The organism is Chromohalobacter beijerinckii (assembly GCF_023061185.1).
In the GTDB taxonomy this organism is placed as follows: domain Bacteria; phylum Pseudomonadota; class Gammaproteobacteria; order Pseudomonadales; family Halomonadaceae; genus Chromohalobacter; species Chromohalobacter beijerinckii.
On sequence record NZ_JAKGAK010000013.1, the window covers coordinates 56,795 to 97,764 of the forward strand.

A 40,970-nucleotide genomic window follows, 5' to 3' on the forward strand; every position below is an offset into this window, starting at 1 on the left:
GGCTCAGACTCGCGCATGACAAGGGGAGGACGTTGCGTTGATCAGACCCGCGATATTGGCCTTGGAAGACGGTAGTGTATTTCATGGCAGCGCCATCGGAGCCGATGGGCAAACGAGTGGTGAAGTGGTTTTCAATACGGCCATGACTGGCTATCAGGAAATCCTCACCGACCCCTCCTATACGCGACAAATCGTTACCCTCACTTATCCTCATATCGGCAATACCGGCGTCAACGCCGAGGACATCGAGTCCGCCGCCATCGCTGCGGCCGGTTTGGTGATCCGTGACTTGCCGCTCATGGCCAGCAGCTTCCGTAGTGAGGCGAGCCTCGACGAGTACCTCAAGCGTGGCAACGTGCTGGGCATCGCCGATATCGATACGCGGCGTCTGACGCGACTGTTGCGTGACAAGGGTGCGCAGAACGGTGCGATTCTGGCGGGTAGCGATGCCGAGGGCGAGGATGCCGTCGAGCGGGCCTTGGCTGCCGCGCGCGCCTTTCCCGGCCTCAAAGGCATGGATCTCGCCAAGGAAGTCAGCTGCCGCGACACTTATGAATGGAACGAAGGCGAATGGGCGCTGGGCAGCGGCTACACCGATGCGGCCGAGCGCGAGCGTCCGTTTCATGTGGTGGCGTATGACTATGGGGCGAAGTTCAACATTCTGCGCATGTTGGCCTCGCGGGGATGCCGCCTGACGGTGGTGCCGGCACAGACCCCGGCCGCCGACGTGCTGGCGATGAACCCTGATGGTGTCTTCCTGGCCAATGGGCCTGGCGACCCGGAGCCTTGCGATTACGCCATCGCGGCGATTCGCGAGGTCATCGCCGCCGATGTGCCGCTGTTCGGCATTTGCCTTGGGCACCAACTGCTGGGGTTGGCCTCCGGGGCGCGCACGGTGAAGATGAACAACGGCCATCATGGCGCCAACCATCCGGTCGAGGACCTCGATACCGGCCGGGTAATGATCACCAGCCAGAATCACGGCTTCGCGGTCGACGAAGCGAGTCTGCCGGCCAACGTGCGGGCCACGCACCGTTCGCTGTTCGATGGCACGTTGCAAGGCATCGAGCGTACCGATTGCTCGGCGTTCAGCTTTCAGGGCCATCCCGAGGCCAGCCCCGGCCCGCGCGATGTTGCGCCGCTATTCGACCGCTTCATCGCCTCGATGCAAGCGCGTCGCTAAGGCCCCGCCTCCGCGCGGCGGAGGCGCTTTCACGTTGAGCCGTCGTCAGTCACCAAGTTAGCGGGAATCGTCATGCCGAAACGTACCGACCTTCAAAGCATCCTGATCATCGGCGCTGGGCCCATCGTCATTGGCCAGGCGTGCGAATTCGATTACTCCGGCGCTCAGGCCTGCAAGGCGCTGCGCGAGGAGGGCTATCGGGTCATCCTGGTCAACTCTAATCCGGCCACCATCATGACCGATCCGGTGATGGCGGATGCGACCTATATCGAGCCGATCACCTGGCAGGCGGTGGCCCAGATCATCGAGAAGGAGCGCCCCGACGCCATCCTGCCGACGATGGGTGGGCAGACGGCGCTCAACTGCGCGCTGGATCTCGACAAACATGGCGTGTTGACGCAATACGGCGTGGAGATGATCGGTGCCAATGCCGATGCCATCAATAAGGCCGAAGATCGCGATCTGTTCGACAAGGCCATGAAGAACATCGGCTTGGAGTGTCCCAAGGCCAAAGTCGCCCATCGCATGAGCGAAGCGTGGGAGATCCAGGGCGAGCTGGGCTTCCCGGTGATCATCCGGCCGTCTTATACCATGGGTGGCTCCGGCGGTGGGGTGGCCTACAACAAGGAAGAGTTCGAAGAAATCTGTACGCGGGGGTTCGAGCTTTCCAACAACCATGAGCTGTTGATCGACGAGTCGCTGCTGGGCTGGAAGGAATATGAGATGGAGGTCGTGCGCGACAAGCACGACAACTGCATCATCGTCTGCGCGATCGAGAACTTCGATCCCATGGGTGTGCACACCGGGGACTCCATCACCGTCGCGCCGGCGCAGACGCTGACCGACAAGGAATATCAGATCATGCGTGACGCCTCATTGGCGGTGTTGCGCGAGATCGGTGTCGAGACCGGTGGTTCCAACGTGCAGTTCGGCGTCGATCCGCAGACCGGTCGTGTGGTGGTCATCGAGATGAACCCGCGCGTCAGCCGCTCCTCGGCACTGGCGTCCAAGGCCACCGGCTTTCCGATCGCCAAGATTGCCGCCAAGCTGGCGGTGGGCTACACGCTCGATGAGTTGCAGAACGACATCACCGGCGGCAAGACACCGGCTTCGTTCGAGCCGTCCATCGACTACGTCGTTACCAAGATTCCACGCTTCACCTTCGAGAAGTTTCCCCAGGCCAATGATCGTCTGACCACGCAGATGAAATCGGTGGGCGAAACCATGGCCATCGGTCGGACCTTTCAGGAGTCATTGCAGAAGGCGCTGCGCGGCTTGGAAATCGGCGTCGATGGCCTGGATCCTAAGGTCACCGATTTCAACGGCGCGGGCATGGCGCTGATCAAGGGCGAGCTGCAGGCCGCCGGTGCCGATCGCATTTTCTTCGTCGCCGATGCGATGCGCGCGGGCATGAGCATCGACGAGGTCTTCGCGCTGACCAATATCGATCGTTGGTTCCTGGTGCAGATCGAGGAACTGGTGCGTCTTGAGCAGCAGACCGCCAGTCGCTCGCTGAACGAGCTGTCGGCGTCGGTGCTATTCCGCCTCAAGCGCAAGGGCTTTGCCGATGCGCGTCTTGCCTCGCTGCTTGGAGTTTCCGAGGAGGAGTTTCGTAAGACACGCCAGAAGCACGGCATTCGTCCGGTCTACAAGCGCGTCGACACCTGCGCGGCCGAGTTCGCCTCCGACACGGCCTACATGTACTCCACCTACGAGGAAGAGTGCGAGGCGGAGGTCAGCGACCGCCAGAAGATCATGGTGTTGGGCGGCGGGCCCAACCGCATCGGACAGGGCATCGAGTTCGACTATTGCTGCGTGCACGCGGCGCTCGCCATGCGCGAGGACGGCTTTGAAACCATCATGGTCAACTGCAACCCGGAAACCGTGTCCACCGATTACGACACCAGTGATCGCCTCTACTTCGAGCCGGTGACGCTCGAGGATGTGCTGGAGATTGCCGACAAGGAAAAGCCCACCGGTGTGATCGTGCAGTTTGGTGGACAGACGCCGCTCAAGCTGGCGCGTGCGCTTGAGGCGGCCGGTGTGCCGATCATCGGTACCACGCCAGATGCGATCGATCGCGCCGAGGATCGCGAGCGCTTCCAGAAGATGATCGATAAGCTGGGTCTCAAGCAGCCGCCCAACGCCACCGCGCGCAGCTTCGAGGATGCCTTCTCCAAGGCCGAGAAGATTGGCTATCCGCTGGTGGTGCGTCCCAGCTACGTGCTGGGAGGCCGCGCCATGGAGATCGTCTATGACGCTTCCGAGCTAGAAAACTACATGACGCATGCGGTCAAGGTCTCCAACGATTCGCCGGTATTGCTGGATCACTTCCTCAATGCGGCCATCGAGGTCGATATCGACGCAGTCAGCGACGGCGAGCAGGTGGTGATCGGCGGCATCATGCAGCATATCGAGCAGGCCGGTGTGCACTCTGGCGACTCGGCGTGCTCGTTACCGCCGTATTCGCTGCCGCCGGAAGTGCAGGACGAGATGCGTGACCAGGTCAAGCGCATGGCGCTGGAGCTCAATGTTGTCGGGCTGATGAACGTGCAGCTCGCCTGGCAGGATGGCGAGATCTACGTCATCGAGGTCAATCCGCGTGCGTCGCGTACGGTGCCTTTCGTGTCCAAGTGCATCGGTACCTCGCTGGCCCAGGTCGCGGCGCGCTGCATGGCCGGGAAGACCCTTGCCGAGCAGGACTTTACCCGCGAACGCTTGCCAGGCTATTACAGCGTCAAGGAAGCCGTCTTCCCGTTCAATAAGTTCCCAGGCGTCGATCCGATCCTGTCACCGGAGATGAAGTCCACCGGTGAAGTGATGGGGAGCGGCGCGACCTTTGCCGAAGCCTTCTACAAGGCGCAGCTCGGTGCGGGCGAGGCGATTCCGCGCTTGAGCGGTGAGCGTCAGGCTTTCCTTTCGGTACGTGACCCAGACAAGAGCGAGATTACCGAGGTGGCTCAATCTCTGCTAGCATTGGGCTTTAGCCTGATCGCGACCCGTGGCACCGCCATCGCTCTCGAAGCGGCTGGCCTCCCGGTCAAGGTCGTCAATAAGGTCTATGAAGGCCGCCCCCATATCGTCGATATGCTCAAAAACGACGAGGTGGCCTATATCGTAAATACGACCGAAGGCCGCCAGGCGATCAGTGATTCTTCCGTGATCCGCCGTACCGCACTCGCTCGCAAGGTCCCTTATGCCACGACGCTGGCTGGGGCGCGGGCGGTGTGTATGGCGCTTGAGTATGGAAATGCAATTACCGTACGGCGGCTGCAGGAACTGCATGCAGGAGCAAGCACATGAATAAGGTCCCGATGACCGTCGCAGGTGAGCAAAGCCTGCGAAAGGAGCTCGAGCACCTCAAGAGCGTGGAGCGTCCCCAGGTGATCAACGCCATTGCCGAGGCGCGTGAACACGGTGATCTCAAGGAGAACGCCGAGTACCATGCTGCGCGGGAGCAGCAAGGGTTCATCGAAGGGCGCATTCAGGAAATCGAAGGCAAGCTGTCCGCGTCGCAGGTGATCGACGTCACCAAGTTGCCCAAGACCGGCAAGGTGATCTTCGGCGTGACGGTCGAGCTGATCAACCTCCAGGACGATGAGGAAGTGCGTTACCGGATCGTCGGCGAAGATGAAGCCGACATCAAAGAAGGGCGGATTTCCGTGACATCGCCGATCGCGCGCGCTCTGATCGGCAAGGAAGAGGGCGATACGGTGTTGGTGCGCACGCCGGGCGGCGATGTCGAATACGAGATTGCCGGGGTCGAGCACCTCTGAGCCAAGCTCGAAGCTTGAAGAAAAACGCCTCGCAGCGCCGCTGCGAGGCGTTTTGTTTTTCCGTTCGCGCGAAGCGCGTCAGCGCCGTCCGTGGTGGTTCTCGAAGCGCTGGATGTTGGATAGCTTGGGGTTGACGCGAGGGTTGCGGCGATAAAGCAGCGCAACCTTGCCGATCGTCTGGACGAGTTCGCTTTGGCTAGACTCGGTCAACTCGTCGAGCACGGTCTGGCGGGCGTCGCGATCGCCGATGGCGAGCTTGATCTTGATCAGCTCGTGGTCTTCCAAGGCGCGAGCGAGCTCGGCCAAAACGCCTTCGGTCAGCCCGTTTTCCGAGACCGTCACCACGGGGTTCAAGTGGTGGCCGATGCTGCGAAATGCTTTCTTTTGTGCCTGTGACAAGCTCATGGTATCGTGACTGTTCCGGGTTGGCGGACACTCGGCGTTTTGCCGAGGGCGTTATCTGAATGCGGCCAAGCCGCAGACCGGCGCAACTGCTATCGTTCGTTTTGGCCTTGTGGCCAGCCTTTGAAGTGTGGCGCCGAGAAAAGATAGAACGCGCCATGTTACGGGGAAAGCGGCGTCTTGGAAAGGCCGTGCCGCCCGCCCAGCTAGCCCGCCCTGCCTTCCGGATGAGTTTAGACCGCTATCGATTTAGGTGACCCGTGGCACGTTCCTCGCATACTAGCAAGAGCTCGGCCTCTTGGCTCAAGGAGCACTTCGACGATCGCTACGTACAGCGCTCGTGGCAAGATGGCTATCGCTCGCGAGCGAGTTACAAGCTACTCGAGCTCGATGCCAAGGATGCGCTGCTCAAGCCAGGCATGACCGTCATCGACCTTGGCGCCGCACCCGGCGGGTGGAGCCAGATTGCTGCCGACAAGGTCGGGGCCAAGGGCTGTGTGGTGGCGTCTGATCTCCTGGAGATGGATGCGTTGGCCGGAGTGACGTTCGTGCAGGGCGACTTCACCGAAATGGATGTGTTGGAGCGAGTTCTTGCCGCCTTGGACGGGCGCCGTGTCGACCTTGTGATGTCCGACATGGCCCCCAATATGAGTGGTATGGCGGCCATCGATCAGCCCCAGGCGATGTATCTCGTCGAACTGGCGCTGGATCTGGCGCGCCAAACCTTATCGCCCGGTGGGCGCTTTCTGGCTAAGGTCTTCCAGGGAGAAGGGTTCGATGCATATTTGAAAGAGCTGCGCAGCAGCTTTCGCAAGGTGACGACTCGCAAGCCGGAGGCCTCGCGTACCCGTTCGCGCGAAGTCTATCTGCTTGCAGAAGGATTCCACGGCTGAGCTTGCGTCCATAGGACTTGCCCTCAGGCGTATCGGCTCGATAGTCATAATGACTTGGTAGTCGGAACGCTTCTTGTGGTGTAGTGTCCAATCTATGGTCCTGCTTGGCAGACAGTTGCATGCAATGAGGGTATTCCCTTGAACGACATGGCGAAGAACCTGATCCTCTGGTTGGTCATCGCGGCAGTGTTGCTGACGGTGTTCAACAACTTCAGTTCCGACAGCTCGCCTCAGGCGATGAGCTACTCTCAATTCGTCGAGCAGGTGCAGAATGACCAAGTGAGCAATGTAACCATCGAAGGTTACACGATCACGGGCGAGCGCGATGATGGCTCGCAATTCCAGACGATCCGTCCGGCGGCGCAAGATCCCAAGTTGATGGATGATCTGCTGGCGCACGATGTCAGTGTGGTCGGTAAGCAGCCGGAAGAGCAGAGCCTGTGGACGCGCCTGCTCGTGGCCAGCTTCCCGATTCTGATCATTTTGGCGATCTTCATCTTCTTCATGCGTCAAATGCAGGGGGGCGCTGGTGGCAAGGGCGGCCCCATGAGCTTCGGTAAGTCCAAAGCCAAGCTGCTGACCCAAGATCAGATCAAAACCACTTTTGCCGACGTAGCCGGTTGTGACGAGGCCAAGGAAGAAGTCGAAGAACTCGTCGACTTCCTCAAGGATCCCAGCAAGTTCCAGCGCTTGGGGGGGCAGATCCCTCGCGGCGTCCTGATGGTGGGACCGCCGGGGACGGGTAAGACGTTGCTGGCCAAGTCGATCTCTGGCGAAGCCAATGTGCCGTTCTTCTCGATCTCGGGCTCCGACTTCGTGGAAATGTTCGTCGGCGTAGGGGCGTCGCGTGTCCGTGACATGTTCGAGCAAGCCAAGAAGCAGGCTCCATGCATCATCTTCATCGATGAGATCGACGCCGTCGGGCGTTCGCGTGGTGCCGGCATGGGCGGCGGCAACGACGAACGCGAGCAGACGCTCAACCAATTGTTGGTCGAGATGGACGGTTTCGAAGCCAACGAAGGCATCATCGTCATCGCCGCGACCAACCGTCCCGATGTGCTCGACCCCGCGCTGACGCGTCCCGGACGTTTCGACCGTCAGGTAGTGGTGGGGCTCCCCGATATTCGCGGTCGCGAGCACATTCTTGGCGTGCATTTGCGTAAGGTGCCGCTGGCGGATGATGTCCAATCTAGCTTCATTGCACGCGGGACGCCGGGTTTCTCCGGTGCCGATCTGGCCAACTTGGTCAATGAGGCCGCCTTGTTCGCTGCGCGTCGCAACAAGCGCCTGGTGGGCATGGACGAGCTCGAAATGGCCAAGGACAAGATCCTGATGGGCGCCGAAAAACGCTCGATGGCCATGTCTGAGAAGGAAAAGAGCAACACTGCGTATCACGAGTCGGGTCACGCCATCATCGGGCTCTTGATGCCTGAGCATGATCCTGTCTACAAGGTGACGATCATCCCGCGTGGCCGTGCGCTGGGTGTAACCATGTTCCTGCCAGAAGAAGACCGGTATAGCCTCTCTCGCCAGCAGATCATCAGTCAGATTTGCTCGTTGTTTGGCGGCCGTCTTGCTGAAGAGATGACCCTGGGGCCGAATGGGGTCACCACGGGTGCATCAAACGACATCAAGCGCGCTACCGAGCTGGCCCATAACATGGTGGCCAAGTGGGGTCTCTCCGAAGAGATGGGGCCGCTGATGTATGACGAGGACGAGTCGCACCAGTTCCTGGGTGGCCCTGGTCAAGGTGGCAAGCTCAAATCTGGCGAGACCACGACACGACTCGACAAAGAAGTGCGTCGGATCATCGATGAGTGCTATTCCAAGGCGCGCCAACTCCTCGAGGACAATCGTGACAAGCTCGATCTGATGGCCGAATCGTTGATGCAATACGAAACCATCGACGCCAACCAGATTCGCGAGATCATGGAAGGTCGTAAGCCGCGTCCGCCCGAGGATTGGGACGACAAGGGACCGACCACCGGGTCGGGGCACGCTGCGGGCACAGCGGCGGACGAAGAATCCGACGCCAGCAGTGACGAAGATGACGACGCGCGTCGTCGCCCCTCTGATCCGTTGGGCGGGCCAGCCGGCCACTAATATCAACTTAGTACCACTTCCCAACGGGCGCCGCATAGCGGCGCCCGTTGGCGTTTGGAGTGTGCTTACACTCCGGCTACCGCATGGTAAGGTAGACGTTTGACGTTGCAACGGCTCTGATCAATGCAAGACCGATACGCCATGCCCAAGCAGTTGCGTTGTGGGCGCCATCAGCTCGATCTCTCGTATCCTCGCGTCATGGGGATCCTCAATGTCACGCCCGATTCGTTTTCCGACGGCGGCCGCCATAACGCCCTGGATGAAGCCGTACGTCACGCCGAAACCATGCTGGCCGAGGGCGCGGCGATCATCGATATCGGTGGCGAATCGACGCGCCCCGGCGCGACACCGGTGCCGCTCCAGGAGGAGCTGGATCGCGTGTTGCCGGTGGTGGAGCGTTTGGTCAACGAGCTGGATGCATTGGTGTCGCTGGATACCAGCCGCGGCGAAGTGATGCGTGAGGCGGCATCGCGGGGCGCGGGCATGATCAATGACGTGCGCAGTCTGCGCTGGCCCGGCGCGCTGGAGGCCGCGGCGGTGAGCGGCCTGCCGGTGTGCGTGATGCATATGCTGGGCGAGCCTACCGACATGCAGCGGGCACCGCATTATGAGGTGCCTATCGAGGAAGCGGTCGCTACGTTCCTTGAGAAGCGTATCGCCGAATGCGAGGCGGCAGGAGTTCGACGCGACCAGTTGGTACTCGACCCAGGCTTTGGTTTCGGCAAGCGTGTCGAACATAACCTGCGCTTGCTGAATCGCATGCAACCATTGACTGAGTTTGGGCTCCCCGTGCTGGCCGGTATGTCACGTAAGAGTATGATTGGCAAAGTGCTGGCGCGTCCCGTCGAGGAGCGCTTGCCGGGCGGCCTGGCGCTCGCCACGATGGCGGTGGAGCGTGGGGCGCGTATCGTGCGCGTCCACGATGTGGGACCGACGGTGGATGCGGTCAATATGACTTGGGCAGTGCTACAGGAAGGCACCGACGCATGACACGACGCTATTTTGGAACCGATGGTATTCGCGGCACGGTGGGGGAGCCCCCCATTACCGCCGATTTCGTATTGAAGCTGGGCTGGGCGATGGGGCGTGTGCTGTCACGCCATACGGGGCGCAAATCGCGCGCCAAGGTGTTGATTGGTAAGGATACGCGGATTTCGGGCTATATGTTCGAGTCTGCCCTGGAAGCGGGGCTATCGGCGGCTGGGGTCGATGTGTCCTTGTTAGGGCCGATGCCCACGCCGGGTATCGCGTACCTGACGCGGACGTTCCGTGCCGATGCGGGCATCGTCATTTCCGCATCACACAATCCGTTTCAGGATAACGGCATCAAGTTCTTCTCCGCCGAGGGCGTCAAGCTTGCCGATGCCGTCGAGGAGGAGATCGAGGCGGAACTCGAGCAGCCGCTATCCACGGTCGCGCCGGCGGCCTTGGGCAAGGCGCTACGTATCTCGGATGCCGCGGGACGTTATATCGAATTCTGCAAGTCTACGGTGCCCGACCGTCTGACGCTGGAAGGCCTGAAGGTGGTGCTTGATTGCGCGCATGGCGCAACCTATCACATCGCGCCCAGCGTGTTACGCGAACTGGGCGCCGAGGTCAGCTTGATCGGCGTCGATCCGGATGGGCTCAATATCAACCAGGGCGTGGGATCCACGCATCCTGACGCCTTGCGTGCAACGGTGATTGAGCGTGGCGCCGACCTCGGCATGGCGTTGGATGGCGATGGCGACCGGGTGATTCTCGTTGATGCCGAAGGGCATGAGGTCGACGGCGACGATATTCTTTATCTGATTGCTCGCGACCGGAAGATGCGCGATATGTTGGGCGGTGGCGTGGTCGGGACGCTGATGTCCAACTTCGGTCTTGCGGCCGCGCTGGAGGCCTTGAGTATTCCCTTTGAGCGGGCCAAGGTCGGAGACCGTTATGTGATGGAGCGCTTGGCGGCCAACGGCTGGCAGCTGGGTGGCGAGTCCTCGGGGCATATCGTCTGCGGTCATGTGCAGTCGACCGGCGATGGGATCGTGTCGGCGCTTCAAGTGCTAGCGATCATGGTACGCGAATCATCGTCGCTGTCGGGCCTGCTCAAGGGTTTCGAGAAAGCGCCGCAGGCGTTGGTCAACGTACGCCTGACCTCCGATGTCGATAATGAGGCGCTGTTGGCCAATGAGCAGGTGCGCCATGCCGTTGCCTCAGTCGAGGCGGAGCTGGGCGACGAAGGGCGTGTATTGTTGCGCCCTTCGGGCACCGAACCCTTGATCCGAGTCATGGTTGAAGGGCGTCCCCATTTCGACGTCGATGCGCTAGCCAAGCGTATTGCGGACGATATCGAAGGGCAAATGGCGCGCTGAGGCGCGCATATTGTGTTGTCAATACGCCTCCTATACCATGGCGCTCCATTCGGAGGACTATTCTATGCGCACGCCGCTGATCGCGGGCAATTGGAAGATGAACGGCTCGCACGCACTGGTGGACGCGTTCGGTCGTGCCTTCGCCGACGCCGCGCTTCCCGAATCGCTGGATGTCGCAGTATTGCCGCCATTTCCTTATCTCGATGCGGCACGTCGCGCGTTGGCCGACGTATCCGTGCAGCTCGGTGCGCAGACGCTCAATCCGTCGCATGCCGGTGCGCACACTGGCGAGGTCAGTGGGCGTATGCTCAAAGAGTTTGGTGTCGACTATGTGCTCGTCGGCCATTCGGAGCGGCGTGCGCTCTACCGGGAAACCGATGATGAGGTCTATGACCGCTTGCTGGCAGCATTGGATGTCGGGATTCAGCCGATTTTGTGCGTCGGCGAGACGCTCGAGGAGCGCGATGCAGGGCATACCTTTGATGTCGTGCTGCGCCAGGTCGGCCATGCGTTGGCTCCCCTCGAGCCCGAGCAGCGCGCTCGGGTAACGATCGCTTACGAGCCGGTGTGGGCCATCGGTACGGGACGCACGGCGACGCCTGAGCAAGCGCAGGACGTCATGGCCGCTATTCGCGAGTACCAGTCCGGTTTCGATCCAGACCTGGCGCAAGCAATGCGTCTGCTTTACGGCGGCAGCATGAGCGCGGCCAACGCGGCTGAACTGCTGGCTCAGCCGGACATCGACGGCGGCCTGGTGGGTGGTGCTTCGCTCAAGGTCGACGATTTTCTAGCCATTTGTCATTCAGCAAGGTAGCGCGATGTATATTGGGGTGTTGTTGGTTCATGTGGCGATCGCCATTGCCCTGGTGGTGTTGGTGTTGCTGCAGCAGGGCAAGGGGGCCGACGCTGGCGCGTCCTTTGGGGGCGGTGCTTCGCAAACGGTCTTCGGGTCGCAAGGCAGCGGTAATTTCCTGGCAAAGTTGACAGGAGTGCTGGCGGCGATTTTCTTCGTGACTTCGCTGGGCCTGGCATACTTCGTCTCGCAGGCAGGAGACGCACCACAGGAAGGTGTGCCCGACGCGCAGGCCGTCGAGCAACAAAATTCCTCGCAGTCTATTGACGAAGAGGCAGATAGCGAGGAGAATACAGCGCCAGTACTCGAGGACGGCGGCGAATAAATGCAATGTCGTCATTGAGTTAGCTCATCGAACAATGTGCGAGGCCAAGATGGCTGGCATCACGATGAGCGGTTTAGCAGGTGAAGCGACACAAGCGAAGGTATCAAACGTTTTGTGCCGAGGTAGCCTGGCCCCTGTTGCCGAAGTGGTGGAATTGGTAGACACGCTATCTTGAGGGGGTAGTGGCCTCATGGTCGTGCGGGTTCAAGTCCCGCCTTCGGCACCACATTGAGTCAATGTAAGCTGTTGACCCAATTAAAGATTGGCACGATATGACGATGGTTCGGCACCTTGACCTTTCAAGAGGTGGCCAGTATAATCGTCAGCCATTGATGCGGGGTGGAGCAGTCTGGTAGCTCGTCGGGCTCATAACCCGAAGGTCGTCGGTTCAAATCCGGCCCCCGCTACCAAGTTTTTTACGAAAGGCCCCTTCCTATGAAGGGGCTTTTTGTTATCACTTGCGACGATAACGCCAATCAGCCACCTAGCTTTCCTCTTTACTCCTGGTCAGGTGCCTGATGCAACTGCTAGTGGGAGCCTCCGTCTGTGGCAAATAAGCACGCTGCATTGAATACGCTCATCGAGCCGGTCGTGACGGCCATGGGTTTCGATCTCTGGGGGGTCGACTACCTTGCCCAGGGTAAGCATTCCCGTCTGGTGATCTATATCGAAAGCGCCGAGGGCGTGACCGTGGATGACTGCGCGTCAGTCAGCCGTCAAGTCAGTGGCGTGTTGGATGTAGAAGACCCCATTGCGGGAGAATATCGCTTGGAGGTCTCATCGCCGGGGATGGATCGGCCCCTGTTTACGCTCGATCAGTTCGCGCGTTTCAAGGGCAGCCATGTCAAGGTGAAGTTGAGCGTCCCCTTCGAAGGGCGTCGCAAGTTTCAGGGACAACTGGCGGGTGTCGAGGGCGACGAGATTCTGCTGCAACTCGACGGACAAGAATATTGCTTTCCAGTCGAAAGCATCGAGCAGGCGCGGGTGGTGCCTCAGTTCGATAATTAAGGACAGCTTTTCTACGAGGCATAGGCATGAGTAAAGAGATTCTGCTAGTCGTGGATGCGATCTCGAACGAAAAGGGGGTGCCGCGAGAAGTGATCTTCGAGGCCGTGGAGTCGGCGCTGGCGAGTGCATCGCGCAAGCGTTTCGACGGCCAGGAAGTGAGCGCCCGCGTCAAGATCGACCGTGTGACTGGCGACTATGAAACCTTCCGTCGCTGGACCGTCGTCGACGACGACGCGTTCGAGAATCCGGACAGCGAGATTCCGTTCTCCGAGGCAGAGCGTCGCGATCCGCCGCTGGCCCTAGGCGATGTGGTCGAAGAACAGGTCGAGTCGGTAGCTTTTGGGCGCATCGCTGCCCAAACCGCTAAGCAGGTCATCGTGCAGAAAGTGCGCGAAGCCGAACGAGCCGAGGTCGTGCGCCAATACGCCGAGCGTGAGGGCGAACTGGTGGCAGGTATCGTCAAAAAGACCACGCGTGAAGGGTTGGTAGTCGATCTGGGAGAGAACGCCGAGGCGTTCCTCCCGCGTAGTGAAATGATTCCCGGCGAGCGTTACCGCATGAACGAGCGGGTACGTGCACTGTTGTGGAAGGTCGATGCCGAGGCGCGTGGCTCGCAGTTGATTCTGACGCGTACGCGTCCTGAGATGATCGTCGAGCTTTTCAAGATAGAAGTACCTGAAATTGCTGAGCAATTGATCGAGATCAAAGGGGCGGCGCGCGATCCAGGCGCACGCGCCAAGATCGCGGTGAAGACCAACGACAAGCGTATCGATCCGGTCGGTGCGTGTGTCGGCATGCGCGGTTCGCGTGTGCAAGCGGTGTCCAATGAGCTGGGTAACGAGCGCGTGGACATCATTACGTGGGACGACAACCCGGCGCAATTGGTGATCAACGCCATGGCGCCTGCGGAAGTCGGTTCCATTCTTGTCGACGAAGACGCCCACTCCATGGATGTCGCCGTCGCCGAGGATAACCTGGCGCAGGCCATCGGCCGCAGCGGCCAGAACGTTCGCCTGGCTTCCGAGCTGACGGGCTGGACGCTCAACGTGATGACCGAGGAAGAGGCCGAAGGCAAGCGCGAGCAAGAAATCGACAGCCTGATCGAGTACTTCATCAATCATCTCGAAGTCGACGAGGAACTGGCTCGTCTGCTGGTCGAGGAAGGCTTTACCTCGCTCGAAGAGCTGGCTTACGTGCCGCTCGAGGAATTGCTCGAAATCGAGGAATTGGATGAAGCACTGATCGAAACGCTGCGCGCTCGAGCCAAGGACGAGTTGCTGACGCTGGCCATTGCCTCAGAGGAGGCACTGGACGGTGCGCAGCCTGACGACGACCTCCTTGAAATGGAGGGCATGGAGCGTCACTTGGCATTCACGCTCGCCAGCCGAGGGATCGTTACTCGTGAGGATTTGGCCGAGCAGTCCATCGATGATCTCAAGGACATCGACGATGTGGACGAAGAGCGCGCTGCGGCGCTGATAATGACCGCTCGTGCGCCTTGGTTCGAGAGCGAACAGTAATCTGGTCACGGGCTCAGGAGGGTCGTAATGTCAGACATGACCGTTAAGGATTTTGCCAGTAAGGTGGGACGCGATGTGTCCCGTCTACTGGAGCAGATGAAAGAAGCAGGACTCCCTCACAAGGCCGAAAGCGATGCGGTATCCGAGGAGGACAAACAGCGCCTTCTCGATCACCTGACGCGTAGCCATGGTGGGGATAGCGGCGCGACGAAGAATCGTGTGACGTTGACACGTAATACCAAGAGCCGGATCCGTAGTGGCGATGGTCGCGGCAAGGCCATCGATGTACAGGTGCGCAAGAAGCGTACTTACGTCAAGCGCGAGCCGGAGCCGACCGAAGAAGCACCGGCCGAGGAAGCCGGTCCGCGTCAGTTGGTCGGTGACATGGCCGATGCCAAGCAGGCTCAGGCCGCCCAGGCTGCCGAAGCCGCTAAGGCGGAACAGGCCGCTGCGGAAGAGGCCGAACGGGCGAAGGCACAAGAGCCGGCACAAGACGCTCAGCCATCCGAGACCGCCAAGCCGGCTGAAAGTGAGGCCCCGAGCACACCGGACACCCCCGTGCCCGAAGACATTGCCACACCGGCACCCGCGAGCGAGCCCTACGTCGAAGCGCCACCGAAAGAGCCACGCACACCGAATCGTCGCGGTCAGACTCCTCACAAGAAAGAGTCCGAGCGTGGCCGCAAAGGTGGTCGTGACGATGATGACGAGCGTCGTGAGCGTCGTCGCGGCAATGCCAAGAAAGCCAAGCGCTCCGAGCGTCGTGGTGGTCGTCGTGGTAGCGGCGGTCGTGATAATCAGCATGGCTTCCAGAAGCCGACGCAGCCCATCGTCCGTGAAGTTGGCATTCCTGAGTCGATCAGCGTTGCCGAGCTGGCCGACAAGATGTCGATCAAGGCCAATGAGGTCATCAAGGCGATGTTCACCATGGGTGCGGCGGTGACCATCAACCAGACCATCGACCAAGACACGGCGGCCATCGTCGTCGAAGAGATGGGCCACAAGCCCAAGCTGGTCAAGGACGATGCGCTGGAGACGGAAGTGCTCGAGGCCATCTCCTACGAAGGCGAAGAGATTACTCGTGCGCCGGTCGTCACCGTCATGGGTCACGTCGACCACGGCAAGACCTCGCTGCTCGACTATATCCGTCGCACCAAGGTTGCAACCGGGGAAGCCGGCGGTATCACGCAGCACATCGGTGCCTATCACGTCGAGGACCAGCACGGTGGCGTGACCTTCCTCGACACTCCAGGCCACGCGGCGTTCACCGCCATGCGTGCTCGCGGTGCTCAGGCGACCGATGTTGTCATCCTGGTCGTTGCGGCCGACGATGGCGTCATGCCGCAGACCGTCGAGGCGATCGAGCATTCAAAAGCGGCCGGCGTGCCGATGGTGGTGGCGGTCAACAAGGTCGATAAGGAAGGTGCGGATTTCGACCGTATCCGCAATGAGCTGTCTCAACACGGTGTGATCTCCGAGGAATGGGGCGGCGATACGCAGTTCGTACACGTCTCAGCCAAGACCGGTGACGGCATCGATGCACTGCTCGAGGCGGTACTGCTGGTCTCCGAAGTGCTCGAGCTCAAGGCGGTGCCGGAAGCACCTGCCAAAGGCGTCGTCGTTGAATCTCAGCTGGACAAGGGCCGCGGTCCGGTGGCGACCGTGCTGGTGCAGAACGGCACGCTCAAGCGGGGCGATATCGTCTTGGCTGGTTTGCACTATGGTCGCGTTCGAGCGCTGGTCAACGAGACCGGCACGCGCGTGGAAGAGGTCGGCCCGGCCATGCCGGTCGAGATCCAGGGGCTCGATGGTACGCCCGAAGCCGGTGACGAGTTCATCGTCGTCGCCGACGAGAAGAAGGCACGTGAAGTCGCCAACTTCCGTCAGGGCAAGTACCGCGAAGTGCGCCTGGCTCGCCAGCAGAAAGCCAAGCTGGAGAACATGTTCAGCCAGATGGGCCAGGACGAAGTGGCCAAGGTCAACATCGTCCTCAAAGTCGATGTTCAAGGTTCCTTGGAAGCGATTCGCGGTGCCCTGGAAGAACTCTCCACCGAGGAGGTCAAGGTCGCAGTCGTGTCTTCGGGTGTCGGCGGTATCACCGGTACCGATGCCAACTTGGCGGTGGCCAGTGACGCCATTCTGGTCGGTTTCAACGTGCGTGCCGATGTGTCTGCGCGGGAAATCGTCGAACGAGAAGGCTTGGATCTGCGCTATTACAGCGTGATCTATCACCTCATCGACGAGGTCAAGCAAGCCATGAGTGGCATGCTGGCGCCGGAGTGGAAGGAAGAGATCGTCGGCGTGGCCGAAGTTCGTGAGGTGTTCCGTGCGCCCAAGATCGGCGCCGTGGCAGGCTGTATGGTCGTCGAAGGCACCGTGCATCGTCACAAGCGGATCCGCGTACTGCGCGAGAACGTCGTCATCTACGAAGGCGAGCTGGAATCCCTGCGTCGCTACAAGGATGACCTTGGCGAGGTCCGCAGCGGTATGGAATGCGGTATCGGTGTCAAGAACTACAACGACGTTCAGGTCGGCGACAAGATCGAGGTCTTCGATCAGGTCAAGGTCGAGCGTAGCCTGTAAGGCATGGCGGACGACGTGTCGTCCGTCATCCGAATGGCGAATCGCGGGAGATAACGATGCGCGAATTCAAACGTACCGATCGTGTGGCCGATCAACTCCAGCAGGAGTTGGCTACCCTCATCCAGCGTGAGATCAAGGATCCACGCCTGGGGATGGTCACCGTGAGTGCGGTGAAGGTCAGCCGCGATCTGGGCTACGCTGACATCTACATCACACTGTTGGGTGAAAACGATGCCACGCGCATCGATGAAAACCTCAAGGTATTGCGTCATGCGAGGGGTTTTTTGCGCAGTCAGATCGCCAATCGCGTCAAACTACGGCATGTGCCGGAACTGCGCTTTCATTACGATGAAAGCGTTGTGCGTGGTCAGCGTCTGTCATCCTTGATCGACGAGGCGGTGGCCGATGATCGCCGGCGTCACGAAGATGATGAAGACGAGGTACGTTGATGGCGCGACGTCGTCGTGGCATACCGGTGGATGGCGTGCTACTGCTCGATAAGGCGCAGGGCATTTCGTCTAACCATGCCTTGCAGCAGGTGCGCCGTCTGTATGAGGCGCAAAAGGCTGGCCATACCGGTACGCTGGACCCAATGGCGACTGGCTTGCTGCCGATCTGCTTTGGCGAGGCGACCAAGTTTTCTGCCTATTTGCTCGATGCCGACAAGACGTACCGTACGCATGTCAGGCTCGGCGAGACCACCGATAGCGGTGATGCAGAAGGCACTTTGGTTGAACGTCATTCGGTCCCGGCCCTCGTCGAGCAAGATATCGAGGCCGTGCTGGCGAGGTTCCGCGGTGACATCGAGCAGATTCCGCCAATGTACTCGGCGCTCAAGCACCAGGGGCGCCCTCTCTACGAGCTGGCTCGCGAAGGCAAGCAGGTCGAGCGTGCGGCGCGCCGCGTGAGAGTTTATGATATGCGCCTGCTGTCGTGTGAGGCCGAAGGCTTCGAGCTTGAGGTCCGCTGTAGCAAGGGCACCTACATCCGTACCCTGGCTGAGGATATCGGTCGGGCGCTAGGCTGTGGTGCGCATATTACGTCCCTGCGTCGGCTGCGTAGCGGACCTTTCGATGCCGATGCCATGCAGGGCTTCGAGGCGCTCGAGCAAATGGACGGGGCCTCGCGTCAGGCGAGGCTGCTGCCTGTCGATGCGATGCTGCCCCATGTGCCAGCGCTTGAGGTGGCAGCGATCGAATCGCGGCGGCTTCTTCAGGGACAGCGGGCTCGAGTGGATACCGGAGCGTTGGCTCCGGACGAGACGGCGCGTCTATATCACGACGGCGCTTTTCTAGGGCTCGTGAGCGTTACGACACCTGGGGAAGTCATGCCGCGACGCTTACGGAATACCGCCTCGCCCGTTCGCGAGTGAGGCGTGATACTCGGCGCGTGCCATGTGCGCCGGGCGGACCGATACCATCGGTGTGCATGAAGGCCAGGCCTTTAACATGGCGCCCGTATTTCGCGGGCAGTACCTGGAGACTGCAAATATGCGTGGTCTCCGACATTCATTGCTCAGGCATATTGTTTACTGGAGAGAGAAATGGCACTGACCGCTGAACAGAAAGCCGCCATCGTTGACGAATACGGTCGTGGCGAAAGCGATACCGGTTCCCCTGAAGTACAGGTGGCTCTGCTATCCGCCAACATCGATGGCTTGCAGGATCACTTCAAGAGCAACAAGCAGGATCACCATTCTCGTCGTGGTCTGATTCGCATGGTCAACCAGCGTCGCAAGCTGCTGGATTACCTGAAGCGCAAGGATCTCGGGCGTTATCAGTCGTTGATCCAGCGTCTCGGCCTGCGCCGCTAAGGAAAGTCTCGTTCGCGACAAAGCAGGTGTGGATGCCATGAAGGTACTGCACCTGCATGCCAGGGTCGCGAAGGTCTTTCACGTGAGCACCGACGCATGGTTGTTTGAAACGGGCAGTCCTACGGGGCTGCCCGTTTTTTGTTTCGTCGGCTCCGCGTGTCGTAATGAGTGGCCCCGTGGCGCGTGAGCTCCTAAAATGGTCGCCGAGTCGAGACGACCCATACATGAGATGAAAAGTTAAGGACATTGCCGTGAACCCGGTCAAGAAAACGTTTCAATACGGTCGCAGTACCGTCACCCTGGAAACGGGCCGCATTGCCCGCCAGGCCACCGGTGCCGTGATGGTGACCATGGACGACACTGTGGTGCTGTGCACCGTGGTGGCCAAGAAAGACGCCAACCCCGCGCAACCTTTCTTCCCGCTTTCCGTCCATTATCAGGAAAAAACCTACGCCGTGGGCAAGATCCCCGGTGGCTTCTTCAAGCGTGAAGGCCGTCCTACCGAGAAGGAAACCCTTACCTCGCGTTTGATCGATCGTCCGATCCGCCCGCTGTTCCCCAACGGGTTCATGAACGAGGTGCAGGTCGTGTGCACGGTGCTCTCCACCGATCGCAATCATGATCCGGACATTGCGGCGATGCTCGGCACGTCTGCGGCGTTGGCCATCTCCGGGGTTCCCTTCAATGGTCCGATTGCTGCCGCGCGCGTTGGTTTCACCGAAGACAATGGCTATTTCCTCAACCCGACGGTGGAGGAGCTTGGCAACTCCGAGTTGAACATGGTCGTGGCCGGTACCGGGAAGGCCGTGCTGATGGTCGAGTCCGAGGCCAAGGAACTGCTCGAAGATGAAATGCTCGGCGCGGTGCTTTTTGGCCATCAGGAAATGCAGACTGCGATCGCCGCTATTGACGAATTGACAGCCGAAGCCGGCAAGCCGCGTTGGGAATGGCAACCCGCCACCGAGAACGCAGCTCTCAAGGAGGCCCTGGCAGCAGGTTTCGAGGCCAAGATCGGTGAGGCCTATCGCATTACCGACAAGATGGCGCGCCAGGATGCCTTGTCCGCCCTGAAAGATGAGGCGATCGCGCAACTGGCCGATGAAGAGCAGGGCCAGTTCGATGCGGGCGAGGTTAAGGGTGGCTTTGCCGGCCTGGAGAAACGGGTGGTGCGTTCACGGGTGATCAAGGGCGAGCCGCGTATCGATGGCCGCGATCACAAGACCGTCCGTCCGTTGGCGATCGAGGTCGGTAACCTGCCCAAGACACATGGCTCGGCGGTATTTACGCGAGGCGAGACGCAGGCGGTAGTGGTCGCGACCCTGGGCACGTTGCGGGACGCTCAGTTGATCGAGTCGCTGGAAGGCGAGCGCAAGGACCGCTTCCTGCTGCACTACAACTTCCCCCCTTATAGCGTGGGTGAAGCCGGATTCATGGGCGGGCCGAAGCGCCGCGAGATCGGCCACGGGCGACTGGCGCGTCGCGGCGTTCAGGCCATGCTGCCCAGCGAGGAAGACTTCCCTTACACCATCCGCGTGGTGTCGGAAATCACCGAGTCCAATGGCTCTAGCTCCATGGCGTCGGTATGCGGCTCCTCGCTGGCGTTAATGGATGCCGGTGTCCCGCTCAAGGCCCCGGTGGCGGGCATCGCCATGGGCTTGGTCAAGGACGAGGACGGCTTCGCGGTGCTGACCGATATCCTCGGTGACGAGGATCATCTCGGGGACATGGACTTCAAGGTCGCTGGTTCCACTGCCGGCGTGACGGCCCTGCAGATGGACATCAAGATCGAGGGCATCAACGAGGAGATCATGGAAACTGCGTTGCAGCAGGCGCACGAGGCGCGGCTGCACATTCTCGAGCAGATGAACACGGTGATCGCTCAGAGCCGCAGCGAAGTTTCCGACAACGCGCCCTCGATGGCGACCATCAAGATCGATCCCGACAAGATCCGTGACGTCATCGGCAAGGGCGGCGCCACAATCCGCAAGATCTGCGACGACACCGGCGCGTCGATCGATCTCGACGACGACGGTACCGTGCGCATTTACGCTGAGGACAAGACGGCCGCCAAGGCGGCGATCGATACCGTGCTGGCGATTACCGCCGAACCGGAAATCGGCAAGCTCTACCGGGGCACCGTCGCGCGTATCACTGATTTCGGCGCTTTCGTCACCTTCATGCCGGGTACCGATGGTCTGGTGCACATCTCGCAGATCGTCCCCGAACGGGTCAACGACGTACGCGACTACCTGAGCGAAGGTCAGGAAGTCATCGTCAAGGTGCTCGATATCGACAACCGCAACCGCGTGAAGCTTTCCATCAAGGAAATCACCGCAGAAGAAAAAACGGCATTCGAGGCAACTCCGGCTGAATAAATGACCTGCGTCAAGCGGTTAATGAAGCCCCGTACACCAAGGTGTACGGGGCTTTTTACGTTAGCGACACGTCAAACTGAGTAGACGCTTGTGGCGGGAGACGAACGGCGCTTGGGCATCCACTGGCGCAAGCGGCGTGAAAGTCGCTTTTCGATGAATTCGAAACTGGCCCACGACAACACGGCGATGAGCGGTAAGCAGATGGCCAGGGTCGCGTAGGGTGGGAGGCCGACGTGTTCGCGTAAGGTGTATTGCGCCGTCCACAGCACGATCACATGAAGCAGGTAGGTCGAATAGGACCAATCCCCCAAGGCCTTGATCACTCGGTTTCCGGCGAATAGTGGCTCCATGGAGATGAATGCACATAGTAGCACTGTACTCGGTAAGCCCCAGGCGAGGAAGCGCGTCATGCCCTGTGGGTCGTCGAACTGCATGAGCAGTGCGAATGCCCCAACGGCGATACCGGCCGGGAGCCAGCGCCCCTGGGGTAGCCAGCCGCGTCGATAGATGATGCCGACCCCCAGCCCGAGCAAGAAGTTGTAGATGATGGGGTCATGGTAGAAGTCGCTCAATAGTGGGCGCTCCGCGAGCCAAGCGCTGATCGCAATCAGCACCAAGGCAAGTAGCCACAGGCGTAAATGCCGGTTGACCAGCAAGGAGCCTGCAAACACCAGATAGAACAGCATTTCGAAGTTAAGCGTCCATCCCACGGGCAATGTTGGATAGTATCCATAGCCAGCGGGGTTCTCGGTGGGTAGAAAGAAAAGCGACATCACCAGGCTTTTGAGGTCCAGCTCGTAGTCTGGCATGACGTCCTGCGAGAGGTAGATGATGCCTGCGGTGATGGCAGTATACAGCCAGTAGGCGGGCACGATGCGTGCTGCCCGCTGTAGGAGAAACTCCCCACTGGAAGGTGCGCGGCGAGCGGTGGCGGCATAGATGACGAAGCCACTGATGATGAAAAAGATATCCACACCCATTTGGCCTCGGGTGGCGAGAAGGTGTTCGAAGGCATTGTTGGCATCGAAATCGAAAAAGACCTGCACGAAGTGGTGGAAGACGACCACCCATGCCGCAAACGCACGTAATGCCTGCACCGAAATCAACATACCGATGATATTTCCTGTTGAAGCCAAGACGGATACGACGCCGCTTGGGCGTCGTAAACGGTTGGGCAGGCAGGATAATCGAAAAGTTCACCGGTTTGACGTGGAGTTACAAAACAGTGTTTTAGTTAGCATCTCACGGGCGTTCGATGGCCAGCGCCACGCCTTGTCCTCCGCCGATGCACAGCGTCGCCAGCCCTTTCTTGGCGTCGCGTGCGATCATCTCATGCAACAGCGTCACCAGGATGCGGCAGCCGGAGGCGCCGATAGGGTGCCCCAGTGCGATGGCGCCGCCATTGACATTGATCTTGGCTGGATCCCATCCAAGTTCCTTATTGACGGCGAGTGCCTGGGCGGCGAAAGCCTCGTTGGCTTCGATCAAGTCCAGTTCATCGAGTGACCAGCCTGCGCGCTCCAGGCAGCGTCGCGTGGCGGGGGCAGGGCCGATGCCCATGATCGCGGGGTCGACCCCGGCGTTGGCGTAGGCCTTGATCACTGCGAGGGGCTCCAGTCCCAGTGCCTTGGCCTTGTCCGCCGAACAGAGCATGGCCACGGCAGCGCCGTCGTTGAGCGACGAGGCATTGCCGGCGGTGACGCTACCATCGCGCTTGAAGGCTGGACGCATGCCGGCGAGCTGTTCGGCGGTCACACCTGCGCGAGGTCCTTCGTCGGTAGTGACTTGGAGTGGATCGCCTTTGCGCTGGGGGACCTCGACCGGCACGATCTGTCCGGCGAAACGGCCTTCTTCGATGGCTGCGGCCGCCTTTTGTTGGGATGCGGCGGCAAAGGCGTCCATGTCCTCGCGGGTAATGGCGTATTTGGCGGCAAGGTTCTCGGCAGTAATCCCCATGTGGATATCGTTGAAGGCGTCCCATAGGCCGTCGCGGATCATCGTGTCCACCGCCGTCCAGTCGCCCATGCGTTGACCGGTACGCGAATTCGGCAGCACGTGCGGGGACAGCGACATGTTCTCCTGGCCACCGGCAATGATTAGCTCGGCGTCGCCACAGCGGATGGCCTGGGTGGCCAGATGCAGTGCCTTGAGGCCTGAGCCGCAGACCTTGTTGATGGTCATCGCCGGTACGGCGGAAGGTAGCCCCGCGTTTATTGCCGCCTGGCGAGCGGGGTTCTGGCCGCATCCGGCGGCCAGAACCTGGCCTAGAAGGACCTCGTCGACCTGTTCGGGCGCCACGCCGGTATGCGCGAGCAAGTCCGCGATGACCGTGGCACCGAGCTGGGTTGCGGGGAGGCTGGCGAGGGCGCCGCCGAAGCTGCCGATGGCGGTGCGCCTTGCCGCTACGATCACCACGTCTTCCATGAGAGTCTCCTGTCAGCCTAGAGGGGCGGTATATTCAGGATAGGCGAGTCCCGTGTAGGACGACAATCGGGTAATGGGTGTAGACCGTCGGTATTAGAGGATTACCGGCCCGAGGTGGTGTACATGGAAAAACCTCGTCGTGATGCCGCGTCGACGCTCAGCGCGGCAAGCTGACCGGGAGGTTATCGATCAAGCGGGTCGTGCCGAGATGCGCGGCGACCAGCAGAATCGCCTCCTGGGTATCGGGCGCGATGGGACCGAGATCCTGGGCGCGGCGCAGCTCCAGGTAGTCGGGTTTGAAGCCCTGTTCGGTGAGGGCCGCGAGACCGTCACGCAGGGTCGTCGGCGGCGACTCGCTTGCGCGCAGTGCATCATGCATGTGGCATAGCGTGCGATAAAGTGCCGGGGCACGCTGTCGTTGTGCGGCACTCAGATAGCCGTTGCGTGATGATAGCGCCAGGCCGTCCTCAGCGCGTTGCGTGGGAACGCCGACGACCTCGATCGGGAAATGCAGGTCCGCCACCAGTTTACGGATGACCATTAATTGTTGGTAATCCTTGCGGCCAAAGTAGGCCACGTCCGGCTGTACCAGGTTGAAGAGCAAGCTGACGACCGTGGCCACGCCGTTGAAGTGACCCGGGCGATTGGCGCCGCACAGCCCTTCCGAGACGTCGGGCACGCTGACGTGCGTGTGCGCCTCGAGACCGTGCGGGTAGAGCGCATCGGCACTGGGGGCGAAGACGATATCGCAGCCATGGCTCGCCAGCGCCTGTGTATCGGCCTCGAGCGTGCGCGGGTAGCTCGAGAAGTCTTCATTGGCCCCGAACTGGAGCGGGTTGACGAAGATGGTGGCGACCACCACGTCCGCATCACGGCGCGCGGCATCGACCAGGGCTAAATGCCCGGCGTGCAGATTGCCCATGGTCGGTACCAAGGCAATGCGCTGGCCGTTGCGGCGTGGGAGATTCAAATGGGCACGCAATTCGGCGATGTCGTGCAGCGTCAACATCAGAAACAATGCTCCTCGGCGGGGAACTGGCGTGTCTTGACGGCGTCGTGGTAGGCCGCGAACGCGGCCTGAATGCTGTCGCGGCCGGTCAGGAAATTCTTGGCGAAACGTGGCGGCCGCCCATGCGTCACGCCGAGGATGTCATGCATCACCAATATTTGGCCATCCACATCGGGGCCTGCGCCAATCCCGATCACCGGGACTTCCACTGCATCGCGCACGGCGCGACCCAGCGCGGCGGGCACGCACTCGAGCAGGATCACCGAGGCACCGGCGTCGACCAGCAAGCGGGCATCGTCGACGATGCGCTGAGCATCGTCCTGTTCGCGGCCTTGCACCTTGTAACCGCCGAACTGATGTACGCTCTGGGGCGTCAAGCCCAGGTGCGCGCATACCGGAACCCCGCGCTGCGTGAGGGCGCGTACGTCGTCGCGCATCCAGCCCGCGCCTTCGATCTTGACGAGCTCGGCGCCGGCGCGCATCAGGGCGCCGGCATCATGCAGCACCTGGCGCGTGTCGGCGTTGCTCATGAAGGGTAGGTCGACCATCAACAGGCTGCGCTGCTTGCCGCGCGCCACGCAACGCGTGTGATAAAGGATATCGTCGAGCGTCACGGGAATCGTGCTGGCATGACCTTGCAGCACCATGCCCAGCGAATCGCCCACCAGTAGTACATCGATACCGGCGGCGCCCGCATGCTGCGCGAACGAGGCATCGTAAGCCGTCAGGCAACTGAACGGTTCGCTGGCACGCTTGAAGGCATTGAGGTGGCTCAAGGTGACGGTTTTCATGAAACATTCCATGCTGTGGCGGCCCGCGCGGGCCTGGGGAAAGTGTTACCGCAAACGTTACCTCAGGGTGCCGAGAGTGTGGATCGGTAACACATCGGCTGCAACTCGACTTTTAGGGAAGAAGGCGGTGCAACCCCGCCCCATCGTGGTGCTTCGCCAGGGTGGCGATGGTTTTATCTGCAAGCGCTACATCGGGGGCGAGCTCCGCCAGGGGAACGAGTACGAAGGCACGTTCGCGCATGGCCGGATGAGGGAGCGTCAGGCGTGGCGTTCGCCATTCGAGATGTGCATAGAGCAAGAGGTCTAGATCCAGCGTACGCGGCCCCCAATGGCGTTGGCGCACTCGACGATGGCGTTGCTCGAGTGCCTGCAATTGATCGAGCAAGGCTAGCGGCGAGAGTCGCGTGAATACGCGGGCAACGGCATTGATGAAATCGGGTTGATCCTGGGGGCCCACCGGCGCGGAGGCATACAGGGAGGAATGCCCCGCCAAGTGGGTTAGCGGCAGGGCATCAAGCTCATTCAGCGCGCGCGAGACATGCTCGCGCGGTTCGTCAAGATTGCTGCCCAGGCCGATATAGGCCGCCACGTGGTCACTCCTGGCGTCCGTCATTGCCATGCTCGGAGGACGGGTTGCGCCGCCGACGGCGACGACGCTTGGGGCGGTCGGAAGTGCCAGCCGGGGAGCCACTGGTCTTGGCGATCAGGCGTGCCTGCTCGTGGTCATCGCCTTCTTGGAAGGCCGTCCACCAAGCACCGAGTCCCGGGTCGATCTCACCGGCGCTCTCCCGCAGCAGGAGGAAGTCATAAGCGGCGCGGAAACGAGTATGCTCCAGGGTCTGAAAGGCGCGCTTTCCGCGACGTTTGGGCAAGCGTTGCTGAAGATCCCAGATTTCCCGCATCGGCATGCTGAAGCGCTTGGGGATCGAGGTGTGCTGCAGTTGCCGCGAGATGCTTTGCTGCGAGGCGGTCTGCTGTGCGGGAATCGGTGGTATGCCTTCGCTCTCGAGGCGCTCGGCGCGTAGCCGCATGCCGGGCCATAGCATGGCACCGTACAGAAACGCCGGAGTGACGGGACGTTCTTCCCGGATGCGCCGGTCGGTATTGATCAAGGCCTGCTCGATCAGTGGCCTTGCCCACGTGCGTTCCGCGATGGCTTCTTCGACCTCCGGGAACAGCATGGCGAAGAGGCCATACTCGCGAAGCAGTTCGAAGGTGCGCAGTGCTTGTCCGGAAAGGAAGAGCTTGAGGACTTCCTCGAACAAGCGTGCTGGAGGAATCTGCAGTAGCAAGGGCGCCAACTCAAGAATCGGGGTCTCGGTGCGCGGCTCGATATCGAAGTCCAGCTTGGCGGCGAAGCGCACGGCACGAAGCATGCGCACTGGATCTTCGCGATAACGCACCTCGGGGTCGCCGATCAAGCGCAGGGTGCGGGCCTCGAGATCATTCACGCCGTCGGCCCAATCGTGAATCGAGAAGTCGGCGATGTTGTAATAAAGCGCATTGACCGTGAAGTCGCGACGTAGCGCATCTTCCTCGATGGTGCCCCAGACGTTGTCACGCAGCAGCAAGCCGTCGTCGGATTGCTGGGAATGCGCGGTGTCTTGATCGTCGCCGGGCCGACCACGGAAGGTCGTGACTTCAATGACTTCGCGGCCGAAGCGCACATGGACGATGCGGAAGCGGCGCCCGATGATGCGTGAGTTGCGAAATAGCGTGCGTATTTCTTCCGGCGTGGCATCGGTGGCGATGTCGAAGTCTTTGGGGACTTTACCGAGCAGTGAGTCACGCACACAGCCACCTACCAGGTAGGCTTCATGGCCGGCATTATGCAGACGATACAGTACCTTGAGGGCATTCTCGCTGAACAGGCGCCGCGATACGTCGTGCTGATCACGCGGGATGACGCGCAATGTAGGTGTGGAATGGCCGGAAGGCTGTTGAGCGCCAAACAGGGTCTTCAAACGTTCACCGGGGCGTTGGAGAAAGCGGGTAAATCCTTTGAACATGCGTCGTTAACGACTTGCGGAGAGCGAAGTTGCTAGTGTAAGCCGACACTCCTTGGCTTGCAAAGGATGTGGCGTGATGGGAAACGAGAACGGGCTGATCGCAAGAAATAGGTGGAATGCATGGCATTAGAAAGGGGAGACCCGATGGGCCTCCCCTAAGTATGCTGTGCAACGTCCTTGCTGCTGTTTCTTCTTCGTGATGGCGCATCGCCTTGAATACGCACCACAGTCACCAATGAGATTCGGCGGGCAAGCAGTATTCTTGTTGTTGTGACTCTTCCCGCGTGGTGACCACCTCGTATTCAAAACAATAATCCAACCACGACGACATTGTTTCTCCCGACGTTTTGTTGTTGTTGTCGGGATGCTTCGGGCGAGGGCATTGTTCTTGTTGGGCCTCGCATGAAGCGTCGCGTCCTGGTTCGGTTCCGGATCTCGACCATCTTGTTGTTGTTGGCGGTCGACTCGCATTGCGTCTCGTTTGTTGTTGTTGGCGATTCGCTTGCGATGTTCCAGCTCGACGTTGTTGTGTTTGTTATTGCCGATGTCGGGCTGAGCACCTGGGGCGTACGTTATTGTCGTTGTTCGTGCGCCACGGGCGTCCGGCTGTTGTTTTTCTTGATCTATATATTGCAGTGGCCGTGCCACCATTTGTTTTTTTCTTTTTAATCAATGTTTTATGGTTTTATGTGAAAGTTCCCTGCGTTCCGAAAGAGCTTGGTGTTACCGAAATTGCCGCATAACGGGGCATCTCTTGTGTGGGATGGTAACAACTGGTGCATCGGCCTCGTCTCAATGGCGCATAGGGTCTCTAAAAAGGCCGAGAAATGCGCTTAGACCATAGTCGTGACAGGGGGCAAAAGGCGCTCGGCGTTGGCATTAAGCGCTCTCACGCTAGGCGGCGGGCGTTTTTCTTGCGTGGAATGCCCAGGCGCTGGCGACGCTCCCACAGGCACTTACGGCTGATGCCCAGCTTCTGGGCCAGCTCGGTTTCACTCATCTGTGCCTGATGTTCGAGGACGAAATGCTGGAAGTAGTCTTCCAGGGAGAGGTCGTCGTCCTCCTCCTCGGGGGCCGCGGATGGCTCTGAAGATGCAGAGACCGGCTCCTGTCTTCGTTCCAGCGGGAGGCCGAGATCGTCGGGGTGGATAAGGTGACCCTCGGCGAGAATGACCCCGCGCTCCAGGGCGTTCTCCAACTCACGTACATTGCCTGGCCAGGCGTAACCGAGGATGTCGCGGCGTGCGGCGCGCGATAAGCGCAATCCCGGTCGTGCATGGCGGGTGCAAGCACGCTCGAGAAGAACCTGGGCAATGGAGAGGATATCGTCGTCGCGTTCGCGAAGCGGTGGCAGTTCGATCTGCATGACATTGAGGCGGTAGTAGAGATCGAGCCTGAATTCGCCGCTACGTGACAGAGAGTGCAGATCACGATGCGTCGCCGCGATCAGTCGCACATCGACGTAACGTGTTTCCACCGAGCCGATACGCCGGATCTCGCCTTCCTGAAGCACTCGCAGTAGGCGGGCCTGAGCGTCCAGGGGCAGCTCGCCGATCTCGTCGAGGAAAAGCGTGCCGCCATCGGCGGCTTCGACCAGGCCGGTGCGTGCACTGTTGGCGCCTGTGAAAGCGCCCTTTTCATGACCGAAGAGTTCGGATTCGATCAGGGTTTCGGGAATCGCGGCGCAGTTGACGCAGATCAGCGGTGCCTTGGCGCGGCGGCTCTGGCGATGCAGGGCGCGCGCGACCAACTCCTTGCCGGTGCCCGACTCACCCTGCACCAGCACGGTGACGTCGGCGGGTGCCGTCTTGCGGATGCGTTCGTAGACACGCTGCATGGCGACGCATTCGCCGATCATGCCGCGGGGAACACCGCTAGGGGCGGCGGTTTCCTTGGGCGCCGGGCGTGACAGCACACGTGACACGGTTGCCAGGACGTTATCGTCATCGACGGGCTTGGCGATACAGTCGACGGCGCCTTCCTTGAGCGCGACCACTGCCTTGCGCAGGCTGGCGTGGTCGGTCATGACCAACACCGGCGTTGGGGCGCTTAGCGCGAGCATCTGTGTGCCGTCTTCTCCTACCAGGCGCAGATCGCAGACCACCAGGTCGAAGGTCTGCGGCGCTAGCGCCTGGGCGGCGTCGAGAGATGCGGCGGTCGCGACGCTGTATGCCTGGCGCTCGAGCAGGTCCTTCAGGGCCTGACGCGGGGCGTCTTCGTTTTCGACGATCAGGATTCGGCTCATGGGCCTCATGGTCGCGTGAATGCATGGAGAGTGGCCGAACGTCGGCTCATGCAGCGCTCGGTTGGTTTGTATCCTGACGCCTGCTGGCTGGGCGAATCAAGCCAAGGAGTGTGCGACTATGGCATGACAAGAGCGCTGTCGAGGAACCGGGGGCACGTGCGGTTGTAGGCTTTCAGTGCTCGTTTGCTGCCATGTGACGCAGGCGCTCGGGGCGCCAGGCGGTGATGGCCGCTTCGAGCTGGTCGGCTACGCAGGCGTGCACCATCTCGCGTGGCGGTTGCTGACTGAGCCGCTGCAGGGCGTGGTGCAGGGTGTGGCGGATGCCGGCTTCATCGGTCGGCAGCGCTGGGGCAAGATTCTGCTTGGAGAGCTTCTGGCCGTTGTCGCCGAGCACCAGGGGAAGGTGTAAGTAACGCGGCACCGGGAATCCCAGTGCGTCCTGCAATTGACGCTGCCAGGGGGTGTTGTCGAGTAGGTCGGCACCGCGCACCACATCGGATACGCCTTGGTCGGCGTCATCGACGACCACCGCGAGCTGATAGGCCCAGAGATCGTCCTTGCGCTTGAGGACCACGTCGCCCAATTCGATAGGGTCGAAGCGCTGGTGACCCAGGCGTCGGTCCTCCCATTCGACGGGACGCCGGCCAAGATCGCTGCGCAGCCGCCAGGCCAAGGGGCGCTCGGGATGCAGCGGCCCATGCCGACACCAACCCGGATAGATGGCATATTCGCGCCACTCCTTACGCGAACAGCTGCATGGATAGGCAAGCCCTAGCGCGGCAAGGCGTTCGAGCGCTGCCTGGTAAGCGGCGTGACGCTCGCTCTGATGGCGTACGGGGCCATCCCATGTCAGGCCGAAGGCTTCCAACTGGCGGAGAATGGTATCGGCGGCGCCAGTGGGGCAGCGTGGCGGATCGATATCCTCGATACGCACGAGCCAGCGCCCCTTGGCGTGGCGCGCGTCGAGAAAGCTCGCCAAGGCCGCCAGCAGCGACCCCAGGTGCAGGGGGCCCGAGGGTGTCGGTGCGAAGCGACCAGTGTACGCCATGTCACACGTTACCTACGCAATGGCAAACGGGCACCCGAAGGTGCCCGTTGAAGGAATGTTCAGGGACGGTATCAACCGCCGAGTTGCTTTTCCTTGAGCTCCGCCAGCGTTTTGCAGTCGACGCAGAGCGTGGCGGTGGGGCGAGCCTCGAGTCGGCGAATGCCGATCTCGACGCCGCAGGCTTCACAGAAGCCGTAGTCGTCTTCATCGATGTTTTCGATGGTCTCGTTGATCTTCTTGAGGAGCTTGCGCTCGCGGTCACGGGTACGCAATTCCAGGTTGAAGCCTTCTTCCTGGGTGGCGCGGTCGGCCGGGTCGGCGAAGTTGTTGGCCTCTTCCTGAAGGTGGCGCACCGTGCGATCCACCTCTTCCATGAGCTCCTGTTTCCAGATGAGCAGGATTTGGCGGAAGTGCGCGAGCTGTTGCTCGTTCATGTATTCTTCACCCGGCGCCGGCTCGTACGGGGTGAATTTTTTCGGCGCTTCCGATTTGATTTCCGCTACTGGCATGGGACTGCCTCATTACGCAAGTGACTTGGGCCGATGCCTGGCCAGGGTAGGGCTTGGGCGCCCGCCCGAAGCCTTGCTTATTTAGCGGAAAAGCGCGGGCTTTGCAACCATTCTCGGCGATAAAATGACGCATTCCGATCTCGGTCAAAACGCTGGAGCGCGCGCGTTACGCGGCCACGCGGCCGCTATCGCGAGAATGTGATTTTTTGTCCCATGGTGTGACGCGTTAGAGACTCAAGAGGGGAAGATGGAATACACGCAACTGACGTCCGGTATTCTGGTGCGTCGCTATAAGCGTTTTCTGGCCGATGTGCGGTTGGCGTCAGGCGAAGAGGTGGTCGCGCATTGCCCCAATACTGGCTCCATGCGCGCGGTCAACGTTCCCGGGTGTCGCGTCTGGCTCTCGCCGAGTCATAACCCCGCGCGCAAGCTGGCCTGGACCTGGGAGTGGATCGAGCTGCCCATGCCCGGCCCGGAGCCGGCCTTGGTTTCGGTGCACACTGGGCGTGCCAATGCGTGGGTCGAGGAAGCTCTGAGCACTGGACGTATCGCCGAGCTGGCGGGGTATACGGCGCTCAAGCGGGAGGCGAAGGTCGAAGGCGCACGGCTCGATTTTCGCCTCACCGATGCACGGCAAACGACCCATGTCGAAGTCAAGCAGGTGACGCTACGTGAAGACGACGGCCATGGCTATTTCCCTGACTCGGTCAGCGAGCGTGGTCGGCGGCATCTGGAGAGCCTGGCGGCGCGGGTCGCGATGGGCGAGCGCGCGGTGCTTCTGTTTTGCGTGGCACACACTGGGATCGACACCGTGGCACCGGCCGCGCACCTCGCCCCTGCCTATGCCGAAACGCTACGTCGCGTCGCCGCCCAGGGCGTCGAAGTGCTGGCGTATGGTGTCAGCGTCACCCGGGACACGGCCGGCGTACCTTGCCAGGCGATGTTGACCCGGCGGCTGCCGGTGGATCTCGAGCGGCAGCCGCCGGGTGCTTGAGTCAGCGTGAGGCGCGGGTGACGCGGAAGATTGCTGTCTCCCCGCACAGATTAGGCCACAGCCGCGAGCTCCAATGTGGCTCGTGGTCGCCGTTGCCGACGCGTTGATCGACGATGGTCAGGCCCTTGTCACGGCACAGCTGGCCGAAGTCGCGAAACGTCGATAAGTGGATGTTGGGTGTGTCGTACCAAGCATGGGGGAGCGACTTGGACACCGGCATGCGGCCCTGAAAGCCGAGATACAGGCGGTGGCGCCAGTAGGCGAAGTTGGGGAAGGCGATGATGCATTCGCGGCCCACGCGCAGCATTTCATCGAGGGTGCGGTCCGGGCGCTGCAGAGCCTGAAGTGCTTGAGTCATGATCACCAGATCATAGGCGTCATCCTCGACGTTGCTCAGGCCGTCGTCGATGTCGTGCTCGATGACGCTGACCCCGCGTTCGATGCAAGCGGTGATGCCGTCGGGGTCGATCTCCAGGCCATAGCCGACGACCTGCTTGTCACGCGCCAGGGCGGCAAGCAGTGCGCCGTCGCCGCAGCCCAGGTCGAGCACGCGCGCGCCTTGCGGGACCCAGTCATGGATCAATTTGAGATCGGCGCGCATCAGGTCGTCTCCTCGAGCTGCAGGTCGCGGGCGGCGCGACGCATGAAGCCGCCGAACACCGCTTCGTAACGCGGATGTGGTAGCAAAAAAGCATCGTGGCCATGCGGTGAGTCGATGCTGGCGTAGCTGACGGTCTTGTCGGCGCGCATCAGGGCGTCGACCAGTTCCCGTGAACGCGGCGGTGCGAAGCGCCAGTCGGTGGTGAAGCTGACCACCAGGAATGGGCATTGCGCCGGCGCCAGCGCCGTGGCGAGATCGCCGCCGTGCAGGGCGGCCGGGTCGAAGTAATCCAGCGCCTTGGTCATCAGCAAATACGTATTGGCATCGAAGCTGGTGGAAAACGTATCGCCCTGATGGCGCAGATACGATTCGACCTGGAACTCCACGTCATAGCCGAAGTTGAGCTGATCGGTACGCAGATCGCGGCCGAACTTGGCCCCCATCGAATGTTCGGACAGATAGGTAATATGGCCGATCATGCGGGCTAGCTTGAGCCCGCGTTTGGGCACTGTGCCGTGCTCCTCATACCAGCCGTCGTGGAAGTCGGGGTCCGAGCGAATCGCCTGACGGGCGACTTCGTTGAAGGCGATGTTTTGCGCCGAGAGGCGCGGCGTGGCGGCGATGACCACGGCGTTGGCGATGCGCTCGGGATATGCCATCGTCCATTGCAACACCTGCATGCCGCCGAGGCTGCCGCCGACCACGGCGGCGAAGCGTTCGATGCCCAGTCGATCAGCCAGGCGTGCCTGGCTATGTACCCAGTCGGCTACCGTCAGAACCGGGAATTCCGGCCCCCAGGCGCGCTGGGTCTCGGGGTTGGTCGAGGCAGGGCCGGTACTGCCGTGGCAGCCGCCGAGGTTGTTGATCGAAACGACGAAGAAGCGTTCGGTATCGATCGCCTTGCCGGGGCCGATATACGCGTCCCACCAGCCGGGCTTGCGATCTTCCATGTCATGGAAGCCGGCGGCGTGGTGGTGACCGGACAGCGCATGGCAGATCAGCACCGCGTTATTGCGTTCGGCGTTGAGCGTGCCATACGTCTCATACACCAGCGTGTAGTCGGACAGCGTCTTGCCGCCGGCCAGTGCCAGCGGGGTATCGAAGTGCGCCGTTTGTGGCGTGACCAGACCGACCGAGTCGGGAGGTAGCGTATCGGGCATCGTGTGTGTCGGTTTCCGTGTCCAGCGTGGGGCGCGCGACGGCGCCAGGGTCGTGAATGTTCAGAAGCCTACCAGCATGCCGGGCAATCCCGCTGCACGGGCGAGTGCGCCGACGACGAGGCTATCGACCAGATTGATAGCGATGAACACCACGATGGGCGACAAGTCGATCATGCCCAGCGGGGGGATGACCTTGCGTACCGGCGCCATGATCGGCTCGACCAATTGGTTGACGAGGATGGCCCCGGGGTGGCTGGCCTGCGGCGCGACCCAACTGAGAATGATCATGATGATCAGGGCAAAGAAATAGATGTCGAGGATGGCGCTCAACACCCCGGCCAGTGCCGCCACCAACACGCCCTGAATCGGTGGCATGCCGATGCCGGCGAGCTTGAGCAGAACGAAGATGGTGATGCCCTTGATCAGCAAGCCCGCGACCAGCGAGGCGGGATCGAAGCGTCCACGCGGACGGAAGATGCGCTGCAACGGTGCGACCACCGGGCGCGTGGCCTTGATCACCGCCTGGCTGACGGGGTTGTAATAATCGGCGCGCGAAAACTGCAGCAGAAAGCGCAGCATCAAGACGAACAGATACACATTGATTAGCGTGTTGACCAGCATCAAGCCGGCGCTTCCCATTTGGCTGCCCATGGGGCTCCTCCGTGTCGAATGGGTGAAGGGAAATTCAGTCGCGGCTCAGTTCGTCGGCCAGTTCACGAGCGCGTGTCGCGCAGGCTTGCGTCGCATTTTCGAATAGTCGACGCAGGCCGTCATCCTCGAAGCTATTGATGGCGCGTTCGGTGGTGCCGTTGGGTGAGGTCACGCGGCGGCGCAATTCAGCTGGCTCGAACTCGCTTTCGCGGGCCATGCTGGCCGCGCCGTAGGCGGTTTGTAGAGCCAGACGGCGGGCGCTGTCGGCGGGCAAGCCGAGCTTCTTGCCGGCGTCCTCGAGCGCTTCCATGATCAAAAAGAAATACGCGGGTCCGCTACCCGACACGGCAGTGACTGCCTCGAGAAGCGTCTCGTCGGCGACCCATTCCACGAGTCCCACGGCTTCCAGCAACGAAGTGGCCAGCTGCTTCTGCTCCTCGCTGACGCGGGCGTTGGCGTAAAGCCCCGAGGCGCCCTGACCGACCAGGCTGGGGGTGTTGGGCATGCAGCGGATCACGGCCATGTCGCCGCCCAGCCAGGTATCCAGCGTTTCGGCACCCAAGCCGGCGGCCACTGAGACGATCAGCGGGCGTTGGCGTTGCACGCTATCGCGCAATTCGTGGCATACCTCGCGCATGACCTGCGGCTTGACGGCCAAGACCACAACATCCGCGTGTTCGACGGCCACATTGTTGTCGGAGGTAGTCTGGATACCATAGCGCGACGCGAGTGCATCGAGTGTCTGGGTGTCGCGCGCGGTGGCGGTAATGGCCTCAGCGGGATAGCCGCCTTCGATCATGCCGCCGAAAATGGCGCTGGCCATGTTCCCGGCGCCGATGAATGTGACTTGGCTTGTCATGGGGTCTCCTGAAATGTCGCGGCGAAACAATGGGATTAGGGCAAGGCGATCATTGGCGCGGTGCGCGTTGCCCGAAAATGGCCGTGCCCAGACGGACCAGGGTGGCACCTTCGAGGATTGCGGCCTCGAGGTCGCCGCTCATGCCCATCGATAAGGTATCCAAAGGCGCCTGGGGGTGTCGCTGGCGGAGCGTTTCGAGCAAGGTGCGCAGCTCGGCGAAGGGGCGCCGTTGGGTCGCCGGGTCGTCGCTCGGTGCAGGCAGTGTCATCAAGCCGCGCAGCCGCAGGCGTGGCAGCGCCACCACGGTGTCGGCCAGTGCCGGCAAGGCCTCGGGCGTCACTCCTGACTTGCTGGCTTCGCCGCTGACGTTGACTTGCAGGCAAACATTCAGCGGCTCCAGCGCTGCCGGGCGCTGCGCATCGAGGCGTGTGGCGATGCGCGCGCGGTCGATGGTATGCACCCACTGGAAGTGCTCGGCCACCGCGCGGCTCTTGTTGGATTGCAAAGGGCCGATGAAATGCCAGACGATACCCTCGAGATCGTCCAGCGAGGCCTGTTTGTCGAGCGCTTCCTGAAGATAGTTCTCGCCGAATGCGCGTTGCCCCGCAGCGAAGGCTTGGCGCACGCTCGCCGCGGGTTGCGTCTTGCTCACGGCCAATAGGCAGGCGCCCTCGCCGTCACGCCCCGCGCTCGCCAAAGCGTGGGTCAAACGCTGGCGAGCGCGTTCGAGGGATTCGGCGATGGTGACATCTGGCATACTGGGAAACCCTGTCCGCGAGCGAGAGAAATGCATGGATATTATCGAATTGCTGGCGTTCTCGGCAAAACAGAAGGCGTCCGATCTGCATCTGTCCGCCGGTTTGCCGCCAATGATTCGCGTCGACGGCGACATTCGCCGGCTCAACGTGCCGCCGATCGAGGATCGTGACGTTCGCAAATTGATCTACGCGATCATGAACGATCAGCAGCGCCGCGACTATGAAGAAGCGCTCGAGCATGATTTCTCGTTCGAGGTGCCGGGTGTGGCGCGCTTCCGCGTCAACGTCTTCCATCAAGGGCGCGGCGTGGGCGCCGTCTTTCGCACCATTTCCAGCGAGGTACTCACCCTCGATGACCTGGACCTAGGCGAGGTTTTTCGACGCCTGGCCTCGTTGCCGCGCGGGCTGGTGCTGGTGACGGGGCCGACCGGGTCGGGCAAGAGTACGACCTTGGCGGCGATGATCGACTACGTCAACGAAAACTATTATCAGCATGTGCTGACCATCGAGGATCCGGTGGAGTTCGTGCATCGCAGCAAGCGCAGTCTCGTCAATCAGCGCGAGTTGCATCGCGATACGCGCAGCTTCTCCACAGCGCTGCGCTCGGCGCTGCGCGAGGACCCCGACGTGATTCTGGTCGGCGAGCTACGTGATCTGGAAACCATCCGCTTGGCGTTGACCGCCGCCGAAACCGGCCATCTGGTATTCGGCACCTTGCACACCACTTCAGCGGCCAAGACCGTGGATCGCATCATCGATGTGTTCCCGGGCGACGAGAAAAGCATGGTGCGTTCGATGTTGTCCGAATCGCTGCAGGGAGTCATCTCACAAGTGCTGCTCAAGCGTGAAGGCGGTGGGCGCGTGGCGGCCCACGAGATCCTGGTGGCCAGCGCGGCGGTGCGTAACCTGATTCGCGAGAACAAGCTGGCGCAGATGTATTCCTCGATCCAGACCGGCGGCAGCCTAGGCATGCAGACACTGGATGCGGCGCTTTCGCGCTTGGTGGCGCAGGATGTCGTCTCGCGCGCCGAGGCGCAGGCCAAGGCGAAGGATGGGCGCGTACTGGGCATGTAAGCCTGGCACCAATCGACAGTCGCGAAGGAGAACGCGAATGACGCCATACGAGTGGCTGACGCAACTGCTGGACATCATGCTCGACAAGCAGGCCTCCGACCTGCTGGTTTCGACCGGGGCGCCGCCGAGTCTCAAGATCGATGGCGAGCTGGTCACGCTGGGCGAGCAGGCGATGTCGGTATCGCAGGTGCGCGAGCTGGTCTCGGCGGCGCTGCCCCAGGGCGTGGGCGAGCGCTTCGAGGCCGAACGCGAGGCCAATTTCGCGCTTAGCCTGCAGGGCAAGGGGCGTTTTCGTGTAAGTGCCTTCTATCAGCGCAGCCAGATGGCGATGGTCGTGCGTCGCATCGCCTTCGACATTCCCGACCTGGCGAGCCTGGCGTTGCCGGATGCCTTGAACGAACTGGTCAATCGCAAGCGCGGCCTGGTGTTCATCGTCGGCGGTACGGGCAGCGGTAAGTCCACCACGCTGGCTTCTATGATTCAGCACCGCAATCAGACGACCGGCGGGCATGTCATCAGCATCGAAGACCCCATCGAGTACATTCATCCGCATGGCCGTGCGATCATCAATCAACGCGAAGTGGGCATCGATACCGAGTCCTTCGAGGTGGCGCTCAAGAATGCGCTGCGTCAGGCACCCGATGTCATCATGATCGGCGAGGTTCGCTCGCGCGAGATCATGGAGCAGGCGTTGACGTTTGCCGAGACCGGTCATCTGTGCCTGGCGACGCTGCATGCCAACAACGCCAATCAAGCACTGGAGCGGATTCAGCATTTCTTTCCCAGCGAGCGCCACGAGCAGGTGTGGATGGATCTGTCGCTCAATTTGCAGGCCATCGTCGCCCAGCGTTTGCTGCCCCGCGAGGATGGAGAGGGGCGCTGCGCGGCGGTCGAGGTGATGCTGCGTTCGCCGCTGGTCAGCGATCTGATCCGCAAGGGAGCGATTCACGACCTCAAGGAAGTTATGCAGCGCTCCCATGACCAGGGCATGCAGACCTTCGATCAGGCGCTATATGCACTCTATCGGCAAGGGCGCATCAGCGAAAAGATGGCATTGGTGCATGCCGACTCCGCCAACGACTTGCGGTTGCGCATCGATTATGGCGATGCTGACAGCCCGCAGTTGGCGCGGGCCAGTGACGCCGCCGAGCGATTCACCTTGAAAGGCGACGATGAATGAACGCCTCAGGGCGCATAGACGCCTCCCAGAATCCGGGGGCCACGGGCCCCGGTGACCTCGGGGAGGTTGCCGGGGCGCTGCATGAGGCGCTGATGAGCGAGCCAAGCGAAGGCACCGGCTTCCAACCAGTCCGCTGACCAGCCGAAACGCTCGCAGGGCGTCAGCGGGATCTCCGGCACGTGCCGGCGTAGACGCGCCAACAGGTCTGCGTTGTGGGCGCCGCCCCCGCAGGGAATGAGTGCATCGCAATTCCCGTCCGAACGCTCTCCGCCTTGGGTAATCGCCATAGCGATGCTGGCGGCGGTCAGCTCGGCGAGCGTCGCCTGGACGTCTCGGGGGGGGGCTTCGTTCCCCGTCAGATGAGTCGCCAACCAGTCGAGATGAAAACGCTCCCGTCCCGTGCTCTTGGGCGGCGAGCGTCGGAAGTAGGGGTCATCGAGGAGGCGAGCGAGCAAGGCCTCGTCGACGCGGCCGCTAGCGGCCCAGGCGCCATCGGCGTCGTAGGCGTGGCCCAGGTGGCGCTGACACCAGGCGTCCATCAGCATGTTGGCGGGGCCGGTGTCGAAGCCGAGGACAGGCGCGGAGTCGTCGCTCGGGGGAATACGCGTGAGGTTGGCGATGCCGCCGAGATTGAGGATCAAGCGCGTATGCTCGGGGGAGGTGAAAAGCGCGGCATGGAAGGCCGGCGCGAGTGGCGCGGCTTGTCCACCGGCGGCCATATCGCGGCGCCTAAAATCGCCGACCACTGCGCAGCCGGTCAGCTCAGCGAGCAGGCTGGGGTTGTCGAGCTGATAAGTATGTGGCGGTGTTGCGTCCGGGGCGTGTTCGATGGTCTGCCCGTGGCTGCCGATGGCCGCGATGTCACTAGGTGAGGTATCGGTCTCAGTGAGTAGGCGGTTGACTGCCTCGGCTTGGCGTTCGCAGAACGCCGTCTCGAGCCGGGCCAGCTCGCCGAAGGACGTGTCGCGGGCGAGGCATAAGGCCAGTAAATCCTCGCGCAGTGTTGCGGGAAAGGCCGCCCCAGTGGCACCCAGCCATTCGGGGCGGCCTTCGCCGCAACGCACTAGGGCGGCGTCGATGCCGTCCAAGCTAGTGCCAGACATCAAGCCGATATAAAGGGGCATGTTCATCTCCATGTGCCGTGGCGCTCAACCGCCGTCGATGAGTCATGCTAACATTCCCCGTTATTGCCCAAGTCACCCCATTTGCGGAGAAAGGATACGATGACCGACGTCGCCGATGCGCTGGCGCTGCTCAAGCGTGGCACCCATGAAATCCTGCTGGAAGACGAGTTGGTAAAGAAGCTCGAATCCGGGCGTAAGCTGCGTATCAAGGCGGGGTTCGATCCTACCGCACCGGATCTTCATTTGGGGCATAGCGTGTTGCTGACCAAGATGCGTCAGTTTCAGGAATTGGGACATCAGGTAGTGTTCTTGATCGGCGACTTCACTGGTCGCATCGGTGATCCCACGGGGAAGAATGTGACCCGCAAGCCGCTGACCGAGGAGGAGGTCAAGGCCAATGCGGAGACCTATAAAGAGCAAGTGTTCAAGGTCCTCGATCCGGCGCTGACGGAAGTACGCTTCAACGCCGAGTGGATGAGCCAGCTTTCTGCGGCTGACATGATCGAGCTGGCGGCGCAGTCGACCGTGGCACGCATGCTGGAGCGTGACGATTTCGAGAAGCGTTATACGGCCAACCAGTCGATCTCGATTCATGAGTTCCTGTATCCCCTGGTGCAGGGATACGACTCGGTGGCGCTCGAGGCCGATGTCGAACTGGGCGGCACCGATCAGAAGTTCAATCTGCTAATGGGACGCGAGCTCCAGAAGCATTTCGGTCAAGCGCCGCAGGTGGTCATGACCATGCCACTGCTGGAAGGGCTGGACGGTGTGCAGAAAATGTCCAAGTCGTTGGGCAACTATGTGGGCGTCGACGATACGCCGGGAGTGATGTTCAACAAACTGGTGTCGATGCCCGATAGCCTGATGTGGCGTTACTTCGAGCTGCTGTCGCTCAAGTCCAACGAGGACATCGACGCCATTCGTCAGTCGATCGAGTCCGGGGCTAACCCGCGAGATATAAAGATGGAACTGGCGCGCGAACTGATCGGGCGCTATCACGGTGATGAAGCTGCCGCTAATGCGCATAAGTCGGCGGGCAACCAACTGGCGGAAGGCGAGCTGCCGGAGGACCTTCCGGAGGTCGAGGTGATTTTCGAAGGCGAGCAGGCGCCGATTGCTGCGGTGCTCAACCGGTCGGGATTGGCCAATAATAGTGCCCAGGCCAAGGACATGCTGGGCAATGGCCGTGTCAAAGTCGACGGCCACGTCGTGGCACGCGATCATATGCTTGCCACCGGGCGAAGCTATGTCATCCAGGCGGGTAAAAAGCGTTATGCGCGGGTGATCTTGGGGTAAGGCCGAGCGCTACGTTTTATCCGTGTAAAAACCCCTTGCGTTCGCGCCGGCGGTTC

General features: G+C 61.3%; 36 protein-coding genes and 2 tRNA genes. 22 read left to right on the forward strand and 16 right to left on the reverse strand.

The window, feature by feature from the left end; genetic code table 11:
* Positions 1-37 precede the first annotated feature (37 nt).
* From carA to greA, 3 genes are all read left to right on the forward strand, one after another.
* Positions 38-1,183 carry a glutamine-hydrolyzing carbamoyl-phosphate synthase small subunit gene (gene carA, locus L1075_RS10945; protein ID WP_246941821.1) on the forward strand — a complete coding sequence of 382 codons (1,146 nt, stop codon included), beginning with the start codon at positions 38-40 and terminating at the stop codon, positions 1,181-1,183.
* 72 nt (positions 1,184-1,255) lie between these two features.
* Complete coding sequence (gene carB, locus L1075_RS10950; RefSeq protein ID WP_246941824.1) at positions 1,256-4,486, forward strand: carbamoyl-phosphate synthase large subunit; 3,231 nt, start codon at positions 1,256-1,258, stop codon at positions 4,484-4,486.
* The gene (gene greA / locus L1075_RS10955) at positions 4,483-4,959 is read left to right on the forward strand and encodes a transcription elongation factor GreA (RefSeq protein WP_040239937.1); all 477 of its coding nucleotides are present in this window, start codon (positions 4,483-4,485) and stop codon (positions 4,957-4,959) included. The genes carB and greA overlap by 4 nt, the downstream gene beginning before the upstream one ends.
* A gap of 78 nt (positions 4,960-5,037) precedes the next feature.
* Here greA and yhbY read toward each other — a convergent pair whose 3' ends face one another.
* A complete protein-coding gene (yhbY, locus tag L1075_RS10960; protein ID WP_040239934.1) occupies positions 5,038-5,364 on the reverse strand; it encodes a ribosome assembly RNA-binding protein YhbY in 327 nt (108 codons plus the stop codon).
* A 257-nt stretch (positions 5,365-5,621) separates the two neighbouring features.
* On the opposite strand from yhbY, the gene rlmE reads away from it, so the two are divergent.
* The 15 genes from rlmE (at position 5,622) to pnp (ending at position 21,182) form a co-directional block, all read left to right on the forward strand.
* Entirely contained in the window at positions 5,622-6,254 is a 633-nt protein-coding gene (gene rlmE, locus L1075_RS10965) for a 23S rRNA (uridine(2552)-2'-O)-methyltransferase RlmE (protein WP_246894405.1), read from the forward strand.
* 138 nt (positions 6,255-6,392) lie between these two features.
* Positions 6,393-8,357 (forward strand): ATP-dependent zinc metalloprotease FtsH, encoded by a 1,965-nt coding sequence (gene ftsH / locus L1075_RS10970; RefSeq protein WP_040239930.1) that lies wholly within the window; start codon positions 6,393-6,395, stop codon positions 8,355-8,357.
* Between the two features lie 141 nt (positions 8,358-8,498).
* Positions 8,499-9,347, forward strand: a complete 849-nt coding sequence (gene folP, locus L1075_RS10975) for a dihydropteroate synthase (protein ID WP_052444882.1) — start codon at positions 8,499-8,501, stop codon at positions 9,345-9,347.
* Complete coding sequence (glmM, locus tag L1075_RS10980) at positions 9,344-10,705, forward strand: phosphoglucosamine mutase (RefSeq protein ID WP_040239927.1); 1,362 nt, start codon at positions 9,344-9,346, stop codon at positions 10,703-10,705. Before folP ends, glmM begins: the two co-directional genes overlap by 4 nt.
* A 64-nt stretch (positions 10,706-10,769) precedes the next feature.
* Positions 10,770-11,519, forward strand: coding sequence for a triose-phosphate isomerase (tpiA, locus tag L1075_RS10985; protein WP_040239923.1), 750 nt, complete (start codon positions 10,770-10,772; stop codon positions 11,517-11,519).
* 4 nt (positions 11,520-11,523) lie between these two features.
* Positions 11,524-11,883: a preprotein translocase subunit SecG gene (secG, locus tag L1075_RS10990; RefSeq protein ID WP_075369692.1), complete on the forward strand. Its 360-nt coding sequence runs from the start codon at positions 11,524-11,526 to the stop codon at positions 11,881-11,883.
* Positions 11,884-12,022: 139 nt separating this feature from the next.
* Positions 12,023-12,109, forward strand: a tRNA-Leu gene (locus tag L1075_RS10995).
* Between the two features lie 107 nt (positions 12,110-12,216).
* A tRNA-Met gene (locus tag L1075_RS11000) sits at positions 12,217-12,293 on the forward strand.
* 136 nt (positions 12,294-12,429) lie between these two features.
* The gene (rimP, locus tag L1075_RS11005; protein WP_040239917.1) at positions 12,430-12,891 is read left to right on the forward strand and encodes a ribosome maturation factor RimP; all 462 of its coding nucleotides are present in this window, start codon (positions 12,430-12,432) and stop codon (positions 12,889-12,891) included.
* A gap of 26 nt (positions 12,892-12,917) precedes the next feature.
* A complete protein-coding gene (nusA, locus tag L1075_RS11010; RefSeq protein ID WP_040239916.1) occupies positions 12,918-14,411 on the forward strand; it encodes a transcription termination factor NusA in 1,494 nt (497 codons plus the stop codon).
* A 27-nt stretch (positions 14,412-14,438) separates the two neighbouring features.
* Positions 14,439-16,994, forward strand: a complete 2,556-nt coding sequence (gene infB / locus L1075_RS11015; protein WP_040239913.1) for a translation initiation factor IF-2 — start codon at positions 14,439-14,441, stop codon at positions 16,992-16,994.
* 56 nt (positions 16,995-17,050) lie between these two features.
* The gene (gene rbfA, locus L1075_RS11020) at positions 17,051-17,443 is read left to right on the forward strand and encodes a 30S ribosome-binding factor RbfA (RefSeq protein WP_040239911.1); all 393 of its coding nucleotides are present in this window, start codon (positions 17,051-17,053) and stop codon (positions 17,441-17,443) included.
* Positions 17,443-18,366: a tRNA pseudouridine(55) synthase TruB gene (gene truB, locus L1075_RS11025; protein WP_040239909.1), complete on the forward strand. Its 924-nt coding sequence runs from the start codon at positions 17,443-17,445 to the stop codon at positions 18,364-18,366. The genes rbfA and truB overlap by 1 nt, the downstream gene beginning before the upstream one ends.
* 171 nt (positions 18,367-18,537) lie before the next feature.
* On the forward strand, positions 18,538-18,807 hold the full coding sequence (gene rpsO, locus L1075_RS11030; protein ID WP_040239907.1) for a 30S ribosomal protein S15: 270 nt from the start codon (positions 18,538-18,540) through the stop codon (positions 18,805-18,807).
* Positions 18,808-19,058: 251 nt separating this feature from the next.
* Positions 19,059-21,182, forward strand: a complete 2,124-nt coding sequence (pnp, locus tag L1075_RS11035) for a polyribonucleotide nucleotidyltransferase (RefSeq protein WP_246941826.1) — start codon at positions 19,059-19,061, stop codon at positions 21,180-21,182.
* 71 nt (positions 21,183-21,253) lie between these two features.
* Here pnp and L1075_RS11040 read toward each other — a convergent pair whose 3' ends face one another.
* From L1075_RS11040 to dksA, 9 genes are all read right to left on the reverse strand, one after another.
* Positions 21,254-22,291, reverse strand: coding sequence for an acyltransferase family protein (locus tag L1075_RS11040; protein ID WP_246894408.1), 1,038 nt, complete (start codon positions 22,289-22,291; stop codon positions 21,254-21,256).
* 133 nt (positions 22,292-22,424) lie between these two features.
* Complete coding sequence (locus L1075_RS11045) at positions 22,425-23,606, reverse strand: acetyl-CoA C-acetyltransferase (protein ID WP_075369180.1); 1,182 nt, start codon at positions 23,604-23,606, stop codon at positions 22,425-22,427.
* Between the two features lie 157 nt (positions 23,607-23,763).
* Positions 23,764-24,615, reverse strand: coding sequence for a pantoate--beta-alanine ligase (gene panC / locus L1075_RS11050; protein ID WP_040239898.1), 852 nt, complete (start codon positions 24,613-24,615; stop codon positions 23,764-23,766).
* On the reverse strand, positions 24,615-25,406 hold the full coding sequence (gene panB, locus L1075_RS11055) for a 3-methyl-2-oxobutanoate hydroxymethyltransferase (RefSeq protein ID WP_040239897.1): 792 nt from the start codon (positions 25,404-25,406) through the stop codon (positions 24,615-24,617). The genes panC and panB overlap by 1 nt, the downstream gene beginning before the upstream one ends.
* Positions 25,407-25,518: 112 nt before the next feature.
* Positions 25,519-25,995, reverse strand: a complete 477-nt coding sequence (folK, locus tag L1075_RS11060; protein ID WP_378111788.1) for a 2-amino-4-hydroxy-6-hydroxymethyldihydropteridine diphosphokinase — start codon at positions 25,993-25,995, stop codon at positions 25,519-25,521.
* A 4-nt stretch (positions 25,996-25,999) separates the two neighbouring features.
* Positions 26,000-27,415, reverse strand: a complete 1,416-nt coding sequence (gene pcnB, locus L1075_RS11065) for a polynucleotide adenylyltransferase PcnB (protein WP_246941831.1) — start codon at positions 27,413-27,415, stop codon at positions 26,000-26,002.
* Positions 27,416-28,304: 889 nt separating this feature from the next.
* The gene (locus L1075_RS11070; protein WP_246941833.1) at positions 28,305-29,660 is read right to left on the reverse strand and encodes a sigma-54-dependent transcriptional regulator; all 1,356 of its coding nucleotides are present in this window, start codon (positions 29,658-29,660) and stop codon (positions 28,305-28,307) included.
* A 172-nt stretch (positions 29,661-29,832) separates the two neighbouring features.
* Entirely contained in the window at positions 29,833-30,708 is an 876-nt protein-coding gene (gene gluQRS / locus L1075_RS11075) for a tRNA glutamyl-Q(34) synthetase GluQRS (protein WP_246941835.1), read from the reverse strand.
* A gap of 71 nt (positions 30,709-30,779) precedes the next feature.
* Positions 30,780-31,217 carry an RNA polymerase-binding protein DksA gene (dksA, locus tag L1075_RS11080; RefSeq protein WP_040239883.1) on the reverse strand — a complete coding sequence of 146 codons (438 nt, stop codon included), beginning with the start codon at positions 31,215-31,217 and terminating at the stop codon, positions 30,780-30,782.
* Positions 31,218-31,464: 247 nt separating this feature from the next.
* Between dksA and sfsA the strand changes: the two genes are divergently transcribed.
* Positions 31,465-32,211, forward strand: coding sequence for a DNA/RNA nuclease SfsA (gene sfsA / locus L1075_RS11085; protein ID WP_246941836.1), 747 nt, complete (start codon positions 31,465-31,467; stop codon positions 32,209-32,211).
* Position 32,212: 1 nt separating this feature from the next.
* Here the strand turns inward: sfsA and metW are convergent, their stop codons facing one another.
* From metW to L1075_RS11110, 5 genes are read right to left on the reverse strand one after another with little or no spacing between them, the layout of a single operon-like run.
* Entirely contained in the window at positions 32,213-32,812 is a 600-nt protein-coding gene (metW, locus tag L1075_RS11090) for a methionine biosynthesis protein MetW (RefSeq protein ID WP_040239876.1), read from the reverse strand.
* Positions 32,812-33,972 (reverse strand): homoserine O-succinyltransferase MetX, encoded by a 1,161-nt coding sequence (gene metX / locus L1075_RS11095; RefSeq protein ID WP_075369187.1) that lies wholly within the window; start codon positions 33,970-33,972, stop codon positions 32,812-32,814. The genes metW and metX overlap by 1 nt, the downstream gene beginning before the upstream one ends.
* A 60-nt stretch (positions 33,973-34,032) precedes the next feature.
* Positions 34,033-34,623, reverse strand: coding sequence for a YggT family protein (locus tag L1075_RS11100; protein WP_075369188.1), 591 nt, complete (start codon positions 34,621-34,623; stop codon positions 34,033-34,035).
* 34 nt (positions 34,624-34,657) lie between these two features.
* Positions 34,658-35,482 carry a pyrroline-5-carboxylate reductase gene (gene proC, locus L1075_RS11105; protein ID WP_246941838.1) on the reverse strand — a complete coding sequence of 275 codons (825 nt, stop codon included), beginning with the start codon at positions 35,480-35,482 and terminating at the stop codon, positions 34,658-34,660.
* Between the two features lie 49 nt (positions 35,483-35,531).
* Positions 35,532-36,239 (reverse strand): YggS family pyridoxal phosphate-dependent enzyme, encoded by a 708-nt coding sequence (locus tag L1075_RS11110; RefSeq protein ID WP_246941840.1) that lies wholly within the window; start codon positions 36,237-36,239, stop codon positions 35,532-35,534.
* 34 nt (positions 36,240-36,273) lie between these two features.
* Between L1075_RS11110 and L1075_RS11115 the strand changes: the two genes are divergently transcribed.
* Positions 36,274-37,314 carry a type IV pilus twitching motility protein PilT gene (locus L1075_RS11115; protein ID WP_246941842.1) on the forward strand — a complete coding sequence of 347 codons (1,041 nt, stop codon included), beginning with the start codon at positions 36,274-36,276 and terminating at the stop codon, positions 37,312-37,314.
* A 37-nt stretch (positions 37,315-37,351) separates the two neighbouring features.
* Complete coding sequence (locus tag L1075_RS11120) at positions 37,352-38,494, forward strand: PilT/PilU family type 4a pilus ATPase (protein WP_246941845.1); 1,143 nt, start codon at positions 37,352-37,354, stop codon at positions 38,492-38,494.
* A 5-nt stretch (positions 38,495-38,499) separates the two neighbouring features.
* On the opposite strand, the gene L1075_RS11125 is transcribed toward L1075_RS11120, so the two are convergent.
* Entirely contained in the window at positions 38,500-39,618 is a 1,119-nt protein-coding gene (locus L1075_RS11125; protein WP_246941847.1) for an anhydro-N-acetylmuramic acid kinase, read from the reverse strand.
* A gap of 99 nt (positions 39,619-39,717) precedes the next feature.
* Between L1075_RS11125 and tyrS the strand changes: the two genes are divergently transcribed.
* Positions 39,718-40,914 carry a tyrosine--tRNA ligase gene (gene tyrS / locus L1075_RS11130; protein WP_040239855.1) on the forward strand — a complete coding sequence of 399 codons (1,197 nt, stop codon included), beginning with the start codon at positions 39,718-39,720 and terminating at the stop codon, positions 40,912-40,914.
* The last annotated feature ends 56 nt before the right edge of the window (positions 40,915-40,970 follow it).

What these genes read in the sequence shown, in the direction of transcription:
- L1075_RS11120 (WP_246941845.1), top strand. Translation starts at nt 37,352, where the DNA reads ATGACGCCATACGAGTGGCTGACGCAACTGCTGGACATCATGCTCGAC.
- pcnB (WP_246941831.1), bottom strand. Translation starts at nt 27,415, where the DNA reads ATGTTCAAAGGATTTACCCGCTTTCTCCAACGCCCCGGTGAACGTTTG.
- greA (WP_040239937.1), top strand. Translation starts at nt 4,483, where the DNA reads ATGAATAAGGTCCCGATGACCGTCGCAGGTGAGCAAAGCCTGCGAAAG.
- L1075_RS11070 (WP_246941833.1), bottom strand. Translation starts at nt 29,660, where the DNA reads ATGAGCCGAATCCTGATCGTCGAAAACGAAGACGCCCCGCGTCAGGCC.
- L1075_RS11115 (WP_246941842.1), top strand. Translation starts at nt 36,274, where the DNA reads ATGGATATTATCGAATTGCTGGCGTTCTCGGCAAAACAGAAGGCGTCC.
- carB (WP_246941824.1), top strand. Translation starts at nt 1,256, where the DNA reads ATGCCGAAACGTACCGACCTTCAAAGCATCCTGATCATCGGCGCTGGG.
- rpsO (WP_040239907.1), top strand. Translation starts at nt 18,538, where the DNA reads ATGGCACTGACCGCTGAACAGAAAGCCGCCATCGTTGACGAATACGGT.
- infB (WP_040239913.1), top strand. Translation starts at nt 14,439, where the DNA reads ATGTCAGACATGACCGTTAAGGATTTTGCCAGTAAGGTGGGACGCGAT.
- L1075_RS11040 (WP_246894408.1), bottom strand. Translation starts at nt 22,291, where the DNA reads ATGTTGATTTCGGTGCAGGCATTACGTGCGTTTGCGGCATGGGTGGTC.
- rbfA (WP_040239911.1), top strand. Translation starts at nt 17,051, where the DNA reads ATGCGCGAATTCAAACGTACCGATCGTGTGGCCGATCAACTCCAGCAG.
- L1075_RS11045 (WP_075369180.1), bottom strand. Translation starts at nt 23,606, where the DNA reads ATGGAAGACGTGGTGATCGTAGCGGCAAGGCGCACCGCCATCGGCAGC.
- secG (WP_075369692.1), top strand. Translation starts at nt 11,524, where the DNA reads ATGTATATTGGGGTGTTGTTGGTTCATGTGGCGATCGCCATTGCCCTG.
- tpiA (WP_040239923.1), top strand. Translation starts at nt 10,770, where the DNA reads ATGCGCACGCCGCTGATCGCGGGCAATTGGAAGATGAACGGCTCGCAC.
- truB (WP_040239909.1), top strand. Translation starts at nt 17,443, where the DNA reads ATGGCGCGACGTCGTCGTGGCATACCGGTGGATGGCGTGCTACTGCTC.
- metW (WP_040239876.1), bottom strand. Translation starts at nt 32,812, where the DNA reads ATGCGCGCCGATCTCAAATTGATCCATGACTGGGTCCCGCAAGGCGCG.
- gluQRS (WP_246941835.1), bottom strand. Translation starts at nt 30,708, where the DNA reads ATGGCGTACACTGGTCGCTTCGCACCGACACCCTCGGGCCCCCTGCAC.
- glmM (WP_040239927.1), top strand. Translation starts at nt 9,344, where the DNA reads ATGACACGACGCTATTTTGGAACCGATGGTATTCGCGGCACGGTGGGG.
- panC (WP_040239898.1), bottom strand. Translation starts at nt 24,615, where the DNA reads ATGTTGACGCTGCACGACATCGCCGAATTGCGTGCCCATTTGAATCTC.
- panB (WP_040239897.1), bottom strand. Translation starts at nt 25,406, where the DNA reads ATGAAAACCGTCACCTTGAGCCACCTCAATGCCTTCAAGCGTGCCAGC.
- proC (WP_246941838.1), bottom strand. Translation starts at nt 35,482, where the DNA reads ATGACAAGCCAAGTCACATTCATCGGCGCCGGGAACATGGCCAGCGCC.
- folP (WP_052444882.1), top strand. Translation starts at nt 8,499, where the DNA reads ATGCCCAAGCAGTTGCGTTGTGGGCGCCATCAGCTCGATCTCTCGTAT.
- L1075_RS11110 (WP_246941840.1), bottom strand. Translation starts at nt 36,239, where the DNA reads ATGCCAGATGTCACCATCGCCGAATCCCTCGAACGCGCTCGCCAGCGT.
- L1075_RS11125 (WP_246941847.1), bottom strand. Translation starts at nt 39,618, where the DNA reads ATGCCCCTTTATATCGGCTTGATGTCTGGCACTAGCTTGGACGGCATC.
- nusA (WP_040239916.1), top strand. Translation starts at nt 12,918, where the DNA reads ATGAGTAAAGAGATTCTGCTAGTCGTGGATGCGATCTCGAACGAAAAG.
- yhbY (WP_040239934.1), bottom strand. Translation starts at nt 5,364, where the DNA reads ATGAGCTTGTCACAGGCACAAAAGAAAGCATTTCGCAGCATCGGCCAC.
- sfsA (WP_246941836.1), top strand. Translation starts at nt 31,465, where the DNA reads ATGGAATACACGCAACTGACGTCCGGTATTCTGGTGCGTCGCTATAAG.
- metX (WP_075369187.1), bottom strand. Translation starts at nt 33,972, where the DNA reads ATGCCCGATACGCTACCTCCCGACTCGGTCGGTCTGGTCACGCCACAA.
- L1075_RS11100 (WP_075369188.1), bottom strand. Translation starts at nt 34,623, where the DNA reads ATGGGCAGCCAAATGGGAAGCGCCGGCTTGATGCTGGTCAACACGCTA.
- tyrS (WP_040239855.1), top strand. Translation starts at nt 39,718, where the DNA reads ATGACCGACGTCGCCGATGCGCTGGCGCTGCTCAAGCGTGGCACCCAT.
- dksA (WP_040239883.1), bottom strand. Translation starts at nt 31,217, where the DNA reads ATGCCAGTAGCGGAAATCAAATCGGAAGCGCCGAAAAAATTCACCCCG.